General features: G+C 41.7%; 31 protein-coding genes and 4 pseudogenes (1 of these 35 running past the window's edge). 27 read left to right on the top strand and 8 right to left on the bottom strand.

What is annotated here, in order from left to right; translation table 11 throughout:
• Window positions 1–419 carry the 5' portion of a hypothetical protein gene (locus OO184_RS12680; RefSeq protein WP_265379496.1) on the bottom strand. Its footprint begins 1 nt before the window's first position, so 419 of the gene's 420 nt are visible here — the first part of the coding sequence; the start codon lies at window positions 417–419; its stop codon straddles the left edge of the window (only 2 of its three bases are visible, at window positions 1–2).
• Between the two features lie 524 nt (window positions 420–943).
• On the opposite strand from OO184_RS12680, the gene OO184_RS25220 reads away from it, so the two are divergent.
• The 22 genes from OO184_RS25220 to OO184_RS12575 all read left to right on the top strand — a co-directional run bounded on the left by OO184_RS25220 (window position 944) and on the right by OO184_RS12575 (window position 45,121).
• The gene (locus OO184_RS25220; protein WP_376712557.1) at window positions 944–1,045 is read left to right on the top strand and encodes a hypothetical protein; all 102 of its coding nucleotides are present in this window, start codon (window positions 944–946) and stop codon (window positions 1,043–1,045) included.
• Between the two features lie 185 nt (window positions 1,046–1,230).
• Entirely contained in the window at window positions 1,231–2,334 is a 1,104-nt protein-coding gene (locus OO184_RS12675) for a toxic anion resistance protein (protein WP_265379495.1), read from the top strand.
• Between the two features lie 60 nt (window positions 2,335–2,394).
• Complete coding sequence (locus OO184_RS12670) at window positions 2,395–3,435, top strand: 5-bromo-4-chloroindolyl phosphate hydrolysis family protein (protein WP_265379494.1); 1,041 nt, start codon at window positions 2,395–2,397, stop codon at window positions 3,433–3,435.
• A 129-nt stretch (window positions 3,436–3,564) separates the two neighbouring features.
• Window positions 3,565–3,825 (top strand): hypothetical protein, encoded by a 261-nt coding sequence (locus OO184_RS12665; protein ID WP_265379493.1) that lies wholly within the window; start codon window positions 3,565–3,567, stop codon window positions 3,823–3,825.
• Window positions 3,815–3,952 (top strand): hypothetical protein, encoded by a 138-nt coding sequence (locus OO184_RS12660; protein ID WP_265379492.1) that lies wholly within the window; start codon window positions 3,815–3,817, stop codon window positions 3,950–3,952. The genes OO184_RS12665 and OO184_RS12660 overlap by 11 nt, the downstream gene beginning before the upstream one ends.
• A gap of 470 nt (window positions 3,953–4,422) precedes the next feature.
• Window positions 4,423–4,785 carry a type VI secretion system contractile sheath small subunit gene (locus tag OO184_RS12655; RefSeq protein WP_265379491.1) on the top strand — a complete coding sequence of 121 codons (363 nt, stop codon included), beginning with the start codon at window positions 4,423–4,425 and terminating at the stop codon, window positions 4,783–4,785.
• Window positions 4,786–5,116: 331 nt separating this feature from the next.
• Window positions 5,117–5,962 carry a 3-hydroxyacyl-CoA dehydrogenase family protein gene (locus OO184_RS12650; protein ID WP_265379490.1) on the top strand — a complete coding sequence of 282 codons (846 nt, stop codon included), beginning with the start codon at window positions 5,117–5,119 and terminating at the stop codon, window positions 5,960–5,962.
• A complete protein-coding gene (locus OO184_RS12645) occupies window positions 5,910–7,034 on the top strand; it encodes an HAD-IIIC family phosphatase (RefSeq protein ID WP_265379489.1) in 1,125 nt (374 codons plus the stop codon). The genes OO184_RS12650 and OO184_RS12645 overlap by 53 nt, the downstream gene beginning before the upstream one ends.
• Before the next feature lie 11 nt (window positions 7,035–7,045).
• Window positions 7,046–7,303 (top strand): acyl carrier protein, encoded by a 258-nt coding sequence (locus OO184_RS12640; RefSeq protein ID WP_132343741.1) that lies wholly within the window; start codon window positions 7,046–7,048, stop codon window positions 7,301–7,303.
• A gap of 9 nt (window positions 7,304–7,312) precedes the next feature.
• Window positions 7,313–8,458, top strand: coding sequence for an acyl-CoA dehydrogenase family protein (locus OO184_RS12635; protein WP_265379488.1), 1,146 nt, complete (start codon window positions 7,313–7,315; stop codon window positions 8,456–8,458).
• A gap of 245 nt (window positions 8,459–8,703) precedes the next feature.
• The gene (locus OO184_RS12630; RefSeq protein WP_265379487.1) at window positions 8,704–18,936 is read left to right on the top strand and encodes a type I polyketide synthase; all 10,233 of its coding nucleotides are present in this window, start codon (window positions 8,704–8,706) and stop codon (window positions 18,934–18,936) included.
• A 251-nt stretch (window positions 18,937–19,187) separates the two neighbouring features.
• On the top strand, window positions 19,188–20,561 hold the full coding sequence (locus OO184_RS12625; RefSeq protein WP_265379486.1) for an MATE family efflux transporter: 1,374 nt from the start codon (window positions 19,188–19,190) through the stop codon (window positions 20,559–20,561).
• A 76-nt stretch (window positions 20,562–20,637) separates the two neighbouring features.
• Window positions 20,638–22,065, top strand: a complete 1,428-nt coding sequence (locus OO184_RS12620) for a serine hydrolase (protein ID WP_265379485.1) — start codon at window positions 20,638–20,640, stop codon at window positions 22,063–22,065.
• A 60-nt stretch (window positions 22,066–22,125) separates the two neighbouring features.
• Entirely contained in the window at window positions 22,126–26,598 is a 4,473-nt protein-coding gene (locus OO184_RS12615; RefSeq protein ID WP_265379484.1) for a non-ribosomal peptide synthetase, read from the top strand.
• Window positions 26,599–26,615: 17 nt separating this feature from the next.
• On the top strand, window positions 26,616–32,432 hold the full coding sequence (locus tag OO184_RS12610) for a type I polyketide synthase (RefSeq protein ID WP_265379483.1): 5,817 nt from the start codon (window positions 26,616–26,618) through the stop codon (window positions 32,430–32,432).
• A gap of 54 nt (window positions 32,433–32,486) precedes the next feature.
• Window positions 32,487–33,218 carry a thioesterase II family protein gene (locus OO184_RS12605; RefSeq protein WP_265379482.1) on the top strand — a complete coding sequence of 244 codons (732 nt, stop codon included), beginning with the start codon at window positions 32,487–32,489 and terminating at the stop codon, window positions 33,216–33,218.
• Between the two features lie 5 nt (window positions 33,219–33,223).
• Window positions 33,224–33,556, top strand: coding sequence for a darcynin family protein (locus tag OO184_RS12600; RefSeq protein WP_265379481.1), 333 nt, complete (start codon window positions 33,224–33,226; stop codon window positions 33,554–33,556).
• Between the two features lie 17 nt (window positions 33,557–33,573).
• Window positions 33,574–36,714, top strand: coding sequence for a non-ribosomal peptide synthetase (locus OO184_RS12595; RefSeq protein ID WP_265379480.1), 3,141 nt, complete (start codon window positions 33,574–33,576; stop codon window positions 36,712–36,714).
• 21 nt (window positions 36,715–36,735) lie between these two features.
• Window positions 36,736–37,194 carry a GNAT family N-acetyltransferase gene (locus OO184_RS12590; protein ID WP_265379479.1) on the top strand — a complete coding sequence of 153 codons (459 nt, stop codon included), beginning with the start codon at window positions 36,736–36,738 and terminating at the stop codon, window positions 37,192–37,194.
• 26 nt (window positions 37,195–37,220) lie between these two features.
• The gene (locus tag OO184_RS12585; RefSeq protein WP_265379478.1) at window positions 37,221–39,785 is read left to right on the top strand and encodes a non-ribosomal peptide synthetase; all 2,565 of its coding nucleotides are present in this window, start codon (window positions 37,221–37,223) and stop codon (window positions 39,783–39,785) included.
• Between the two features lie 136 nt (window positions 39,786–39,921).
• Window positions 39,922–44,364 (top strand): type I polyketide synthase, encoded by a 4,443-nt coding sequence (locus OO184_RS12580; RefSeq protein ID WP_265379477.1) that lies wholly within the window; start codon window positions 39,922–39,924, stop codon window positions 44,362–44,364.
• A 433-nt stretch (window positions 44,365–44,797) separates the two neighbouring features.
• Window positions 44,798–45,121: a group II intron maturase-specific domain-containing protein gene (locus tag OO184_RS12575; protein WP_265379509.1), complete on the top strand. Its 324-nt coding sequence runs from the start codon at window positions 44,798–44,800 to the stop codon at window positions 45,119–45,121.
• On the opposite strand, the gene OO184_RS12570 is transcribed toward OO184_RS12575, so the two are convergent.
• The 4 genes and pseudogenes from OO184_RS12570 to OO184_RS12555 form a co-directional block, all read right to left on the bottom strand.
• The gene (locus OO184_RS12570) at window positions 45,095–45,694 is read right to left on the bottom strand and encodes a PDDEXK nuclease domain-containing protein (protein WP_265379476.1); all 600 of its coding nucleotides are present in this window, start codon (window positions 45,692–45,694) and stop codon (window positions 45,095–45,097) included. The two genes, OO184_RS12575 and OO184_RS12570, sit on opposite strands and share 27 nt — an antisense overlap.
• A pseudogene (locus OO184_RS12565) lies at window positions 45,645–46,042 on the bottom strand (DUF1016 N-terminal domain-containing protein). Before OO184_RS12565 ends, OO184_RS12570 begins: the two are co-directional and overlap by 50 nt.
• A gap of 510 nt (window positions 46,043–46,552) precedes the next feature.
• Window positions 46,553–46,969: a group II intron maturase-specific domain-containing protein gene (locus OO184_RS12560; protein ID WP_265379475.1), complete on the bottom strand. Its 417-nt coding sequence runs from the start codon at window positions 46,967–46,969 to the stop codon at window positions 46,553–46,555.
• 546 nt (window positions 46,970–47,515) lie between these two features.
• The gene (locus OO184_RS12555; protein ID WP_265379474.1) at window positions 47,516–47,938 is read right to left on the bottom strand and encodes a GFA family protein; all 423 of its coding nucleotides are present in this window, start codon (window positions 47,936–47,938) and stop codon (window positions 47,516–47,518) included.
• 607 nt (window positions 47,939–48,545) lie between these two features.
• Between OO184_RS12555 and OO184_RS12550 the strand changes: the two genes are divergently transcribed.
• On the top strand, window positions 48,546–49,754 hold the full coding sequence (locus OO184_RS12550) for a multidrug effflux MFS transporter (RefSeq protein ID WP_265379473.1): 1,209 nt from the start codon (window positions 48,546–48,548) through the stop codon (window positions 49,752–49,754).
• 245 nt (window positions 49,755–49,999) lie between these two features.
• Here OO184_RS12550 and OO184_RS12545 read toward each other — a convergent pair whose 3' ends face one another.
• The 3 genes and pseudogenes from OO184_RS12545 to OO184_RS12535 form a co-directional block, all read right to left on the bottom strand.
• Window positions 50,000–50,413 carry a hypothetical protein gene (locus OO184_RS12545; protein ID WP_265379472.1) on the bottom strand — a complete coding sequence of 138 codons (414 nt, stop codon included), beginning with the start codon at window positions 50,411–50,413 and terminating at the stop codon, window positions 50,000–50,002.
• Entirely contained in the window at window positions 50,410–50,838 is a 429-nt protein-coding gene (locus OO184_RS12540) for a hypothetical protein (RefSeq protein WP_265379471.1), read from the bottom strand. Before OO184_RS12540 ends, OO184_RS12545 begins: the two co-directional genes overlap by 4 nt.
• 700 nt (window positions 50,839–51,538) lie before the next feature.
• A pseudogene (locus OO184_RS12535) lies at window positions 51,539–52,094 on the bottom strand (IS982 family transposase); the annotation flags it as partial.
• A 402-nt stretch (window positions 52,095–52,496) separates the two neighbouring features.
• On the opposite strand from OO184_RS12535, the pseudogene OO184_RS12530 reads away from it, so the two are divergent.
• From OO184_RS12530 to OO184_RS12515, 4 genes and pseudogenes are all read left to right on the top strand, one after another.
• Window positions 52,497–52,672: pseudogene (locus tag OO184_RS12530) on the top strand (ParA family protein); the annotation flags it as partial.
• Between the two features lie 11 nt (window positions 52,673–52,683).
• Window positions 52,684–53,116, top strand: a pseudogene (locus tag OO184_RS12525) (conjugal transfer protein TraG N-terminal domain-containing protein); the annotation flags it as partial.
• Between the two features lie 419 nt (window positions 53,117–53,535).
• Complete coding sequence (locus OO184_RS12520) at window positions 53,536–55,212, top strand: ShlB/FhaC/HecB family hemolysin secretion/activation protein (RefSeq protein WP_265379470.1); 1,677 nt, start codon at window positions 53,536–53,538, stop codon at window positions 55,210–55,212.
• A 60-nt stretch (window positions 55,213–55,272) separates the two neighbouring features.
• Window positions 55,273–57,671: two-partner secretion domain-containing protein (locus OO184_RS12515; RefSeq protein ID WP_265379469.1), on the top strand; the 2,399-nt coding region annotated here is incomplete at its 3' end.

Raw genomic sequence — 57,671 nt, 5'->3', positions numbered from 1 at the left:
TAATTTTCTAATGTGTTTATAATGCTCATGGCTTGTTCTTTATCTTTTACCCCCATTATAAATGAAGGATTTAAAGAAGTTTGGATAGTCGCCGTAACAAGATGAGTACCTTTAAATGATATTGTCATTTGGGTACCGATATTTTTATTGATTAAAGCATCAAAGTGAGCAAAGCATTGTTTATTGTTTTTTATCGCTATTTCTATCTGGTCATTCCCCCCTTCGTCTGGCCCTAAATAATCGATTTTGTCGGTACAGGCGTGAGTTAAGGTAAAATTACCGCCGGATGAAAATGCGAATTCCAATCCCTCTTCTGTTTGTGTTTGTCTGTTTGGGATATTTTGACCTGAACACCCGGTTATTACAGAGAGAAGTAACATAATAACAAACAAAATTTTCATGATTTCAACCTTTTTCATTTATTACTTTTCTGCCTATTTGTAAGCGAGTACTAAATTTCCGATTATCAAATTTGAATTTAATTGATGCTGGGATTTGGGTTATTTCACCGTTCATAAATTTGAGTGTTAAGTCATCAAAAGTAAAATCAATCTTTTTGAGTTTTAGCACCTCAGACACAATGGCATCCACACCGCCAGGTTTTGCTGGGATAGGCTTGCCTGATATCGTGCTCGGTCTGGCTTTTGTATAAATAACTTTCCAGAATGGTGCTACACCTTATCTACCAACAACCCTATGTATAACAATGAGTTGAAGAAAATCATGTGTAGCGGAATTATGAAACCTTATTTATATACCCGTTATTTTTCAAGTTGCCTCTTTGTTGGCTGCGCTCACTCACCCCGGTCAGATAGTTCGCTATGCTCCCGGGGATTCGCTCCCTTGCCGTCGCGATGCATCTTGAAATCCATTGGGTATAGTCCGTGGCCAATTTTAATGAGTAGCCCTTTCTTTGTTAGTTGTTTAATTTGGTAGATATGTCTTGAATAAAAATGAGCACGTTATTTTAGCGTACTGCTATGGTCGTAACGATGAAGCATTACGATTTTACAGAAATTTGCCGCCTGTTGTTAGTTACGGTTAGCCACCAGTTCCTCTTTTAACTGATGCACTGATAACGCTGGCTCATGCTGGCGTTTTTTGTTTTGTGTGCGAGGTAATCGCAGATTGTCAGAAAATAGAACTTATTTTAAACACGTTGTAGACATCCTATAATATTTCTTATTTTACATAAAATTATTTTATCTATTCAGCTAACAGGATTATTTTATGAGTACTAAAGTTATACCTATCCCATCATTTGGTCGTGATATGGCTATCAATGAGCCAACTGTTCTGGTTGATCAGGAGCACATCAACAGCCTAATAGAAAAGATCGATATTTCACAACCTGCGGCGGTGATCAGCTATGGCGCCAAGCCTATGGGGGGGATCGCTCGTTTTGCTGATACGTTATTGGAGAATGTACGAACCAAAGAGGCTGATGAGGTAGGCCAGAAACTCTCGGATTTGGTCATGTTTATTCGTGAACATGATGCGTTATCCGCAGAAGAGAAGAGTAGTCGCTTTCTGAGAAAATTACCGCTGATCGGCGGGATCTTTAAGAAAGTCGAGCGCACCATGATTGATCAGAAAACGCTAACACAGCAAGTCGATACCATTGCCACTCATCTGGATAGTGCAATGCTTAACTTGCTGCGTGATATCACGGTGTTAGATCAACTCTACGATCGCAATCTAAGTTTCTATAAAGAAATATCGCTCTATGTGGAAGCGGGCAAACAGAAGTTACAGCAGATTAAAACGGTGGAGTTGCCCTCATTACAGAGCAAGGCTGAAACGTCTCAAGACATGATGGATGCGCAGAGTGTTAAAGATCTACTGGAAAATATTAATCGTTTTGAACGCCGTCTTCATGATCTGGAACTGTCAAAAACCATTGCTATACAGACTGCGCCACAGATTCGGATTGTACAAAATAACAACCAGCAACTGGCGGAAAAGATCCAGAGTAGCATCCTTTCCACATTGCCAATCTGGAAAAGTCAGATGGTACTCAATCTGTCACTGAAAGCTCAGCATAGAGCGGCTAAATTGCAAAAAGAGGTGGCCGATACGACCAACGATTTACTGCGCAAAAATGCTGAAATCTTGCAACAGAGCAGCATTGCAACGGCTACTGAAGTGGAACGCTCTATCGTTGACATTGAAACCTTGCGTGATGTGCAGAGCCGTTTGGTCAATACGATTGAAGATACAATGCGTATTGCGTCAGAAGCGCGCGTTAAACGAACTGAAATTGAGAAAGAACTCTCCTCAATGGAAGATAATTTACGTCAGCGTTTAACTGCGGCGGCTAATGCACAATATTAGTCATCTCATCAGATGTTTTCTTGACAGGAATGGATAATAGTAAGAGGAATAAAATATCCTATGCCTACACCTCAATCATCGTCTGACCGTGATGCGGCACAACAGCAGAAGCCGGGAGTGATGTCCCTGCTCGGTAGCATCAGGCGGTCTTTATCACGGGTACTGTTTCATATCAAAGTCTTTGTCCTCGCTTTTATACTGGGTTGTGTTGTTCTGTATACTCCTTGGTCTTTTTTGGCCTTGCCAGTGGGTGATGGTCATATTTCTAGCATAGTGCTGTTATCAGTCTATATCGGATTGTTGGCTCTCTATCCGTCACGTCCACATAGACCGGCGACTTTGGCCGGTTGGTTGGTGGCGGTGTTGAGTGTACTGGCGGGGCTGTGGGCCGCCGCACTGTTGTTTGGCGGGCTGGCGGCTTTGTTCATCACGATTATCAGACAACGTAAACTAGAGGTAAGCAGGTTCCCGTTATTACTGATGACAGCGAGTATTATTGTCGCGTTGTTTAGAATTGATGCCCATGCGATTCCTGTTTGGTTTGGTGTTGTATTTTTTATCGTTGTGTTGACAACGGGGTTTGCTGAATTCTGGGAGCATCTCCGGCAGCAGAAAGCGCTGCAACGGCAGCAACAGATTGCTGCTCGTCAACAGGCAGAGGAACAGTGTCGGCAAGATGAAGCACAGGCAGAGTTTACTGAATATTATGAGCAACTGACTCAGATCAAACGTTATAAGTCTGGCATGACATATGAGATACAGGAATTGATTAGCCAGATTGAAGAGAAAACGCAGGCGATCATTGGCTGTATGCAGGCTGATGCCCGGGATGTCACTCCCGGTAAGTTATTTCTCAACCGTTATTTGCCAATGATTGTTAAGGCGTTGGAGCGTTGTGTTTCGTTAGAGGAGCAGAATGCGAATAGCGCGCAATTTGAAGAGGTGAGGTTACTGACTTATCAGGGGATGCAAGAAATGAGTGTCGCATTTGGTGAAATGCACCAGCGTCTGTTGGATAACGATATCGACGATCTATTGGTGGATCTAAAAGTAATGAATCAGTTGATCCGTTCCCAAGGGTTTGGTGTTAAGGATGATTAAAAAATTTATGGGAATTATGACATGAGTTTGTAAATAGATTTTGCCGTTGTCTGTTTTTGATATGTTCGCCAGCATGTCGATAGAAGCTGACCGGGCTATCAATGGTTCATTGCGGTTGTAATCGACGGCATGCAAAGCCCTCAGTATGAAAACGAGGTTTTGTATAATCAGCCTCGTATGGGGGAGACGTTCAAGGACTATGTATCCAGGACCACTGATGGGCGTAAGTTCGGCATTATTGTCAATGACGCTGAGCAGTGGTCCGATCGATTGGCTCGGATGGGGGCGCGTATTTTTGCACCCATCACGGATGCCCTGATATCTTTGGCATTGCAGACGGATCTGACACTGAATCAGCGTTTGGCTGAGGTTAATGAAGGTGATCATTGACGCCATTGCTTTTGTCATGAAAGGTGAACTTCCAGGCAGCTACCTTGGTACTCCGGGGATAAGTGCCGCTGTTTATGTTCATCTCTACACATTCACACAAATCCTTGCCCCGCTGAATTATAGGTGATTTTATCACCATCGCCCACCATTGATATGACGCCTTGGGCGTTATCTCATGTTTTTCCAAGGCCGATAGAGCCTGTGTGTACAACCTACAGTCAGTGTTCTAAACGTTCGTGTCACGATGTTCGTGTTGCCTGTTCATAGAAATTTACATTCTAATAATATTATTAGAACTATTAATTATTTGAACGAAAAATATTTATTATGTATGATTATTATCAGTTTTCCTAAAGTGTCTTATTAAATCTATAAGGATTAGCTCGTTTCAGATAAAAAAACTAAAAATAACGATATTGTGTTTATTATATGTAGAAAATTTACTTTGGTTAGATGGTTTGTTGTGTGGCATTGTTAATGTAAATTTATGCATAAGCATTGTTGCTCTGTCTTTCGGTTAAAGTAGAAGCAAAGTACGTCCTGTCAATGTTGCATGGCTGACTTCCTTCTCATGAGCTACTATTTAGGATAAATACTATGTTTGAAAGTTTTATGAACGAAGTGCCGAAAGTACACGTTAATATTAAACGGAGCTTCCGTACTGGTAGTGCACAGAAAAAAGTTAGTGTCAATAAAAATGACGGTAACAGTGTCCTCTCCGAATATTCCTCCGTTGTACACCCCAGTGTTGAAAATCCCTTGTCTGCTGATGGCAATAAAGAAAAAATCACTCTGACTTTCCGCGATTTGAAATCCAATCTGCTAGACAACGCTATGTTCTGTAAAGAACTAGAGACCATTCTGAAAGTGCCGACGCTGAGCGATCACCGGCATAAGGCGAAAATTAATCTGCTATATACAACATCAAAGGTCCCTCCAGAGATAAGCACCACCACCTGAAACAGGTTGAGTTGCACTACAAAAAAATCACCTAGATTGACTAAGGTCGGTAACCGCATTCGTTTCGATTTTTGAAGCGAGTGGCGTCATTGCACAATTTGTCAGTGGGAAGGATAACGGTCCTTTGTGTTTTGCCGAGCGTCTGCGGGGGCAGGTGCTCGGCAAAGCGCCCCATAAAGTAATACACCTTATGCGCATTGGTCATGGCGAGGGGCGGTAGCGTACTAAAACTGGCATCAGCTATGAGAGAAAAACGTATGGAACGCTCGCTGTTGGAGCGAGGGAAAACTTCAAGATATGTAGTTTTACAATTTTAAAAAGGAGATTGGCGTTGAAAATATCGATTGTTGGTGCGGGTGTTATGGGGTTAGACACCGCGATGGTGTGCGCCGCTTTTGGTCATGATGTTGTTATTCTAGACATTGATCCAACCGTACTTGAGAACATTCCTTCCCGGATAAAAAATGAGTTTAGGCTCTATCGCATGCTTGAGCCTAAACTCAAATCGGTAAATGTAAATGAGCTGCTTGAACGAGTAAAAGTGGTCAGTGACTATCAGGAAATTGAAGGGAGCGACTGGGTCATTGAAAATGTGAAAGAAGATCTGGCAGCTAAACAGAATGTGTATGAACGGTTGTCGCCTGTCATTAATGAGAAGACCTACGTCGCTGCAAATACTAGTTGTATTTCAATTACTAAGATTGGCTCATGCTTACCTTATCCAGAGCAAGTTATTGGCTTGCATTTCATGAATCCTGTCGCGCTTAAGAAATGTGTAGAAGTCATTAAAGGTTTCCATACCAGCGACAAAACGCTAGAAGCTTCCCAAGCCTTGCTGCAAAGCATTAATAAGAATGCGGTGGTGGTGGAAGACTACCCCGGGTTTGTTTCGAACCGATTATCTCACCTGTTTATGAATGAAGCGGCTTTTCTGGTGCAGGATGGCGTTGCAACGCCAAAGGATATAGACAAGATTTTTAAAGATGGATATGGCCATGCTATGGGGCCTCTGGAGACGGCCGATCTGATTGGGCTGGATACCGTGGTGAATTCACTACGTGTCCTTTATGACAGCTATCAGGACCCAAAATACCGATGCTGCCCACTGCTTAAAAAAATGGTTGATGCCGGGCATTTGGGCAAAAAAAGCGGTATGGGTTTCTTTAAATATAAATAATTGGGAAAGTGTGAAAATGAATATTGACACACAAGTTGAAGTCACAAATAAACCCGTTAAATGTGTGATTTGGGACTTGGATAATACTATTTGGGAAGGCGTTTTATCTGAGCAGGATGAGGTGAAACTCAAAGAAAATATTCCCCAGATTATCAAAAAATTGGATAACATGGGTATTTTGCAGTCTATCTCTAGTCGAAATGAGGCTAGTGATGCGATGGCTAAACTTCGCGAATTTGAACTGGATGAGTATTTTATTTATCCGCAAATTAATTGGGGGCCGAAGTCTTTATCGATAGAAAAAATTCAGAAGAGCCTGAATATTTCAGCCGATACTTTTATTTTTGTTGATGATCAAATAATGGAAAGGGATGAGGTTAATTCAAGGCATCCTGACGTTGTTTGTATTGACGCTTTAGAATATAACACACTGCTAGACTTACCGCGAATTGCAAGCATGGAAATATCCGATGATGCAAAGCTGAGAAGGCGTCGTTATCAAGATGATATCCTCAGGAAGAATGAGGAAGAGCAATTTATCGGCACTCCTGAAGACTTCCTCAGTCAATTAGATATGAAATTTTATATTGCCAAAGCCGAAGAGGAAGATTTGCTCCGAGCTGAGGAATTAACACAACGTACCAATCAGCTCAATTCTACCGGTATTACTTACAGTCGTGATGAACTATCAGCGCTTATGGCTGCTGATGATCATGACCTGTTTGTATTTGAATTAGTCGATAAATATGGCTCTTACGGAAAAATAGGTCTTGCTCTGGTTCAATATAAAGGTGATACGGATTATATAAAGCTTTTGCTTATGTCATGTAGAACCATGTCCAGAGGTGTCGGCAGTATCGCTCTGACTTATATTATGAAGCAAGCTAAAGAAAAGTCACATAATTTGCATGCTGAGTTTAAGCGGACACAGCGTAATAGGCAAATGTATGTAACCTATCAATTTGCTGGCTTTAAAAAATGTCAAGAGCTCTCAGATGATACAATAATTTTCTCCCATGATTTGAGTCAAGTTCCTGATTTTCCGCGTTATGTCAAAATTGAAATTAATTAAAGGATGAGTGTGTGAAAGATTCATATATTATATCAACGGAAATTCGTCATTTTATTGAAAATAACATTACCAATCTGGATGATGAAATAGAGTTAAAGGACGATACTAATATTTTTGAAAGCGGTCTGGTTAACTCTTTATTTTCTATGAGACTTCTATGCTTTATCGAAGATAAATTTTCGATCTCGATTCCAGATGAATATATTGAAAGAGAGAATTTTATTTCGATTGAAAAAATGCAACAACTTGTCCAAAAAATAAAAGGTTAGATTTTATTTATGAATAATAAAATGGACCGGCTAGTTAAATTAGCGAAAGAGTTTTCAAATGAAGTACTTCGGCCTAATGCTGGCGTGTTCGACCAACAAGGCGGCGTACCAAAAGATGTTATTACTCAAATGGCCGATTTAGGGTTTCTGGGGTCTATTCTACCGCGAGAATATGGCGGTAGCGGCATTGATCCATTGTCATACGGCTATTTAACGGAAGAAATCGGTAAAGGTTGCAATTCGGCCAGGGCATTGCTTACGGTTCACACCAGCTTGGTGGGTGAAACTTTAGTAAGGCTTGCCAACGCGGAACAGAAGGAAAAATATCTGCCGGCGATGTGTAAAGGCGAGAAAATTGCCTGTTTTGCACTGTCTGAGCCCAATGCCGGGACAGATGCTGGTTCAATTCAAACAACGTATGAAGAGACAGATTCAGGCTATCGCATCAACGGCAATAAAAAGTGGATCACCTACTCAGGAATTGCCGATTTGTTTCTGGTTTTCGCCAAGAATGGCGACAAAATCAGCGCCTTTATGGTGGAAAAAGAAGCGGCTGGATTGAGTCGCACGCTAATGACCGGGCTGTTGGCTAGTCGCGGTGCTTATCTATCCGAGTTGAGCTTTGATAACGTGGAGATCTCCAAGGATAATCTTATCGGGCGAGAAGGCGCAGGGTTAAGCTTTGTCGCAAATACTGCGCTCTTTTATGGCCGATATAGTATTGCTTGGGCAGGGGTTGCAATTGCTCATGCGGCCTTGGAGGAAATGGTGACTTATGCTCGTAAAAGAGAACAGTTCGGTAAAAAAATTGCCCAACACCAATTAATTCAAGGCTTAATTACAGATTCAACAACGGTCTTTTATGCGGCAAAAGCCCTATGCGAAAAGATCGGTGAATTAAGAAACCAAGGTAGCCATGATGCAATAATGGAAACAAATATTGCTAAATATCAGAGCTCTTTAGCGGCTATTCAGGTTGCAAATAATGCTGTACAGGTTTTAGGTGGTAATGGCTTGTGTAATCACTATCCTGTGGAGCGATTATATCGAGAAGCCAAAGTGCTGGAAATTATCGAAGGCACCAGCCAAATTCAGCAAGTTTTAATTGCACAACATGCATTAAGACAATTTTATCGTAAACAGTCCGTTCTTTAGATCTCGATATATCAATTGCAACAATAAACCATCATGCCAAATTTATTTGGCGATAATATTTTGAGTATCTTGGCGTCCTATTTGTTCGAAAAATAAATATTATTTCTGAGATACTCAAAATTATGACTATTAGGATCTGCTATTGGCTCTAGGTTTGGAGCAAACGTTAAAAATAACCAAGCTCTGTATGAGCATTGATCTCCTACTATTACTCGCCTGTGTAACAACGAAAACAAAGGTTAATTATGGAAAATAGTTTTACTGGACTTGAGGTTGCTGTAGTCGGCATGGCTGGGCAATTTCCTGGTGCTGACAACGTAAGTGAATTCTGGGAAATGTTGCGAGGCGGTATAGATGGTATCAGCTCATTTACTGAAGACGAACTTAAAGCCAATGGAGTTCCCAAAGAAGCGTATTCAAGAGAAAACTATATTTCGGCAAAGGGAATAATTAATCATCCATTCAAATTTGCCGCAGATTATTTTGGTATTAACCATTCTGATGCCGTAAGGATGGACCCACAGATCCGTTTAATGATAGAAAACTGCTGGCAAGCGTTAAATCATGCCGATATCGACTCTAAAACATACCAAGGAAAAATTGGTGTTTTTGCTGGAGCAAGTAGCCAATGGTCCTGGTTTAAAGCATTGGATGCACAATTTAGTTCAGCGGCTGAGCAGTTCCATGTTGCTACTTTGAATGATCCCTCATTTTGTACGCGAATCTCCTATTTACTGAACCTAAGAGGGCCATCTGTCACCATTCAAACTGCGTGTTCGACCTCCTTGGTCGCGATACATATGGCATGTCAGGCGTTACAAGCCGGCGAGTGTGATGTTGCGTTAGCTGGCGGGGTGAGTATCACCCATCCTCATAAAAGCGGCTATCTATATCAAGAAGGGATGATTAACAGCCCTGACGGTAAAACTCGCGTATTCGATGAGCATGCATGCGGCACCGTATTCAGTAATGGAGTTGGCGTTGTTGCTTTGAAGCGCCTTGATGATGCCATCCAGAGTGGCGATAGAATTTTTGCCATCGTTAAAGGTAGTGCAGTAAACAATGATGGCAGTGACAAAATCAGTTTTACCGCGCCTAGCGAGTTGGGACAAAAGAGTGTGATTCAGGACGCTCTTGAGTATGCGGAAGTAGACGCGGAACAAATTAGTTATATCGAAGCGCATGGAACTGGTACTTTGCTTGGCGATCCGATTGAATTATCCGCATTAAAAGGCGTTTTTCAGGGTGATGGCCCATGTGCGTTAGGCTCGGTAAAGTCTAATGTTGGTCACTGTGACGCGGCCGCTGGCGTCTTAGCTTTTATCAAGGTCGCGCTTTGCACCTATTTCAAGACATTAGTTCCTACGCTGCACTTTAAAAAAGCCAATCCGAAACTGGATTTGGACAACTCGCCTTTTTATATAAACACCGAAACCAAGCCGTGGGATATCGATAATGGTGGTGTGCGATTGGCAGGGGTGAGTGCATTTGGCGTAGGTGGAACCAATGCGCACGTAATTTTGCAAGAGTATGGGGACGAAGCACAGCCTTCGTTGGCGGAGTTGCAATATCAATCATTGCCGGATCGCCTTGAGTTTAGACCTGTTGCGAATGTCCAAAAAGAAAAGATTCAGCCTGCGCAGGTTGTAGAAGTACACCAAGCGCGAGCGTATTCACTTGATGAGGCCAGTTTACAAACAGCGCTACTTGAGATGCTGAAAACGCATTTTGCAAAAGATACGATTACGCTTAAAGACAATTTTTTTGATGCTGGCGCGAGTTCACTCGATATTGCGCATTTACATGACAAGGTCAACACTGAGTATGGATTGAACCTAAAAATCAGTGATTACTACCGTTATAGCAATTGTGAAAAATTAGCTCAGCATATTTGCTCATTAGGTAATAGCCAAACATTACAAACGAGCAAACGCACACCTCAGAGTACCTCGCCAATATCCGTTTCAAACGACGATACCCGACACAATTATCCACAGCACGCGGTTGCTGTTGTGGGAATGAGTGGGCGCTTTCCGGGCAGTGAGAACATTCAAGAATATTGGCAAAATCTGCTAGAAGGTCATGAAGGTATCAGCTTTTTCTCAGATGAGGAGTTACTCGAAGCAGGTGTTCCTGCGGCGGTTTTGCAGTTGGATAATTACATCAAAGCAAAGGGCGTGCTATCGAGCTCGTTTGATTTTGATCCAGAAGCGTTTGCGTATACGGCTCGTGAATCTCAGTATATGGACCCGCAATTCAGATTGTTACATGAAGCGACATGGCAGGTACTCGATGATGCCGGATATGGCAATCAAAAATACAGACCGATAACCGGGTTGTTTGCCTCTTGCGGCTCGAATCATGAGTGGTTGGAGCGATTAAAAAAAGAGGTGACGGATTCAACGGAGCAGTTTGGCGTCGCGCTTTTGAATGACCGAGAGTTTTTGACAACTCGCGTCGCTTACAAACTGAATTTAACCGGACCGGCGGTAACGGTTCAAAGCGCCTGCTCCAGTTCTGCGTTGGCTATCACCTTAGCTTGTCAGAGCTTATATACTCATCAATGTGATCTCGCATTGGCTGGTGGCGTATCGATTACCACGCCGGTTAAAAGCGGTTACATGTATGCGCGAGGTATGGTCAACAGTTCTGATGGTCATTGCCGTCCATTTACCCAAGAAGCGAGCGGCACGGTATTTAGTGATGGACTGGGGATGGTGGCTCTCAAAAGGCTAGAGGATGCACTGAGAGATAATGACAACATTTATGGGGTGATCGCTGGTTTTGGCGTCAACAATGATGGTCATGATAAAACGGGATACACCGCCCCGAATGCCAATGGACAAGCCAGTTGTATTCGCCAGTCTTTAGATATGGCCGGTGTTAAGCCCGACGATATTGAATTTTTGGAAGCGCATGGCACCGCAACTTTAGTTGGTGACGAAATCGAGATTGAGGGGATCAAAGAAGCGCTTGGCGCAAGTGACAAAAATTGTGTACTGGGGAGTGTTAAATCCAACATCGGTCATACCAATACAGCGGCAGGCGTAGCAAGCTTTATTAAAACGATATTAGCGCTTAAATACGAAACATTGCCGATGTCATGCCATGTTACAGAAACGATCCCTGATTCTTTATCGAACACTCGATTTACTTTGATCGATAAATCAAGGCATTGGAAGGGTGATAATGAGATTAGAACCGCAGGCGTCAGCTCCTTTGGTATTGGCGGAACCAATGTGCACTTGACTGTTAAATCGATAAAGCAGCCAGTGAAGAAGGATAATGAGCGTTCAGAACTTGTCGTTCTGTCAAGCAAGAGCCAGCAAGGTTTAGCGAAGATCGCGAGTAAACTGCACGACTATATCCAACATGCAGATCAAGCACCCAACCTGACAGATTTAGCTTACACATTGCAATTAGGGCGAGGCGAGTTTGATGTCCGTTCGTCAGCGGTTGTAGATAGCATTGAAGCACTGAGCATCACTTTGTCTCGTTTGGCAAGCGGCAAGCCGGAGGGGCGCGAGGTTTCAGGCAATGCACCCGGTCTTGTCTTTATGTTTCCGGGGCAGGGGGCACAATATGTAGAGATGGCGAAAGGTTTGTACCACGAGCTAGACAGCTTCAAAAATATAGTGGATACATGCCATCAACTGCTGCGTGAGCAATTTGATATCGATCTGTTGTCGCTCCTGTACAGCGATGGAGAGGATGCAGAAGAGCGTAGTATTGAACTACAAAATACCCGAATAACCCAACCGGTTATCTTTGTTGTCTCTTATGCACTGGCGAAGTGTCTGGAAAGTTTCGGTATCCGGGCCAATGCAATGATTGGTCACAGTGTGGGAGAGTATGTCGCCGCAACACTGGCAGAAGTGATGACCTTGGAAGAAGCCCTTAAATTAGTGGCTTCACGTGGTCTCATTATGCAGGAGTGTGAACCGGGAGCCATGCTCAGTGTCGCGTCGAGCAGAGAAAAAATTGAGCCATTTCTGACGGATTCAGTGACACTGGCGACGATTAACTCGCCTAATTCATGTGTTATCGCGGGTCCTTTTGCAGAGGTTAAAGCGGTACAAGAGCGATTGTCACAAGAGAACTTCCGTTCTCGATTATTGAAGACATCGCATGCATTTCATACCGCGATGATGTTGCCGGGCGTCGATAAGTTTCGAGCAGAACTGGATAAAGTGAATTTTAAAGCGCCAAAAGCGGCGTTCTTATCCAACGTCACAGGCCAGTGGATTCAGCCCGAAGAGGCATGTTCGGCCGACTATTGGATCAAGCATTTATGCCAGACCGTTGAATTTCAACAAGGTATTGAAACTTGCCTGCAAAAGCCGGAACTAAATGTATTTTTAGAAGTTGGACCGGGACGTACTCTTTCAACTTTTGTGAAGCAAATAGCGGATAGTAACGCGAATATTTCCGTGTTTAATCTGTTACGTCACCCACTTGAGGAAGAGAGTGACCAAGCTTGTTTGCTCAAAGTATTAGGGGAGCTTTGGTCTTTGGGATGTTCTATCGATTGGATGGTCTTATACCAACATGTATCTCCGGGGCGTATTAGCCTTCCTGGCTATCAATTCATAAAAGAGCCAAGTTTAAGTGAATATCATATTTCCTCTTCTACGGCTGGTCGGGTATCTGAAACTAAAGTCACTAAAAAAGAACTCACTCAGTGGTTGTATACCGAACAGTGGCAACCTGTTGAGTTACCGACCGAAAGTACCGAACAGGCAAATAATATCGTCTGTTTTGTGCCGAATTTAGCGTGGTGTAACGCATTTACTGAACGCTTTAATCAAGAGGGGCAAAAACTTAAATTCATTATTCCGTCGCCGGAGTATTATATCGACGGTCAGGTAATAGGCGTTACACCGGGAGATAAAAATAGTTTCGATAAATTAATGGCTGAGTTAGCACATTCTGGTTTCTTACCGGACTCAATTATTTTTGCCTGGCCGCTTTCCGGTACTAAAGACATAATGACATCTTGGTTTACTGTCATTTTATTACTGCAATCATGGGGGAAATCGGGGCACTTATCTGAGTTTCGTTTATTATTGGCGACTACCGCACTACCGGAACACAGTCTGCTTAATGGCTTAATTAAGGTTATTGCTCAAGAGGTCACTAAATGTCATCCTCGAATTATTGAATTAGATACGGCTGAATCTATTGAGGTGGCATGCGATATTCTTGCTCAAGAATTAACAGCAAGCGATATGCGTTTTATTGTCAAAAGATCTCAACAAGCGAGATTTGAAAAGCGTTACGAACAGTTTGAGAATGCCAACGTTATTTCCCAAAAACAGCTTTTCAAAAAACAGGGTGTTTATCTGATTACCGGTGGATTGGGTGATCTGGGGTTATTATTTGCAGAGCACTTAGTGACGCAGTATGGCGCTAAGGTAATTTTATCGGGGCGTAGAGATTTACCTCGAAAAGCGCAGAGGGGTGATGCTGAAATAAAAGTCCATCCGCAGTCGAAACTGATTGATCGAATACATCAATTATCTCTGATTAGTGACGGCGATATTGATTACTACGCGGCAGATGTTTGTGATCGTCAGGAGATGGAAGCGCTTATTGGGCACATTGAAGCACAATATGGTCAGTTAAATGGGGTGATCTGTGCGGCAGGTGTTACGCGGGGAGATTCTTTCCAAGGCATTAACCATATTACTATAGAGAATTGTCAGCCCCAGTTTGACACAAAAGTTTATTCTTACCAGTTGCTTGCAGAACTATTAGAACACAAGCAAATTGATTTCTGTCTTTTATGCTCTTCCATTGCGGCTATTTTGGGGGGCTTAAGCTTCTCGGCTTACAGTTCAGTGAGTTCTTTTGCTGATGCATTTGCGAAACAACAAAATCAGTTGGGCAAGCCTTGGATTAGTATCAACTGGGATGGTTGGGTATTTGAGCGTAAAGATGCTGATGACGTCATAGGTTCTTCACTAGAGCAGCTATTAATTGAGCCGGATGAAGGTCTTGCTATTTTAGAACGCGTTTTACAGTCACCTGTTGAGGGACAGTTAATTGTTTCTACCGGGGATCTGAACCAGCGATTTGAACAATGGGTTGGCACCCATATTCGGCCTTTTACGTATCAATCCCATTCAGCACATTCAAAACAGATATTCTCAAAACAACAGATCATCGACACTATTATGGATATTTGGAAAAACTTCTTAAAAATCCATTCGATTAATAGTGGTGATAACTTCTTTGAATTAGGGGCCAATTCATTGGATTTGGTTCAAGTCAATAAGCGCATTACCGCAGCGCTTTATATTGATTTGTCCGTGGTGGATATGTTCAGTTATCCGACATCAGAATTACTTGCTGATTTTATTATTGAGCAGAACGTCATGATGGTGGAGGAGCTATCAGCAGCTTCGGTTGAAAATAATAAAGCAGCAGAACTTGATACTCCGTTGGATAATCAACGAAGCCAAGATCACAATACTGATATCAGTAAAAAAATCGCCATTGTGGGTATTGCTGCTACATTCCCGGAAGCTGAAAATATTTACGACTTTTGGCAGAACCTGACTTACGGTAAAGAATCCATATCGATATTCAGCAAAGAAGAGCTTCTTGAAGAAGGGATCGATCAGGCTCTATTAGATAATCCCAACTACATCAGAGCGAAAGGGGTATTTCCTAATGCGGGTGAGTTTGATGCTACCTTTTTTGGCTATACACCTTACGAAGCAAGGCAAATGGACCCGCAAGTTCGTGCTTTTCATACCTGTTGCTGGCAGGCCCTGCAAGACGCTGGCGTTAAGCCAAAAGAAAGCAGATACAAAATTGGTCTTTATGCGGCAGCGTCAGGCAACTTGCAGTGGTTAGCTCAGGCGATGGCGACGGCTGAGGGAAGTGCGGGCCAATATAGTGCAATGACCGTGGCGGATAAGGATTATATGGCGACCATTGTCTCCTATAAATTGAATTTGACAGGCCCCAGTATGGTTTTGTCAACCGCCTGCTCGTCGTCTCTGGTTGCAGTCAATGAGGCAATCAAATCCCTGAGAGCGGGAGAATGTGATGTCGCGCTTGCTGGCGGCGTCTCCATTACTTTACCGACCAAAGCCGGTTATCTATCCGAAGAGGGAATGATCCATGCAAAAGATGGGAAGTGTCGCCCGTTTGATATCCAAGCCAGTGGTACAGTTTTTGGTGATGGCGTTGGCGTGGTGGTATTAAAACCACTCCAGCAAGCACTGAAAGACAACGACAATATCTATGCGACCATCGTAGGCGCCGCTATCAATAATGATGGCGGCAGAAAGGTCGGATACACTGCGCCAAGTTATCAGGGACAAGTTGACGTGATTCAAGCCGCGCTTAAAGATGCGAATGTTTCGGCAGACACGTTAAGCTTTGTTGAAGCGCATGGTACGGGTACCCATCTGGGAGATCCCATCGAATTTAAAGCGCTTAAACAAGCCTTTGCTACTGATAAGAAAAACTTCTGCAAATTAGGCAGTGTAAAATCCAATATCGGACATCTGAACTCAGCCGCAGGTATTGCCGGACTGATAAAAGCGGCAATGGCGCTTAAATATAAAGAGCTGCCGCCGACAATCAACTTTGCCAGAATCAATGCGGAAATCGATATTGCCAACAGCCCATTCATTATCAGCAATCAATACAGCCGACTTGATGATGCTCAGGGACCTCTGCGAGCAGGTGTCAGCTCGTTTGGTATCGGTGGTACGAACGCGCACGTTGTGCTTGAACAGGCGCCAGGTGTAAATCGACAAACACTGACCAAAGAGCAGTCAGGCATTCTACCAATCGTATTGTCGGCTCCTGATGAAAAGTCGTTAGACAGTTATAAGAAGCAGTTGAAGCGAGCAATACAAAGCAACGTCGTTGATGGGCACATTAATGAGCTGGCATTGAGTCTAATGCAAAGAGAGGTTATGCCTTATCTGTTTGTTGCTTATAGCCGGGATCGAGAAGGTTTATTGCAGCGACTGTCATCACCCTCCTCTGATTATCTCTACAACGGCATCACAGCGGATAGAAAAGTGGTTTATTTGTTCCCGGGACAAGGCATGCAATATGCGGCAATGGGACTTTCTCTCTATCACACAAATAATCTGTTCAAAACATGGTGTGATCGAGGATTTGAAATAGCCAGTGAGTACTGCACGATTGATTTAAAAAAGCTTTTCCTCGCGGGGGAAGATGATGAGAAATTGTATAATACCGAGTTTGCTCAGCCGTTAATGTTGATTATTGAGTATTCACTGGTGCAGGTTCTCGCCTCTTATGGCGTTAAACCGGCCGTGATGTTGGGCCATAGCTTAGGTGAATATGTCGCCGCAGCGGTTGCTGAAATCTTCTCGTTCGATGATGCTGTCAGGATGGTTTGTGCCAGAGGCCGCTTGATGCAGTCCACGGAAGCTGCCGCGATGTTATCGGTTATGTGTTCGGCAAAAGTAGCTCAAACTATGTTGTTTGGTCGCTTGGAAATCGCGCTTGATAATAGCAGTGAGCTATGTGTGCTCTCCGGTTCAGACGAAGAAATCACCGCATTTGAGCAACTCTGCGAATCCAGATCAATCAAGACCAAGCGTCTTAAAGTCAGCCGTGCTTTCCATTCCCGTTATATGGAGCCAATTTTGGCTGATTATGAGCGAGTTATCGATGAGGTGAAACTCTCAGAACCCAAACTTCCTATCATCTCTAATATGACCGGAGCATTGAGTACTAAAAATATGATGTCGGAACCGCACTATTGGGTTGGTCAAATTCGTGAACCGGTGCGTTTTACTCAGGGATTAGAAGAATTACTGGCAAGCGGTGATTGTATTTTCGTTGAGGTAGGGCCTGGCAATGGTTTATCGTCCTTGGTTAAACACCATCAGGATTTCAATGCAAAACATCTCTGTATTTCTCTTATGCGTCATGGCAAAGAAGAGGAGTCTTGTCTCATGGAAAGTTTGGGCATGTTGTCGCTGTTGAACGCCAATGTTCATTGGCAGCATGAATTAAACGGGATGGCTGTACCTCCAGTAAACCTTCCGCCTATGCCGATTCGAGGGAAAGAATATCCTAAAGATGTGAAAAGGCTACAGGCTATTTTCTCAGGTAAAGCTGGCTCTGACGTAACCCAAGTATCTACACAAAGTGTGGCGAGAAACCCAGTTTCTGGCGCTACGAAGATAAAGAGTGTGGAAGAAGAACTTAAGGTTATTTGGAAAAATGTACTGGGTGTCAGTGATGTGAAGGGGGAAGATGATTTCATCGCATTAGGCGGTACTTCACTATCCGCAGTACAAGTTATTGCGAAAGCGAAGTCTGCACAAATTCCCATTGATATGAATATGCTGCTATCACGCAACAGCCTGAATGAAATCACCCGTTTGATCGATCCGCCGAATTCATCTAATGCGATAGGTTGGCAGTACAATACACAGTTCAAGCCTGAGTTTTATGGTAGTGATGCGAGCTGTATGTATTCAGCGGTGAGAGAGAAACTGAAACATGATTATGGTTTGAATTGTCCAGATAGCTTAATGCGAGCATCGGATGGAAGTTTGCTGTTTGGTTTTGGCGTACAGTCCTCAGACTCACAAGGCAATATCCTGAGTGACTATCAGAATTATGGGGCGCTATTGGATTGGCCTCAGTTGCAAGAAAGTTTCTCGTTTTCCTATCACAAGCAGTTTTTTGACGATTTGGAATCTTACACCGCGTATTGCATAGAGGAGCTGGAGAAAGGAAAACTGGTTATTGTAACCGGATCAGATTACTACTTACCGTTTTCTCCTTCTTACGGGCTGAGCCATAGTGAATATTTACTTAGGCCGCTATTCGATAATATAGAAATCGATGAGGAAGAGGTTATTCCACATGCGTTTGTTTTGGTTGGGCGTACTCAAGGAGGCTATCAAATCTATGATGGGAGCTTTAATTACTTTGGTGAAATAAGTGATGATGAGTTTGCGCAAACTGTTATCGGGTTCAAAGGACTCGATTTTATGAAATCTCATGAGGTGTATCACAAATCTCGTTCTTATCTTGCGATATCGGTTGTTCAAACGGGGGTGTTTTTACCTACTGACCGTCTATTACGTAATACGCTAGATAAAACCCTATCGGGATTGCAGACTCACACTGCTATTACGCATGGAGACACGCCAATTCACCATTATGTTGGTATCGGCGCTGTCAATAAATTGATGGAAAGCCCTGAGCTGTTATTAGGGATGACATTTGGTGAATTGGAGCAGTTTGTAAAGCGGTGGTTGTCACAGTTGGAGCTTCTTCATCGTTTCCTTGCTATGGCAATACCTGAGCATACGCAATTGTGGGCGGACGGTGTGGCGGGCATGACCGAAGCGCTTCGGAAGCTTATTATCGTTGATAATCAAAATCTCAGTGCCAATGACGTCACCAGCACAATGACGTTATTTAAACAATCGCTTGAGAGCGTAATTGGCAAACTAATGTGATATTTGCTGGCAGAGTTCTTGTAGTGAGAGCTCTGCCGCTATTTTAATTTATGTTGGCAAATTTTACTCGCACTCTTATATACCCGTCATCTTTCAAGTTGCCTCTTTGTTGGCTGCACTCACTCACCCCGGTCACATAGTTATCTATGCTCCCGGGGATTCGCTCCCTTGCCGTCGCGATGCATCTTGAAATCCATTGGGTATATAGCAGTACTGAATTTAAAAATATTAATTTTGGATTGGAGATGTCATTGAAAAATACAGATTTCATGGCAAATGATTCTGTGCCCTTTGCATATTTGAAATTATCTATTCCAGTTTTTTTTGGAATGTCAATTCAGGGGCTTTATGGAATAATTGACGCTATCTTTATCACGAAATATATTGGCAAGGATGCTATGGCGGGCTTTTCAATATTTTTCCCTGTCCTTTTATTCGTAGGGGCTGTAGGGGTTATGTTGGGAGCCGGCGCTGCCGTATTAGTGGCGAGATTTCTGGGAGCAAATAAACCCGCCTTGGCGAATCGAGTGGCGATACAAGCTATATTCATGGGAGTAGTATGGGCTATCTGTTTTAGCGTATTATTTTTAACATCGGCACGAGAGATTTTATTATTTCTTGGCGCTACAGAAAATATCGTTAATTATGCTGTGGATTATGCAACACCATTGGTGTTATGTCTGCCTATTATCGTGATAGCGACTATTTTTGGCGATCTGTTGCGAGCAGAAGGTAAAACCAATGCCATGTTCGCAATAATGCTCTGTGCATCCATTCTTAATGTTGCGTTTGATTTTATTTTTATTGTCGTGTTCGACATGGGAATGTTTGGCGCTGCGATTGCGACGGTACTGGCTAATACTCTAGCGCTAATATGTGCCGTACTGCTCTTTTATAGTAATCATACTCGTCTGACTCTCTCACCGACTTACTTCGGTATAGACGTGAAAGAGTGCAAAGATATAGTGCTTATCGGATTGCCAACCCTGATTGGAAATTTGTCATATGGGATACTCATTTTCACTATCAATTATCTGATCAAGGCGAGTGAGGTTGAAAACGCGGGCGATATGATTAGTGCTTTCGGTTTAGTTTTCAGGGTGTTAAGCTTTATCGTCTTGCCGTTAATTGCAATGATGTCAGCGTTGCAAACTTTATCGAGTTATAACTTTGGCGCAGAAAAATATAATCGATGTATAAAGTCATTAAAGGTAGCATTGTTATATGCTTCATTTTATTCAATATCAATGACTTTACTGGTTATTACGTTGCCGGAACAGCTATATGGCTTATTTACTGATGATAAAAATCTGTTATTAGAGATTTTTAATATTTCCTTTTTAATTTTTTTAGGTTTGTTTTTCCTTGGTGGGTTACTGGTATTTATCGGTTTTCTGCAAAGTGTAAAAAAAGAGAAATATTCGATGTTATTGGTTTTTCTGAAGCTTTTTTTACAGGTTTCTTTAACTTTTTCATTATCTTTCTTGTTTGGTGTGGGATGTTTTCCTCTTATCCTATTTTCAGTGGATTTACTGGTATTTGTTTTAGCGGTTTTGCTTTCGCTAATCGCACTAGGCAATTTAGTTTCTAAACCAGCTAATGTTCAAGTTTGTCAGGTTATTTAATCTATTGTTATATTTAAAAATTTAATGAATTGTTAGATTGGAAATATCCGGTGCGAAGTGAAATGGAACCTTAAATATGAACGGGGCTGTTATGAAGTGTTTTATTATGGTTTTCCTTCTGCTATTTTCCTGCATTAGTTCGGCAGATGAGAATTTAAAAAGTCAAATTTTGCAATATATGGAATTTGGCAAGATACCAAGCTTAGTTATAGTGATGGTCGATAAGAATAAAAAATCAAACGTAATATTGTTAACAAATGAAAATAAAAATGGGACTCAAAATTTAGATGAAGAGACTATTTTCGAGCTGGCATCGGTAAGTAAATCTTTTACAGGTTTAATTGCGGCCAAAATGATAGAGGAAGGTAAAATTTTTCCTCAAACCAAAGTTTCATCAATATTGCCATCGATAAAAACCACTTATGATGGGAAAAGCGTTGAGGTGACATTTTTGCAGTTGCTCAACCATACATCGGGCGTACCTTTTAAAACCATTGATATGCTTTACTCCCAACCTCAAAAAGGGCTTGCGCAAGTTATCGATGATATTAAGTTGATTGACCTCCAGACAATGCCGGGGCAGCAACATGCATACGCTACACTCAATTACGATATTGCTGCCAGAATGATGGAGAAAGTTTCGGGGCAGTCTTATCAACAACTGCTGCGAACTTATATTTTGTTACCGCTACAGATGAATGCGACTTCTACTCTTCCAGAAGCAGCAAAAAAGGCAATGGGTCATCAAATCAGTTTCTTACAAGCCAGACCATACGATGCGCCATTTGTTTTGGCTAATGTACCGGCAGGATATATACAAACTAACGCTTCCGATATGCTTAATTGGTTAAAGTTCTTGGTAAGCAATACGGATTCAGTTCTCCTCGATGCTAAAAAATTGGTATTTTCAGGGAAGCTTGGTGTTGATACTAATGAAAGTGAAAAAACGATATATACCTTAGGATGGTATAAACAGGGGAATAGGGTATTTCATACAGGTATGAACCCAACTTTCTCTAGTTACGTTTCTGTTGATCTGGATTCTGGCGCTGCGGTTGCCGTGATGGCGAATGTTAACAGCAACATTACTTTTGAACTTGGTAAGCAAATCATGCAACAGCTTGCTCAAGGAGGGGACTTTACAGGGCTAAATACCGTTAAGGATCTGGAATTATTTGATACTTTTGATAGAACTTTTCTCATTGTCGGTATATTTATGATTTTGGCTTGCCTCTTGTTAATCTATTTGAACTTAAGAGGGAAGAATATAAGATGGCTTTCAAACTTGGGCGTTGTGAAAGCGGCAATTTTATCTGCTGTATTCAGCATTGCTCTGTTAATCGTGTTGACCTTCCCAAATTTTTTGCTTGGATTGTCTTGGGCGACATTTATGATCTGGATGCCTAATAGTTTTTGGGTTTTATATTTTCCTCTGGTGCTTCTTTTGCTCCTTTGTCTCTCTTTGTTCTCTCGCGCTTTATATCGTCGTTGCTCAGTGCATTGAGTTTGATTGGGATTTTATTTTTCAACATGTTCAGCATTTAAATTTCTTACGGATTTAATTATGTCTATTAGTAGAAAATCATATGAAATGACAGGGATTCAAAAAGGGGTGTGGGTAACAGAGTTGAAACATCAGGGGACCAGCATGTTTAATATTGGTGGTACCTGTAGTGTTGAAACGGAATTGGATTTTCCAAGGTTAGCTAATGCGATACAGAGCGTTATTAGAGAAACCCAAAATTTAAATTTCACTTTGAATGATGAGATTCCACCGAAACTTATTTTAGATCGCCGCGTGGAAGAAAATATCGATTTTATTGATTTTGGTCACAGAGAAAATCCACAAAGAGAGTTTGAACAGTGGCGCGAAGAGTGTATGTCTCAGAAAATGGATTTGACGACATGCTTATATTATTTTTGCTTGTATAAAGTGTCTGATTCAAAATGTGGTTTTTTAATCAAAATACATCACTTAGTTTGTGATGGCGTGACAATGCATAATATTATAGCCAGGATTTGTGAGTGTTATAATCGTCAATTAAATGATGTTGTGCATTGTGAGCTTAGCGATGATCAAAGCTATTTTTTGGCATTAGAAGAGAAATATTTATCTAGTCGCCAATATGATAAGGATAAATTATTTTGGCGTAATTTCCTTGCTGGTAAGGGAGAGAACAGCAACTTTATTTTAGGTAATAGAACACTTTCAACCCAAGCCACACGGAAGATTTATGATATTCCTAATCAAATATCAGAGAGAATAAAGCATGTTTGCGCAAAATTAGAGTGCACAGAAAACGTATTTTATTATGCGGCTATTGCTCTATTATTATCTCGGCTTTCGGGGAGTAAACAAGTCTCTTTTGGTATACCGCTTCATGGCAGGAAAAAGATAAATCTGGTACGGAATTCAATGACGGTATCTACCGTTCCAACACAAATAGCCGTGGATGAATACACCGATTTTTCAAGTTTAATTAAATCAGCTTTTGAGAATACCAATCGGATATACAGACACCAAAAATATGATTACACAGAGTTGGTTAAAGAAACGAGAGCCGGGGCATCGGTTAATGATTTGTTTGATGTTAGCTACAATTACGCCAACACTGGATATAACCTGGTTCTGGGTGAATGTCCACTGATTGTTGAAGATATATTCCCTAGCGAACAACAATATTCTATTCAATTTCTTTTTAAAGAGTTATTAAATGAGAAATCGACAAAAATATATTGTGACTACAAAGTAGAGGAATATACCCAGCAACAGATTGATTCAGTAATCAATTTATTAATTGATATTCTGGATGAAGTCAGTACCAATCCACACGGTCAGTTGTTGATGGTTGCGCCAGTAAGAAAGAATAATCTTCAACTGATTGAAACGGGGCCTAACAATGCGGTACCAACCGCCGCAACGATCATCTCGTTATTTGAACAGAGTGTTAGTAGCAATAAAGATCGGCTGGCAATTATTGAAGAAAATAGATCATTGACTTTCCAAGAGTTTCAAACCTTAGTGAGAACAATCAGTATCAATCTCTTAAATCACGGGGTTTCTGGAGGATCTCGAGTTGCTATTTTACTGCCTAAAAGTGCAGAGCAAATTGCAACTTTACTGGCGATTATGACCGTCGGGGCGACATATATTCCACTTGAAAGGGATTTGCCGAAGGAAAGAATAAAATACATTTTGGCCGATAGCGAATGTGCATTAGTTATCACAAACCATGATGGGGCATCGTTATTGCCAGCAGACGTTGCTTATTGCGATAGTGCAGCTTTGTCTGAAACTCTGCTACAAGATGATTTGGCCCGGTTACAAATAAGGTGTGAACCTACCAGTGAGGCGTATTTAATATATACTTCGGGTTCCACCGGTCTGCCGAAAGGGACAATTATTCGTCAACCAGAACTTGTGAATTATTGCCAGTGGGCCGCACAGGTTTATTATCCCGAAAAATCTGATGTGGCGGCATATTATACACCGCTGACTTTTGATTTAACGGTGACTTCATTGTTCCCGGCGCTGCTTTCCGGTTCGGCGATTAAGGTATACACCGAAACATCAAACTTTATCCTGAACGATATTATGCACGATGGTGTTGCGACAGTAGTGAAATGTACGCCATCGCATTTACGCGCTATCCAACATGAAATTATCGGCCCTCACTGCGCAATTAAGCGCTTTATCGTGGGTGGAGAAAATTTAAAAGTCAGCGTGGCAAATCACACCTACCTGCAATTTGCGGGTAAAGCTGACATTTTCAATGAATATGGACCAACAGAAACCGTGGTTGGCTGTATGATTCACAAGTTTGATCCTGCTAAAGATACCGACGTTTCAGTGCCGATTGGTGAACCGATCGACAATACCCAGATATATATTGTGGATGGTTATGGACGCCACTGTATTCCGTATATGAAAGGTGAAATGGTCATTGCTGGAAATGGCGTGTCTGCGGGCTATTGGAATCGCTCGGAATTGACTCAGAAGAGATTTATTACTGACAGATTTTATCCAAGACAACGAGCCTATTTATCAGGGGATCTCGCCTATCGCAACGAATCTGGGCAAATAACTTATTTGGGCCGTATTGATAAACAGGTCAAGATCAGGGGACACCGGATTGAGATCGAAGAGATCGAAACAAAGTTATTGGAATATAAGGATGTTCAGGACGTAACCATACTGGTTGACGAAACCAATCCTGACGCCTCAATATTAAAAGCTTTCGTTGTTTTGACGGAGGAATCATCTGTTGGTGGAGAGGAGTTAAAACAGTATTTATCGAGTCACTTACTCCACTATATGGTGCCACAATTTATTAAATGTATTGACGAAATTCCTTTAACTTTTAACGGTAAAGTTGATAGCGCCAGATTGCTGGAGCTTGAAGATGATAAAACCGGCGCCAATGACAATGAGAAAATGAGCACTTTAGAAATATCCGTGCTCGAAGAGTTTAAATTGGTACTGGGTTGCACAGAGTTATCTGTACACAGTGACTTTTATCAATCTGGCGGCGACTCGATAAAAGCGATTCAATTGGTCACATTGCTACAGAAAAAAGGTATTAGCGTAACAGCGAAAGACGTGCTCCAGTTACCGACGCCAAAATTGTTGTGTCGCCATATTGATAGTCGGGAGACGCTTATGGAGCAGGAAGAAGTCGTCGAGGTCTCTACTTTCTCACCGACGCCAATTATGAAATGGTTTAGCGGCCTGTTGTTAGGAAAGAAAGAGATATATCACCAGATGCTATCTTTATCTCTGCCATCACGTCTGGATCAAACGGGGCTAGATAGGATCTTGGATGCTCTTATATCATTCCATCCGATCCTGAATACCTATGTAAAAGATCAGCACTTCACTTTGCAGGTACGAAAAGGGATCAGGCAGGTTCAAACACCTAGAGTGAATGTAACGGGGTTTGAGCAACGGGAGTATGTTGCGAGAACGCTTCTGGAAGCGTCAAGTTGGCCTGAATCTGAGTTATTTCAGGCGATTATCCTTGATGATGGTAACGAGACCGAATTATTGCTGATGGCGCATCATTTGATCATTGATGGTGTGTCCTGGCGTATTTTGCTAACAGACTTAAATACATTTGTTGAGCAGCATTTAAATCGTCAACCGCTTAAATTACGCCAGCAAAATAACAACTACGCTAGATGGATTGAGTTTACTGAACACTATGCAAAAACAGTCAGTGAGGATGAGATCTGTTTTTGGCAAGAGCAAATAAGCGGCTCTCCTTTATTCACTTATCAAGACTTATATAGTCGTAAATTAACGATTGGTTTGTTAACCAGTGAAATAGCGGGTGTTAACTTTGAAAGTTTTACAAAACTATGTGGAATGTTGAAAATCAAACCTAATGAATTGTTTTTTTCATTATTTACTTACTCATTATTTAAAATTTTCAATAGAAATAATTTTACCGTTGAACTTGAAGGCATCGGCAGAAGTTCACAACAGAGCGAAGTGGATTTAAGCCATAATATAGGATGGTTCACATCGATTTATCCATTAATATGCCACTGTGACGATAATATATCTTCCCATATAAAAAAGACAAAAATAGCCATGCGTCGGGTTAATGATAATGGTATGGCCTATCAATCCATTCGCCACTGCTCGACAGAAAAACAGTTAAGCCCTATTCATAACGTGCCGAAGTTCAATTATTTAGGTGATTTTTCAGGATCGGCTCACCAAGGGGTTGTGAACATCAAGTCAATCTACCCTCATGCTATTTCCAGTGCGGATAATATCTATACCGATGCTTTTGATTTTAATGTTTATTGGCAGCAAGGGTGTAAAGTAAGTGTGAGCTATATTGAGCAGTTGATAGAGGCTGCTGAAATTGAAAATATCATTAATGTCATGGCGAGTAAATTCAAGGAACTTATTGATTCAACCAATTATGATGCCAAGGATTTTTATATACCAAGCGATTTCCCGACTATTTCATTATCAAGTACTGAACTTGAACAATTAATCTCTGAATTATCTGTGCTTTCAATTTAAATTTGGGTTATTAACTTATGACAGATTCATTTGATATTGCCATAATTGGTATGGCATGCCGATTTCCAGATGCTAAAAACCCAGAGGAGTTTTGGCAGAATTTAATCTCAGGGAAAGAAAGCATTAAAACATTCACGCAAGATGAACTACTGGCTAATGGTTATAAACAAGAGGATATCAATAATCCCAACTTTGTAGCGGCTAAAGCGACGCTTGAAGATTATAAATCCTTTGATAATCATCTTTTCGGATATTTAAAAGATGAAGTTGATAAAATGGACCCGCAGTGTCGATTGTTACACGAATGCTGTTGGCATGCATTGGAAGACGCTGCTTATATCGGCCAAAATAGTGATGAAAGAATCGGTCTATTTGCCGGGGCGGCTTCAAATATTCCCTGGATATCAGGCTTATTAAAGCGCAGGCTCACGCCTGCTGAAACATTCGATATCGTGAACTGGAATTTACCTGAGTCCATCATTACCAGAACGGGATATCGATTAGGGTTGAATGGACCCGTCATGGCTATTCACACCGCTTGTTCAACGTCGTTGGTTGCTATTCATACCGCGTGTCAGTCAATTTTAAGCGGGGATTGTGACTTAGCTTTGGCTGGCGGGGTTTCTTTAACTTTACCTCAAGAGTCTGGCTACCTTTACCAGCAAGGCATGGTGCGTTCGGCTGATGGTCACTGCCGACCTTTCGACATCAACTCCAATGGTACTGTTGGCGGCAGTGGGGCTGGCATTTTGTTGCTTAAGCCTTTGGATAGAGCCATTGAAGATAATGACTATGTTCATGCGGTGATTAAGGGTTCCGCGATAAACAATGATGGTCAGCGCAAGGTTGGATTTACCGCTCCGAGTGTTCAAGGACAGGCGGAAGTGATAGCCAGTGCTCAGATGTTGGCTGGCGTTGAACCAGAAGATATTAGCTATATAGAGTGTCATGGCACTGCTACTGAGATAGGTGACCCGATTGAGGTCTCGGCGCTGTCTAAAGTGTTCGGAAACTCGAATCAGGTATGCATGCTGGGTGCGGTGAAAAGTAATATCGGGCATCTGGATGAAGCGGCGGGTGTTGCGGGTGTCATAAAGACGGTGATGTCTTTAAAAAATAAGCAACTCGCGCCAACTCTCCACTATAACGAGCCTAACGACAAGCTACATATCGAAGAAACGCCGTTCAAAGTCGTGGATAGACCAATGGCGTGGGTAGTTGCAGGAAACCAGAAACGCATTGCTGGCGTCAGTTCATTTGGTATTGGCGGGACAAACGCCCACATCATTTTAGCGGAGGCGGATGAACCAATCATTCTCAAGAAAGAAACCGCGACATTACCGAATGTGTTTTTGCTCTCAGGTGAAACCCCTGAATCACTTACCAATAATCAACATAATTTGGCTGATTTTCTCCAGGCTAAGCAAGATGTCAGATTGTCTGATGTTGCATACGTATTACAACAGGGCCGAATACATCATAAATATAGAAAATCAATGGTTGCTTCCTCATGCGACGACTTAATTAAAGCCCTTCGAAAACCCAGTTCTCAGCATGCAAAAGTTTCTGGGACAGAGCATCAAATAATATTTCTGCTGCCCGGTCAGGGAGCGCAATATACCAATATGGCGCTTGCCTTGTATGACACTCATACGGAATTTCGGGATATTGTTGACCATTGCCTTGCAATAGCGTCTCACCATTTGGGTGAATCGCTGAAAGAAAAGTGGTTTACCGATGGTGTTTCAAATGAATTGCAGAAAACGAAATACGCTCAACCTGCCATTTTTATTGTTGAGTATGCGCTCTCTCGTTGCTTGATGGAACTTGGCGTTCAACCTTCAAGCTTGCTCGGCTACAGCTTTGGTGAATTAGTCGCTGCGACAATTGCAGAAGTGTTTTCCTTGGAAGATGCCATTAGCTTTGTGATTGCGCGTGGCAAACTGATGCAAGATTTGCCGGTGGGGGCTATGTTGAGTATCCCGCTGCCTGTTGCGGAAGTTAACGCTATATGCCCGGCAGGGGTAACTGTGGCGATTGATAATAAAGATTCGTGTGTTGTCTCGGGATCGGCAGCAAACGTCGAAGAATTCGCAGCGATACTCAAGAAAAAGCGCATTCTGACCACTCCAATCAAATCTAAGCATGCGGCACACTCGCCAGCGATGAAACAGATTAATGGCGCGCTCCAGGCCGTAATCGCTCAGTTTAATCTCAGCGCGCCGAAGATCCCGCTCATTTCTTCCGTGACGGGATTGCCGTTAACTACCGCGCAGGCGACTTCAACGGAATATTGGGCAGCACAGGCTGAGCATACAGTCTGCTTCGTCAAAGGATTTGAGTACCTGATTGAGAAACACAAAGCCTGTATTTTTATTGAAGTTGGCGCTGGCCGAGATCTGATCAATCTTGCTCGGAGATATCTCTTTCAAGAGGGTTCTAATACAGAAAGTTCTAATACAAATAGTTCTAATGTCCTTATCCAGTTACTGCCAGAAGAGATCAAAGCGCCAGATCTGCCTTATTCCTATTGGGGGGCGTTAGGTAAACTTTGGCAACAGGGCGTCCAGATTGACTGGCATAAGGTACGATTTACCGATGATTGCCGGCGTATCCCATTGCCGGGATATGCGTTCGATAGACGCGTTTTTTGGCCCAAGGAAACGAACTTCCTGAATATTTTCTCTAACGCGCCAGACGTAATGAAAGCAGAGAAAAACGTTGAAAGAAAAGGGCGGATGTCTGATTGGTTTTATCAACATGCTTGGAAACAGCAGCCGTTGAGCACGTCCAATGTGCAATCAAGCGATGAAACAACGCTCTTGCTACGGTTCAGTCATACACCGACACAAACATGCTGTATGGCGCGTAGCCTACAACATTATTACAAAAAATTAATAAAGATTCGTGTGAGCAACGAAAAGGTTTTTGATCTGGATGGGGAGAGCCAAATTAGATCAGATAATCAGGAAGACTTTACTCAATTCTTTAAGTTACTCGCAGAGAATAATACTTCGGTGGCAAACGTTATTGTTGATTGTCTTGACTCAGAGCTGGCGGTCGATGAATTGTTGTCACAAATTCTTAATCTCTTAAAATCATATCGTGCGCAAGTAGCCAACAGCACCATTAAAAATGTCACTTTTTTGGTGAAAGATGCCGTCGTGATATGCAATGAAAAGAGCATTGATCCATCATCAGCGGCAGTTATGGCAATAAGCACCGTGATTCGTCAAGAGTTCCCGGATTTATCTTGTCGTGCTATAGACGTTGGCGATATAGCGACAGATTGCGGGGCGACAAAACTACTTGCTGAAATTGCATCTGGTGGAAACGAAACTGTTGCGTATCGTAATAACAGGAGATGGAGTGAAGATTTCGTTCCCTATGTGCCTTTAGCCGCGCGAAATCACGCCTGCTTGAAAAAGGAAGGAACTTACTTACTAATTGGCGGCGCGGGCTTTATTGGTAAAACGTTTTCAAATTACCTCGCTAAAGAATATCAAGCTAATTTAATTATTACTTCGCGCTCTAGCTCTCATTTGGACAATTCCTGGCAACAAATAGATAAACAGGCTTCCTCGTTGCAGCTTATTCAGGCTGATGCGAAAGATCTGGATACAATGTCTGAACTTGTTCAAAACGTCATTAAAAATCATGGCAAGATAGACGGCGTATTCTATTTGGCGGGGATTACCGGAGAGGCTTCACTAAGATCTATCATTGAAACTGATAAGGCTTATATTAAGGCGCACCTTGAAGCTAAACAAAAAGGTATTACAGTATTAGAGAAAGTACTAGCAGAAGTTGACTATGATTTCTGTGTTGTCATTTCCTCACTTGCTCCAATTCTTGGCGGGCTTGGGTTTTATGCTTATGCTGCTGCTAGCGCTTATTTAGATGCGTTTGTCATTCAGCACAATCAATGTCACCAGAATAACTGGACATTAATTAATTGGGATGGATGGGAAGTCGCGGTAAAAAGTGACATTAATGAGAAAATTGGCACAAGTTTGTCGCATTTATTGGTAACGAAAGAAGAAGGTATCTTATTACTGGCAGATGTGCTCAATTATCAAGAAAAAGACGCTTTGATTATCTCGACTGCTGATATCAATGCCCGCATTGCGCAATGGTCTAAACCAAGTCAACTTGAAGAGCAAGAGAGTGATAGCAGGCATAAAGAGTATTCATGCCGGCCAGATCTTGAATGTGACTTTATTACTGCTCGTAATGAGATTGAAACTAAGCTGGTTGGAATATGGCAAGAGTTTTTACGTATTAAGCCGCTAGGCATAGAAGATGATTTCTTTGATTTAGGCGGGAACTCTCTCAAAGCGATCACTTTACTATCGCAGATACACAAGAGCTGTAGTATTGATGTGCCGCTGACATATTTCTTCAAACACCCAACGGTTAAAGAGATCGCCGAATTTTCTGGAGCTCAATCTGAAACATCAGGGTATCAGGCAATTCAGCCCGTTGCTGAACAGGATTCTTATCCATTGTCTCCCGGCCAGAGACGTATTTATTTACAACAAATGTTCGAAAAAGGATCTGTGGCTTATAATGAAACCGCAGTTTTTAATATTGTCGGCCATTTGGATATCCCAAAATTCAGTGAAACTCTACGGAAGTTAATACAACGGCATGAATCGCTGAGAACTTCGATAGTATTGGTTGATGGCGAACCGAGACAAAAATGTCACAAAGAGTCCATTGTTGAACTTAAACATATTAAATTCAATACAGAGGGATTAAGTCCGCTTCAAGTTAAAGAACAGATCAAGCGCTTAATAAAACCATTCAACCTGCATAAAGATGCGCTAATTAGGCCAATTCTTATTGAGTTAAAACAATATGAATATCTATTTTTCTTGGATATTCACCACATCATCTCTGATGGTCTCTCTCAGGATATTTTTGTCAGAGATTTTCTCGATATATATCAAGGTGTAAAATTAACGCCTCTCAATATACAGTATAAAGACTACACTATTTGGCAAAGTGAAATAGCAAATAGTTGCCGAGTATTAGCACAAAAAGACTTTTGGCTAGGAAAGCTAAAAAACATACCCGAACTTCAACTGCCGTATGATTTTGATCGGGAACAGATAACAGATGATTGTGGGGAAAGGCTTTACTTCTATTTAGCAAATGAAACTACCGAACGGCTGGTTAATGAATTCAGTAGAGATGGTGCAACTAACTTCATGATCTTCATCTCTACTTACTACTTGTTATTAGCTGATTTAACAAAGCAGATGGAATTTTGCATTGGAACGCCAATATTGGGTAGGCCACAAAGTGAGTTGCAAGATGTAATAGGTATGTTTGTCAACCTTCTTCCAATACCATTTGATTTTGATGAAACGATGACTTTTAGGGATTTAGTTAACTCGGTTTCTGATGTTGTTATCTCGTCATTTGATAATTCTCATATTCAATTTGAAGAAATAGTTAAAGCAATAAATATCAAGCCTAAGAAAAATAGAATGCCGATATTCGATACCGTATTCTCATATATGAATATTGGCATGTCTGATTTTGAGATGCCTAATTTGAAGTTAAGCCGATATGAAATAGAACAAGAGAGTTCCAGGTTTGACCTGGCATTCTTTGTGAAAGAAATCAATAATGGATACGAGTTTAGCTTTGAGTATAAGAGTGCATTATTTACAAGCGAAAAGATTAAATTTTTCATAGAGCGATATATTAATCTAGTCAATGATCTTTTAAGTCATCCGAATGTTGCTATTGCTGAATATTTTGAACATGAAAAAGTGAATTTGGACATTCCTAAAGATGAAAGTCTTTTAGAATTTAACTTTTAATGGTTTGATTAATGGAGTAAAACATACTCCACTCTATTGACATTATTTAAAAATATGAAAAATTTTATAGATATTAACGATAGCAAAAATGCAGATATTCGGCTCTATTCGATTCACCATGCCGGTGGTTCGCACATGCTTTATCGATCTTGGGCGCATTTACTGCCGGGCTGGATAAAATGTATCGCTCTTGAAGTACCGGGAAGAGGGATGAGTTTTGGTGAGCCGCTGCCGAAATCGATGGAGCAGGTTATCGAGTTATTTTTGCATCAAATTCAGACGGATAAGCCATTCGCCATTTTCGGCCATAGTATGGGGGGCTTTATAGCGTATGAATTGACGCTAAGGTTACAGAGTTTAGCTATTCCCCCGGTTTGGTTAGGTATTTCGGCTTGCAAACCTCCACACTTAAAAAATAAGGAAAATTTATCTCGCGCGTCATTCAATGATGATGAGTTAATCGAATATCTTGAGAAATTAGGAGGTTCGAAGGACTTTTGTGACGACCAAGTGGTGATGAAAATGATGTTAGATATTGTGAGGAGTGATTTTAGAATAATAGAATCCTGGCGTATGAGCGATTTGAAAGTTAGCGACAAAACGACAGTTCATGGTTTTTCTGGCCTATATGATGCGGTAGTAACGCCTCAAATGATCTCTTGTTGGAAAGATTACGTAAGTGGTGAATTCCTGCATAGTACTTTTGATGGGGATCATTTTTATCTTAATAATTTCTCAAGTAGATTGATCAATAAAATAGTAAATGATCTGAAGTTCAATCGGTGATTGATATGAAATATGTAATTATTTGGACATTAGTTTTTAGTGATAAATGGAATGCTTTAAATCGTTCTCAAAGAGAACAATTACAGAATGAATCGCTGCCTGAAATTCTAGTCAAGTACAATGATTTTATTAGTCTTAGAACAGTAGATTCGGAAGGATTTTCTGCTGATTTTCAAGATTTTGTTATTATTGAGACGGAAAGCTTAGAACATTACTACTGTATGCTCCAGGATATGCGCAATACAACAGTAATATCAGAAGGGTATTTGAAAATATCCAATATATTAATGGGCATAGAAAATGCCCATGAAATATATAAGTCGCATAAATTGCCATGAAATGGACGGATTAAGAAATGCCTGTGAATTATAACATTGTCGCTTTAAGTCCAATGCAAGAAGGAATGCTTTATCATTCCATTGAAGAGGGTGGCAAAGATGTTTACGTGACAAACTTTACCTTAACCATTGCTGGTCTGATTGATGAAAAGAAATTAGAAGTTGCATGGAACAGAGTGGTATCAGAACATCAAGCATTACGAACGGTTTATCGCTGGAAAGGGTTAAGCCATCCAGTTCAGATTATTTTTGAGGATAAACCGCTTCACATAGATTTCAGAACATTTGAAAATAATAGCTTTAGGGCAGCTCAAGAAAATATTAATGAGATAATTTCTCAAAAAACTGAAATTGATTTAGAACATTGTCCAGTCAAAATTAACTTATATAAAGTAAGCGAAGATAATTATATACTTCATGTTCAATATCATCACATTTGTATGGATGGTTGGAGTTTGGGGTTACTAATAACCCAACTTTGGGATTATTATGATCATCCTCAATTAAAATGTGTTGGAAAAATTTTTGATTATGAAGATTATATTATTCACTTAAATAAAGTTAAGCAATGTAATGAAGCAAAAGGATTTTGGACTGGCGCCATATCTCAAGACGCAGCAATTAGCTTACCAAGTAAACAAAACTTACTCTCAAAAGGAATAGGTAAAGTTGAATGTACATTAGATAAGAATATAATAAGCGAAGTTGAATTATATTGTAAAGGGAATGGATTTACGCTTGCTATTGCAATATACGCTGCCTGGTCAATTGTTTTATCAAAGTATAATGATTCAGAATCTATCTGCTTTGGCACCACAGTATCGGGTAGAGATAATTTAATCCCTGGGATTGAAAATAGTATTGGTTTATATATTCAAACTCCACCATTGTTAATCGATAATCTCTCCAGCCAAACGACGCTTTTAAGCATCATGAAGAGAGTGCAATCTAGTATATTGGATAGGGATGCTTATAAAGAGTATCCAATATCTGAAATACAAAGCGTTAATAAAATAAAGCATAATCTTTTTGATAGTATTGTGGTGATAGAAAATTATCCAATTTCGAGAAGATTACAAGAGTTGTCAACAAGTGTGGATATTCTTTCATACACAACATCTGAAACCACAAATTTCGATCTGAGCTTAGAAGTTAATTTGCTTGATTCCGCGATTTTAAAATTCAGTTATAATGCCGAAAAATACGAACAATATTTTATTAATGGCATCCTGAAACAGTTCACGAGAGTATTAAAAGCGATAGCTTATAATGCAGAAAAGACTTTATCTGAACTCTGTTTCTTGGATGAGAAAGAATATAATCAGTTAATTATTGATTTTAACAATAATGATGCTCCATTACCGGGGCCTGCTCATTTAACTTTAGCGTGGCAGGTTGCCGCAGAAAAATATCAAGGCGATATCGCCATTAGACAGCAAGGTACTCGCGTTACTTACGCGCAACTCGATGAGTTATCTAACCAAATTGCAAAAAATCTCTATTTAAAAGGCGTTAAGCATCAGGAGTTCGTTGCAGTTAAATGTCGTGCCAGCATTCATACCATAGCACTATTAATTGCGATAAATAAGTTAGGTGCTGCTTATGTTCCAATCGATATATCCACGCCTGAAGAACGAGTGAATAAGATCTTATCTAATGGCATTAAACATATTATTTACCATGACGATTTGCTCAGTTTGTCAGAGATAAAAGAGGGTGACAGTCAGCTACCAAGTTTGGCATACTCTGAAAACGACCTTGTATATACGATATTTACCTCAGGGTCTACCGGAGAACCAAAGGGGGTGATGTTGGAACACCACACGGTTATGAACTATATTTACTGGGCGATTAGTTCCTATCATGCAGAGGGTTATCGTTCGGTTTATCCTTTGTTTACCAGCCTGGCGTTTGACCTGACCGTGACTTCTATTTGGTGCCCGCTAATTTCTGGCGGAGAAATAGAAATTATCGCTAAAGAATCATTTGAAGCCTTACAAGATGTGGCTAAAAACCAAAGTCTAAGTCATGTCAAGATCACGCCTTCGCAATTAAATTTACTCAATCAAATCTGTGATAATAAAAGTTCACTACAGACGTTTATTCTGGGTGGTGAACAATTAGAAAGTCAGTTGTGTAAAGAAATTACAGATAAGTTAAAGCCTGGAGTCACTATTTATAACGAATATGGCCCAACGGAAGCAACGGTTGGTTGCATGATCTATCAATATCAAAAAGATCAAAAAGAAAACCCGATTGTTCCCATTGGTAGACCAATTAATAACGCTAAAATATATATTTTAGATAAGAATTTACACCCTCAACCAATAGGTGTTCCCGGTGAGATTTATATCGGTGGAAACGTTCTTGCCAGAGGATATTTGAATCGGCCAGATTTAACGGCTGAAAAATTTATTGATAGCCCCTTTGATCATAAATCAAAACTCTATAAAACAGGGGACTTGGCTTTCTTTAACGGTGAGGGGGATGTTGAATATATTGGTAGAATAGACAATCAAATAAAGTTGAGAGGCTATAGAATTGAGCTAGATGAAATAGCGACAAAAATAAAGTCATATGACGCATGCCATAATGCCGTTGTGGTTATTAAGAAGATTCATGGAGAAGATCAGCTAGTTGCCTATTACGTTTCTGATCAGGATATTCAACAGAATAATCTAAGGCATTATTTATCTGAATCTCTTCCTAGCTACATGGTGCCTGGCATATTTAAAGCTGTCGATGAAATTAAATTGACAACAAATGGGAAAGTCGATTTAGCAAGCCTGCCTGATCTTGATTTAACAAGTCCAAATATTTCTGACTTAGAGCGTTCAAGTTATAAAGATAAAGTGCTTGAAGTGTTCTGTTCAATTTTAGAGATAGATCAAATAGACCTTAAGACCAGTTTCTTTGATTTAGGGGCTAACTCGATAAAGCTTCTTCGAATCACAAATGTTTTGAATGAGTTCCTGCCTTTCCCGTTAAAAGTGGTTGATTTCTTCACATACACGAATATGGCTAGTCTTATTTCATATATTGAATCCGGTGAAAAACAGGAAATCAATTTGGTCAATAAACAAGAATCTATGTCGAGACGAGACCGGTTAGCGGAACGTCGTGGAAAAATGAAGAAAAGAGTCAGTTTTGTTAATTAATAAATATGGAGATAAATAATAATGACTGCAAACTATGTTAAAAACGTTATCTTAACAGAATTAAATGGTGATGTTGAAGAAATAAAAAAGGTTGTAGATATTTGGTATCTTGCTTCGATCAAATGCCATAACTTTGTTAGCGAGAGTTTTTGGAGTTCATGTAAGGAAGATATGATGAAAATCTATATTCCTAGCGCTGAAACTATGGTTGCAAAGTATAATGATGAAATTGTTGGGTTTGTCAGTTTGGTTGATAATATTCTCGCCTCAATATTTGTTCATCCTGATTTTCAAGGTAAAGGAATTGGCAAGAAATTACTATTAGATGCCTTCGGTAAAAGAAGTGATTTAGTGCTTAACGTTTATTCGAAAAATAAGCTGGCGAGAGATTTTTATAAAATGAATGGCTTTATAGAGGAAAAGGAAGGTGTAGATGAACATACTGGTGAATTAGAAATTACGATGAAGTGGAATGGCTAATTAATTTTTAAAGATGAGATATTAAAATGGCTGATAATGGTAATGTAATTAGTGAAGCTACGGTAAATTATTGGAAGGGATTCTTATCGGAATACCATAGTCCAGAGTGCGAGATTTCTTATTGCAAAGATATCTCATCTAAACCAACAAAGTTTAGCTTTTCTGAAGAAACTTCAAACACCTTACTCTCAATTGCAAATGGTTCAAATAAACGATTGAGTATATTGCTCACCTCTTTGGCCGCTTATGCGCAGGCAATGATGTTGAAAAGTTCTGAGGTGACTGTTCTTACTGGAAATTATCTCGAAGATTCAACTGAACCAAAGATATTATGCTTACCGTTTAACTTTGATAGTGAATGCACCTTAAAAGAGGTGATCGTAGCGGCTTCAACAAATATGCAACAAAAGCTTGCGTATTCCGTGGAGTCTTTTCAAAACATTTTTGATAGTACAGTCACCTTCCCTTTATCTGTTGTATTGAAAAATTGTCAAAAGGAGTCTGATGAATTTTCTGAGCGCTCCTTATCACAATTATTCTTTGAACATGATAATGCGCTAATATCATGCGAAGTGACTTCCATATACGATTCAGAATACGTCATCACTATGATGAATATGGTGGAATCTTGGGCGAGTAAAATACGCTCTGATGGTAAAGTTTCTGAGTTGCTAATACCTGATCCCTTTTTCTTAAATGTTGTTGAAGCAGAAAATGGTATTGATACCGAGCAATCGATACTGGCTTTATTTAAGCAACAGGTAGGTACTCATCCTTTAAAAACGGCTATTGCGGATGGCGTGGGGGAATTGAGTTACGCTGAATTGGACAAATTGAGCGACGCCTGCGCCATCGGGTTAATAGCGTTAGGTATCGAAAGAGGCGATACGATTGGTATACATATGCCGCGATCTTGCTCAGCAATAGTGGCAATGTTCGCGGTGCTTAAAGCAGGCGGAAAATACTGTCCTTTTGATATAAATTGGCCTGTTGGCAGAAAGAAATATGTATTAGATATTGCAGACATGCGATTAGTTATATCGTCAATTGATACCAGACTGGAATTGGAAGAATACAGCCAGATTACCTATGACAATCTGCAACAAGATGGATTTGATGCAACACAAGACGTTCAATTACCTGAAATTAATGGTCAAGATTCCGCTTACGTTATTTTTACCTCTGGCTCGACGGGTAATCCAAAAGGGGTTGAAATTCCTCACCGTGCCGTCGTCAATTTGGTCAAAGGACTAGAGCAAAAGGTTTATCGCAATTACCCGTGGGATTTGAACGTCTCAATGATATCAGCCCTAAGTTTTGATGCGTCGGTACAGCAGATGTATCCAGCGCTTTTACTGGGCCATACGCTTCATATCGTGCCTGATGAAGTCAGGAAAGATGGCAGGAGAATCAGTCAATTTTGGCGCGACAGGAAGATCCACATTGCCGATTGTACTCCAACTCATTTAAGGATGATTAGGTCACAAATGAATGGTCAACGCATTGATTGTCAGGTAAAGCATCTGATGATTGGCGGTGAAAAGCTAGAGCGGCAAAGCTGGTTGAATTTCGCTCAGTGTTGGGCGTCTGTTCCTAACGCCTCTAACGCATATGGGCCGACAGAATGTTGCGTACAATCGCTCTCTTTTGAATTTAACGCTTCAAGCCAGATAAAGACCAAGACTATTCCTATTGGCCTGCCAATGTCCGGTGAGGAAATTGTACTGCTTGATGAGTTTATGCGAATTCTTCCCAAAGGGGCGGTGGGGGAAATTGCTATATCTGGGAAAGGGTTGGCAAAAGGGTATGTCAATAATGTTCAATTATCTCAAGAATCTTTTATCTTCATAAATGGTAAGCGTTACTATCGAACAGGTGACCTGGCAAGATATATTGGTGAGGAAGGTATGATTTATTTAGGACGAATAGATAGTCAAGTAAAAATAAACGGATATCGAATAGAAATTGGCGAAATAGAAAAAGTTATTCAACAAGAGATATTAAAACGGTATTCCGCGGATGATATTAAGCCAATCGTTGATATCCATGTGATAGTCAATAACAAAGATCCTGATAATCAATTATTAATCGCTTACATTTGTACTACTGAGGAAATTGATTTCGATGCACTTCGTAAGGAAATTGCATCTCATCTTCCTGATTATATGGTTCCAGCATATTTCATTGCAGTTGATTCATTCCCACAAAATAGCAGTGGTAAAATTGATAACGCTAAATTACCCGATCCTCGTTTCGACGTAGTGCAAAAGAGAGTTGTGGCATGTAATAGCGAGACGGAACAGCAAGTACTCGATATCTGGGCGGATTTACTGAGTACTCGAAAGGAGAATATCAGCTTAACCGATAACTTCTTTGATTTAGGTGGTTCATCATTTAAGTTAGCACAGCTTAGTTTCAAGTTGAGTGAAGTATTTGCTCGAGAAATAGAAGTTGTTGATTTGTTTCAATACACGACGATTCAGTCACAAGCACAATATATAGATGAAAATGAACAGCCGATAGATAATTCGGATAACGGAGCTAATTCAACAGAGCAGTTCGATGAAGCATTGAAAATATTTGGTCTTTAAATTTAGATTTCATCAATATCATCCATTCGAAAAATATCAATTGCAATATATTGATATTTTAATTAAACGTCTCTCAATAATTCAATAGCTAATTTAGCATTTGCTAATATTAAAAATCATGAAAAAAGATAATCATATGCACGAAGCTACCAGGAAAAAATTAACAGGATTAGAAATAGCTATTGTCGGTATTTCTTGTCGCTTCCCTAATAGTGAAACAGTAGAGAGTTTCTGGAAAAATTGTCTAGAGGGTAAAGATTGTATCTCTCGTTTTTCTGATGAAACATTGGCGAAAAATGGCGTGCCTGAACAGCATTATTCGAGTGAAAATTATGTCAATGCCAAGGGGGTTATTGATAATCCCCTAACATTTGATGCTGATTTTTTTAATTATAACAAGCGTGAAGCTGAGTTTTTAGAGCCGCAAATTCGTAAATTACATGAGTGTGGTTTTGAAGCGTTAGGTTCTGCCGGCATTGTACCGTCTGAATATAAGGGGGCGGTTGGTTGTTATTTAGCGTCAAGCGCTCAACTCGGTTGGCAAATGGCCGCTTATGATGAGTGTGAACAAGATGGCGCCAGCCTTTTTTCTGCGTTTAACTTAGTAGAGAAAGACTTTGCGGCAACTCGACTGGCGTACAAATTAGGTTTAACAGGGCCTGCCATTGCCGTCCAGACAGCGTGCTCTTCATCTCTCACCGCAATACACCTGGCATCAAGAGCCTTGTTATTAGGCGAGTGCCAGACGGCGCTCGTTGCCGCTGCGACCTTAGTGACACCTCATCAACAGGGCTACCTACATCAAGATGGCATGATCACTTCTCCAGATGGAACTTGCCGACCATTTGATGAAATGGCGAACGGTACGGTCGGTGGCGAAGGTGTTGGCGCGATCGTGTTGCAACCGCTCAAGATTGCATTGGAGCAGGGACGGCCTATTTTAGCTTTGATTAAGGGATCAGCGCTTAACAACGACGGTGCAAGGAAGGTCGGTTACACCGCACCGAGTATTGACGGACAATTCGAAGCGATTAGAGGTGCTTTGGCTATGTCTAAGGTTGAAGCTGAGTCCATTTCTTATATTGAAACCCACGGGACGGCGACAAAGCTTGGCGATCCAATAGAAATAACCGCTCTGAATAAAGTTTTCTCCACAGTCCCACAGCAGAGTATTGCTATTGGGTCGGTAAAGTCGATTATTGGCCACCTTGATAGTGCGGCTGGCATGGCCGGAGTAATAAAAACAGCTCTGATGTTAAAACACAAAAAGCTGTGCGCTAATCGGTACTTTACGAATCCTAATCCCAAAACAAAACTCTCTTCTTCACCTTTTTATGTTAATACGGACAGTAAAGATTGGGATAGTGCAACCGTGAGGCGAGCAGGGGTGAGCTCATTTGGTATTGGGGGAACAAATGCTCATGTGATACTGGAAGAATATGTTTGTGAACCTCACGATGATCAAGCTTCCGATGCAGTAAAACTACTCCCGCTGTCTGCTAAATCTGAGTGGAGTTTGGCTGAAATGGAGAGCAGGTTAATCGAGTGGTTAGCCTCTAATCCTAATAAATTAGCCGACGTTGCTCATACTTTACAAAATGGTCGTGAACATTTTAGTCATCGATCTGTATTGGTTTGTTCAGACGACAGGGCGACATATTCTACAGCAGACTTCGTTCGCGGTAGATGTGAACGTTCAAACAGACGTATTGTTTTTCTCTATCCAGGCCAAGGCTCGCAATATCAGGCTATGGGGCTAGGTTTATATTTCCGTGAGTCAGTTTTTAAAGAACATGTAGAGCACTGTCTGTCGCTTTTGGACGATGAAAAAGGAGAACAGATAAGAAGCTACTTAATGGAGCCGGAAAGTTCTCATGTATTTCCTGCCGAAATCATACAGCTTGCTATATTCATCATTGAGTACGCGACAACGCGATTAATGGAATCGAAGGGCATTCAGCCCGATATGTTACTCGGCCACAGCTTGGGCGAGTATGTTGCGGCGACTATTTCAGGAGTTTTTACGCTAAAAGATGCTCTATTTTTGGTTGGTCGGCGAGCACAATTGATGGAGAAAATGTCTCCGGGAGCCATGTTAAGTGTGCCGCTATCAAAACAGCAAGCTGTAGAACTATTGGAAGGAAGTTTAGAAATTGCGGCGGTTAATGGTAAAGAATCGACGGTATTGTCTGGCTCTATCGAAGATATCGAGAACCTAAAATCTTACTTGCAACTACAGGGTATTCATTCGCGTAAGCTGAAAACGACCCACGCGTTCCACTCTAAAACAATCGATGAAATACAGAATGAATATGCGCTGGCGTTGCAAACCGTTGCGTTTAATGCTGTCGGCATCCCAATTTTGTCGAACTTATCTGGTGATTGGCATGACAATAATGAAATTAGAAAACCGGTATATTGGTTGTTTCATCAAAGAGATAAAGTCGACTTTTTAGGATGTTTAGAGACGCTTTCTTCACAGCAGGATCTGGTTTTCATCGAAGTGGGGCCAGGCAATACTCTCGCCAGTTGTGTACAGAAGTTCTTCAAAGAAAAACCGGATCAGCAAATACATATTGCCAATATGCTAAGACATCCGAATTTGCCAGAGGGTGATGTCGCCTATTTTTACAGTCAAATTGCTAAGTTGTGGTGTACTGTCGGATTAGGGAATTGGCAAGAGTCGAGCAATCAATCTGGTCGTCTCATTCATTTACCTGTGTACGCATTTGCCGAACAAGAGTTCACAAAGCTCAGAGATAGACTTGTAAGAGGTCGAACACCACAGATTAAATTACCGGATATCAAACAAAATATTTTATATCAACCAGTATGGTATAGAAATTCGTGTGATGATATTGAGAAAATAACACATGAAGGTCAGGTATATGTTCTAACCACGCGTCGTGGAGCTGATAGCAATAGAGCGCTAGTCGATAATGTTTTACCAATGCGCAATGTTATCTTTGTCGATGAAGTTAACAAGCTACCTTCGTTAAATCTAACGGGCTGTTGTTCGTTTGTATTAATCCCGAATGCAGAAGACTTTGTTTGTGATCCAATAGCACATTATCTTGAATGGCTCGCATGTATTAAAGAAATATTGTCCGTTAAGGCACTCGCGGCCTCTCGGTTTATTCTGTTAACGCCTCAAATTGAGAATGTACTCGGGTATGAAGCCACCGATGCGGCTATCTCATTATTGAAAGGCTTAATACAGTCAATTAACTACGAGCATCAAGAGCATTATGGCTATCAAATTGACATCTCCTTCGATGAATTAGCAAAGGATAATTCAACCCAGTCTTTATTTCGTCACTTAGTTAGCTCTGATATTAATCATCGATTGGCAATAAGACATAATCAAATTTGGTTGCCAGAGTTCAAAGCATTGCCGAATAAAAGAATTGAAACTCATCAACAATGTAATGGGTTGCGTGAGAGATGCTTAGTCTTAATCAGTGGTGGACTCGGTGGAATTGCTTTGCAGTTATCACAAAGCCTGGCACAACATTATAAGGCCCGTATTGTGCTGGCATCTCGAACAGCTATTCCTGAACGTTCACAGTGGGCAAATATCAAGGGAAACAAGAAGCAATCGGCGTTAATTAAACAAATTGAGTGTCTGGAGAAGATCGAACAACTCGGTGGGGAAGTGATACCGCGACAATTGGATGTGACAGATAAAACCCAACTTTTTGACACGTTACAATGTCTGGAAAATGATTATGGGGCCATCAATATGGTGATCCATAGCGCTGGCTCGGATGCTGGCGCGTTGATTATGCAACCTGATATATCATCACATCGTAAAATCATGACTGCTAAAGTAGAAGGAACGATGAACCTGCTATCGTACTTTGAAGAGAAACCGCTAAGTTCGATGGTGTTATGTTCTTCATTACTCTCTTACTCTGGCGCTCCTGGGCAATCGGCTTATGTTGCTGCTAATGCATTTCTCGACGCTATTGCTGATAGGCGAGATCTAAAATTCAAGGTCTATTCTCTCGCTTGGGATCGTTGGCTGGAAGTTGGCATGGCGTTGAGAAATATGAAAATTGACGCATCCACAGAAGGGTTAACGAATCAGCAAGGTGAAGCTGTATTTCTACAAGCACTTTCACAGGCGACTCAACAACGACTATTAGTTTCTGTCATACCCATTGAGGAAAGACTAAATACTCTGGAAAAAGAGAAAACCAGTACTTTGGCAGAGACTAAAAGTGGGATCATAGATAAAAGTATTTCGATTAAACAGGTAATTTCAGAAGAAGTACAACACCAGCTCGGGCTTTCTGAAATTGATGAGCATTGCAGCTTTTTTGCACTCGGTGCTACATCATTGGATATCGTTCAAATCAATGAAAGGCTTAAGCAACGTATCTGTCACGATATTCCTATATCAATGATGTTTACTTACAGCACCGTGTCGAAACTAGAAAATGCGGTAGCATCTAAGTTGAATAACACTCAAGAAAGTGAAGTGGCATCATTACAACCTCGCACTTCAGCGAGCCAACTTGCAAAGCAAAGAATGAAGAATAAGAGGGTAAAGAAATCAGTTAATTACGCAGCATAAAATGTCAGATCTCAGACCTTCCTTCGCAGAGCATTTGTAAACTCTCATTTTTTCAACAAAAGTCTCATAAGGCGTTTTACCTTTCTAGCTCCCATGTCGTCTGTGGTACATGTGGTCTATGATGGTTGTAAAACGCCTTCTTTTTCTACTTTGTAAGAGCTCGCGTTTGAAATCTTGTGGGCTCGCATTTATCCATTTTTTTAGTCAAAGTACCAAAGAAGCACTTAACAACCTTTACCATAAAAATATGTTGTCCTTCTGACCCTAATCCCGGATTGCTTACTGTAAGGATGTAGAACGAAAAGGAAAATATGAACATACCTGTTTTGATTTTCTTGGATATACGTTCAGGCCAAGGTGGGTCAGGAACCGTAAAAGAAACAGTTTGTTTGTGAGTTTTACATCGGCAGTCAGCAAAGCCGCCCAAAAAGCCATGAGATCCAAAATCCGTAAGTTGAAGATCCGAATGCGGATAGAACTGAACCTGATACAACTGGCAAACTGGCTAAACCCCATAATCAATGGCTGGTTGAATTATTATGGGCAATTTTGCCGATCGGAACTGTATAAGGTCTTCAGGCAACTCAACAAAGCGCTGGTGCGCTGGGCCAAGAGAAAGTTCAAGGCACTGAGCAGACACAAAACCCAAGCCTCAAAATTGCTTCAAAGGAGTTGGCGTAGATTCAAGAGGAGAAATTTTCTCCCCTTTACGCATCAAAGTAAAAAAATTCTACTGCGGTTTTTCTTGTTGATCTAACAAATGCTGACGCTCTTTTTCGAGCTGTAAACGAAGCTCTTCTTCACTTGGCAGTTCCAACATGTATTTTGAGGCAAACAATTGCTTGCTGTCGTTGAGTACTGAATATTTGGCAACGGTATGATTGTTTTCGGTACATAAAATTAAGCCGATGGTTGGGTTATCATCACTGCGGCGTTTTTTCTCTTCGTACATGCGCACATACATGTCCATTTGCCCCACATCTTGATGGGTGAGCTTATGCATTTTCAGGTCAATCAACAAAAAGCATTTGAGATGAAAGTTGTAGAACACCAAATCAATGTAATAATCACCATCATCGGTACTGATACGTTGCTGACGTTCGACAAATGCAAAGCCTTTACCGAGTTCCAGCAGGAACTTTTGCAGATTGTCAATTAGCGCTTGTTCAAGTTCACTTTCTTGTAGTGCAGCACTCGGTAAACCTAAAAAGTCGAAAATATATGGGTCACGCAAGTAATCTTTTGCCGATAAAGTCAGTGCCGTGGTTTTTTGCTGCGCTTCATCCAGTACAGACTGGATATTTTGTTGCTTTGCTTGAGTAGAAAGCAAGCGCTCGTAATAGATAGAAGGTACCGATTTGGCGTTCTAACGCGCGAGCAGCCCAAGCCTGCTCAATTGCTTCTTTCATATACCATTGTCTGGTTTGCTCGTTTTCAATGCGGGTTAAGGTGCGGTAGTGTGTCCAGCTCAATTCGTGACGCAGTGCGTCACGAATTGGAAAAGTAATATAAAACAATCTCATATAACGAAGATTGGAGTTATCAAAGCCTTTGCCAAACTCTTTGGTTAAAGAAGTGGAAGGTTTTTGAGTACTTTCTTACCATATTCAGCGCGCGTCTGTCCTTGTTGTTCATCTTCGACAATCAGGCGGCCAATTTCCCAATAAGTTTGCACCATAACAGTATTGACTGCTTGTGCGGCTTGTTTGCGACCTTGGGTTAATAGCGCCCTAATATTGTCTAGCAATAGGTTTGATTCCGGTAATGCGGGTTGATTCATTATGCAGCCTCCATGTCTTCTATTTTTTCTCTGTGTACATCGAATATGTATTTTTAAAAAACAGAGTGAGGAAGAAATCGTTGCAAATGGGTAGGATGCCTATATCACGAAAAATATCATATGCATTCCAGACCGCTTGTTTGATTGAGTTAGCACTCATCATTCATTATTCTCATCAAGTAACTTTTGAAACATGCCCTGAAGTATAGGGGAATCTTAAATCCGGAGACAATCCTCCCTGAATATTCGCAGAGTAGCCAGAGACAGTTACCTGTTTCCAGCCCTCTAAGAACCGTGCGTGCGCCTTTCAGCGCACACGGCTCAAGCCTTACTAAGGCCTGGTAATGACCCGGTAACCCAACGTGCTTTACTCCTGGATAAATCCCTTCCCTTATGCTCCGCTTCGGGCTACCTGATCTGTGCACGACGCTCAAAGTACTGTCGGTATGTCGGATCATAAGGGGTCGCATTAGCTCTGATCTTGATGTGGCGGACGATCGGGGTACTCGCCATTGAGAACAGGTCGAGACATCCCTGTTCTCCCTTCACATTCCTGAACATCGAGAAGAAAGTCCATTGACGTAAACCAAGGCGACGAAAATAACGCTTTTGCTTCCATCGGGCTGATTTGTTTGGATGTCGTCGATTTATCCAGATAAGCAGAGCCTGAAACACCTGATGGTCAACGTAAGCAAAGGTCTTTTTCGACACAACATGGCGGTAATAATTGGCCCAGCCTCTCAACTTTCTGTTGAGTTGCCGGATCAGGTTTTCCGTTTTGGCGGTTGCATTGGTTTTGATAAGCTCTCGTATATTCCTCAGCATGTGTTTGACTGCGACTTTTGCTGGTTTTATCAGCAACTTGCCACGGTATTCATGAAAATACGCAAATGGTAAGACCGGATATTATTGATCTGTGAGTGGCAAGGCATGGTCCGCGAATTCATCAACAACAGTGAATATTAGTGGGATTGACTATAAAGTGATTCTAAGTGACAGTAAAAGTATACCTAGTGTATCAACTTCAGCAGCACAAACTAATTAACCTGAGATTTGCTTAAGAAGGGAACTAAGCGCCTGAGGCACGAGCAAAGTTTTTGTCAAAGAAAACAAAATAGTGGAGATCTTCAGGAAGGTATAATTTAGAAGAACTTTACTTGTGAGATCTCTTATCTCCCCTGACAGAGCATTTGTAACCTCTCATTTTTTCAACAAAAGTTTCATAAGGCGTTTTACCTTTCTAGCTCCCATTGTTGTCTGTGGTACATGTGGTCTATGATGGTTGTAAAACGCCTTCCTCTCTTATTCAGCCAATTTGGCTTCTAAATCTACGTCGCCTTTAGTTTTTTCTCTGATATAGCCTATATATATTCAACATATATATTCAACATTAGCGATCCAGTTTTGTTGACGACGAGTCAATCGAGCTTGCTCGCTTTCATCAGTGAACTTAGCAGAAACATATTTAAACAATGTAGGATCAACGTTTTCAAAGGTATTGACGTTAACGACGGCATAATCGTGACCATTAATCTGGCTGATGACAACAGGTACTACTCCGCACTGGCTACAAATATGAAACTGCGCTGTACCTGTTTCAAAAGAGTACCTATATAGAAACTTTTGTTCTCGGATATTCAGCCGAAGTCGCCCTGCTGGGTATGATGTCCAGACGGCGCTGTGCTTGATACAAAAAGAGCAACTACATGCTCGTGCCGGAATTTCCAGAGGTTCAGGCTCCCAGTTAAATGTAAATTCAATATTCTTACAGTGACAACTACCGGAAATTAGCATGTATACCTCCTCAGTTTTCGGGTCTTAACAATGGTAGGGAAATGTGATCTGGTATTATTAGCCTGTAAATTTTTAAAAAATATACCCGTTATCTTCCAAGTTGCCTCTTTGTTGGCTGCTCTCACTCACCCCGGTCACATAGTTCGCTATGTTCCCGGGGATTCGCTCTCTTGCCGTCGCCATGCATATTGAAATCCATAGGGTATATATCACTGCTCATATAATAACATCGGTTATTATATTTATAATAATAATGACTTTATTTTCAGTATTATATGCTATGTTTTGTGTTTTTTTTATTTGTTTTTGAATTTAAATTTTATGTTTTTTTGTTTACTAAAAAATGTTATTAGTGTTACTATATTTTCAGTTGATATTTACATAAGTTTATTTTTATAAATGTTAATTATTAAAGAGATTGTGTAAATTAATAGCTATGCCAATGTGTAATTTGCCAATGTGAAATTAAAATTATTTTGATTTTATTAATTTATTCATTAAGTAAGTGATTGTGTGCATTTGGTGTAAATTTAACTGGTGCATGTTTTTTATTTTATGCGGAATTTATTCTGGGGTAATGTTTATTATATTGATTGGTTAATAGTCCATGAGCAATAAATCTTCGTCTTTATTATTTATCGTTTTAATGGCTTTTCTTTCTATGGGAGGGTTGGTTTCATCGGATATATTCCTACCCGCCTTGAGTAAAATGGGAAACTATTATCACGTTAGCGAATCTAGTATACAAAGTGCAATAGCTATATTTCTATTTGGTATAGCCTTTTCTCAACTTATTTATGGGCCATTGAGTGATTGTTTAGGAAGAAAAAAGGTTCTTATTTCTGGAATGATTATATGGCTAATTTCAACAATCGGTATTTTTTACAGTACGCATATTAGTGAATTGCTATTATTGCGTTTATTCCAGGGAATGGGTGCTTGTGCTGGTATTACATTAAGCCGTGCCATTATTAATGATTTGATGGGGAAAGAAGAGGCAGCCAATTTGTATCTGATTATTTTCCCTTTTGTGGGAATGTCGCCCGCTATCGCACCAATGATCGGAGGTGTATTAAGTGAACATTATGGTTGGAAAGCCTGTTTTTTATTTCTTACTTTATTTATAACAGTCACGTTTATATTATGCTTGCTAGTTCTGAAAGAATCACTACCAATAAAGAAACGCCAAAAATTGAGTATTAAAAATATATTGGTCAGTACTTACCAAGTGCTAATAAATAAAGAGTTCCTTTACTATGCAGCAATACCTTGCTTCGCTTATACGGCATATTTTTCTTATTTGATTGAATCTCCATTTATTCTTACAGCTATGGGATTACCAGAAAAATATGTTGGTTACACCTATATAATGCTCTCTTTGAGTTACGTGTTGGGTAATCTTACTGCTAAGAAATTAAGTCGCCAGCAGGGCATGAGAAAGACGATTTCTCATGGCTATCTCATCTTTGCTGTTGGAGGTATCGCTTTCACGATACAAATGTTTTTTAGTTCCTACCCATTGATAACTTCTGTGCTAACAATATCAGTATTGACTTTCGGTAATGGTTTTTTGCTGCCGCTTGGTACTGCATCGGCAATTGCCACTCATTCTCAAGCGGCCGGGACAGCTTCCGGCGTAATGGGAACATTGCAATTAGGTAGTGCAGGACTGGCATCATTGCTTATTGGTTATATATCTCACCATGAGCCGATTAAAGTGGCATCTATTATCACCGTTGTTTCCTTGGTCGGTAGCATTATTTATATAACTGGTAATAGAGGTAATAAAGAAATAAGTAAGAAACAAACAATATAAACTAAAATAGGAATGAAAAATGGTTAATAATATAGATGTCACATTAGACAGGCAATAAAAAAACGTAAGATGTTCCCCGACGGACGACGCGATGCGTAAAGTGATTACAGGAAGCCTTGAAAAAATGGTGCATGCCAATCCATCACTGGCGGTTGGTTATGAGCCGTTTGATGATTGAATTCGGTGATCGTCTGGACGATCACTTATAATCAGGCGGCAATTACACAGAATAATGTACAGACTCCTTACAGCGGTACCCCATACCATAACGCTCCGAATTCTTCTTTCGTATAATTTATCCAGTCTTTATCTTCAGTATCTGTGGACTTCTCCCTAATAGCTAATCCACCAGTAGCATCACTGTAAAAAATAAATAATGGGTACATTTCGGGGGTTATACACCATCCAGCAGCCGGTAATGGGTTTTCAAAAATTGCTTTTTTATTCTGGCAATACTTTTCCAAATATTGAAAAACATCCCCTTCCGTATGAAGTGTTGCATAAGGCCATGAGCTTACCATTGAGCTTGGTTTTTCTGGGTATGTATTTTCAACTGCACTTATGATTCCATTCACAGGAGGTGTTCCTATTCTCAGTCTTCCATTAGCACAACCGACTAGTAAGACAGAAACAAAAAAAGTGGTTAATAATGGTTTCATCTTTCTCTCTTATTATATTCAGACCATAAATAGGGATAAAATTCTTTTGAGTATATTATCCAGTCCTTCTCAGAAATATAATTTTGTTTTTCAGCTATTGTGAACGTTCCCAAATCTGGGTCGGCATATGATTTATACATCATAAATAAAGGGATTTTATCTTTTGAAATACACCAGCCGATGTTCATCGTGTATTGCTCAAAGATTGCATTTTTATTTTTACAAAACTCTTTTATTTTATTAAATAATATGGGTTTAACATGAAGTTCCACGACTTTATTTAATTTAAATCGGTGTGATGAATACTGTGGATACTCTGATTCTAAGAAGCTTACTACTCCATTTTTTAAAGGTTCGCCTTGTTTGAAAGTTACGCACCCAGATAACAAAAATATTACAAAAATAGAGGCTATTATTGGGCGCATTGCATATTTTCCTTAAAATAATAAATTTAGCTTAAATTTCATAACCCAATTTTATCTTATCTCTAATTATTTTCAAGTTATAGAGGCTGGTAATAGATGAGCTCTTTGGCGCATAGAATCTTCCCAAAAGTGGTATCAAGTACCCAGAGGAAAATATTCACTATCTGTGGTAACGCAGTGTCTGAACCAATAACAAGATTATTAGAGGTAGAGTAAGCGATACCATATGCATACATTTTAGAGAAAAATGATGTTCAAGTATGGTTACCGAGGGACTTTGTCGTTTCAGTATACTTGCTCCCGGCTTAATTTCTCAACTGAAGATCATCATAATGCAGCTGCAAGCGATGCTCTTGCTTTCTCAACACGCAGAGCACTTGTATTCATTTTTTCCCGTAGCTAAATATTTCTTATACCGTTTGGACTCAGCACTATCTGATAATTAGCCCTCAGCTGAGCTGCCTCAGCGACATTATCCAGTTTGTCCTCTAATTCTAAATAAACTATATGGACACCGACTTAATTCAAGTAGGTGAGTAAATTTTTTTTGACAATGTAGTCGCAAACATATATTTGGCTTCAATGAGCCCTGATGAAAATCCGCACTCTCTGCCCTCATTATTTCAACAGTCTCGATAGACTGACTTATTTACCAGGTTTACAGAGAGTCGGTACTACCTGTCAATACATCTACTTAACCTCAGCTTCGTTTAAGAATAGCGATATCACAATCCCGTAAATTCAAGCTCGGTTTTTTAGGTTGGAATGTATAAGAAATTAAGCCTGCGACGATTTCCAATAAAAAACCGAGCTGACTGCGGTGTCTTGAATGCTCTATTTGAGAAATATTTTTGAGCTGCTCCACGACCGTTTCTATCAGAAATCGCCTTCTTAACATCAGCTTATCCCAGAGAGATAACGCTTTTGCCTTCATGTTACTACGGACATGAGTGATTAATGTTATTCCTTCTGCTTCCAGTTCATCGCACAGGGCCTGTGATAAATACCCTTTATCGCCACAAACACCCTGTTAACCCTTGTACCCGCGCTTTGACGGGATGACGATCATCTTTATTTCTTGAGGTCAATTTAACCGCTAAAAGTTCACCACAATCATTGATAACCCGATGAAGTTTAAAACCATAAAACCAGCTTGTACTTGTTTTCCCTCGCGGTGCAACGCCCTCAAATATGCGATGTCGGAGAATGCGGAGGTGGTGACAAACGGCAATTTTGGTTGAATCAATAATTGAAACACTCGCTTTGCCAGATCAATTCCGATAATTTGTTCCATTGGACACCTCTTCATATGTTTGCTGATGTATTCAGCATGGCTCGAGGTGTCCATTTCATAATTTCGCTACACGTGATTTTCTTCAACCCATTGTTATAAACAGGGTTATTAGTAGATAAGGTGTAGCGCCATTTTGGAAAGTTATTTAGTTTAACTACAGTTATATACGAGGTTTTGTTTTGGTCGCCCGTCGAGATTTTATCTCTTAACCAACGCACTTTGATATGGTGTCAGAAGCGGAATTGAGTCACTGACACAAGAATTTTCAATCTCCTCGTAAGTTAATTCAATGTAAAATGCCCTAATTTGACAGTTTGTATGCTTAACCAATTGAATAAGCATACAAAATGAAAATACTTCCTAGCTACATGCCTCTGATGGCTGTTTGCGCCTGGGAAATATCTGGCAGTATCCTCTCTTCAGTCAGTACGACATCATTATCATTTACTCCAAAGGTGCGACGGCGTGATGACCGAGCTGGTGGTACTGACCGCAAGAGTCAGTGTTCTGGGGATAATTAAACCAATTTTTCCCGATGTGTGAGAGTTCCTGTGGGGCACGTTGTGTTAGGGGGATTGAGCAGTACCCCGATGTTTAATGCGGTACGTCAGGATTTGCCCATGATTCAGGCGTTGATCCTAGTGGCGTTGTATATCCTGATACCGTTGATCCTGCTGTTTGTTGCCTAAGAATTTAAAACCGTATTGACGTTGACTTTTGTCGTGTTTGCGTTGAATTTTCTGACATTATGGTGAGAAACCAGTCCGCTGGCTGGACAGCTATTTATTGGAGGCCTTGTACGGTTCAGAAACTCATAGCCTGTCTAATCTGGTGGGTTTTCAGAATACCTCCGACGATTTAATTATGAGTCTAGTGATGAACGCATTGTTTGTTGCCCTGCCGATGGTTTGGCTGGGGGACTTGGCATGGGCGGGTGTTCGGATAGGTGATATTGCGGGCATGATGAATCAGGGGGTGGCGTAGGCAAGGTAATCTACGAGGGATGTTTGGGCAGGTGTTGATGCGAAAGATGTTATCGAAAGAAAAATATTGGGATGCGTTTTTCGTCATAAACGGATGGGATCTCTTCCCGTCAGAATACGCTGAAAAATACTTTGAAAATCACTTAATTTATTACTTTTGCTAATTATATTTGTCGTGCTTTTGTTTTTTTGACATGTAAAATGCAGATGAATATGCTTAATACTACACAAAATACGTTTCATTAATGTTAATTTATTACCATGTTGTTGCATTTTTACAGTCTGTTAGTCTGAATTGTCGCCTTTTTGGTTGATTATTAGTCTCATGGCTTGAAAATAAAACACCTTCAACCATAATACTCTCCCTAATATTTCCCTCAAAATTATTAAATAATAATTAAGTATTTTACTGGTTCAACTATGGAAACGGTAGCTCGCGGCAAAATATTCGTAGGGTTGGCCGGATGGGCTGTATTTGCTATTCAGCCTGTGCAGGCAGATGACCAACTCTTTATTCATCAAAAACAGCAGCAACAAGCGTTAGAACAACGCCTGGAGGCAAAGGCGCCGACTGTGCGGCTCAAGAGACCCGACGCGCTCCTGCCTGATTATCCTGATAATGAACATCCCTGCTTTACCATCAACGCCCTGCGTTTGGAGGGAGACACTGCCGGCCGTTTTCAATGGGCGCTAGAGTTAGCAGAGGGCGCCAAAGGGCGCTGTCTGGGCAGGCAGGGAATTTTGCTGGCTATCAACAAGGTACAGAATGCCATTCTGGCGAAAGGTTACGTCACCACTCGCGTGATGGCGCAGGAGCAGGATCTGACGCAGGGAGTGCTGACGCTGACGCTCCATCCTGGCCGCATTGCTAACATCTACTTTGATGAACCAGCCTCCTGGCGTGGGCGGTTATGGAATGCCATGCCTGCCGCATCCGGGGATATTCTCAACCTGCGCGATATTGAGCAGGCACTGGAAAACTTCAAACGAGTGCCCAGTGCTGAGGCTGATATTAAAATCGTGCCCAGTCAACAGGAAGCCACCAGTGATCTGTTGGTCAGTTGGAAAGAAAGTCGCCTCCCAGTTCGCCTCAGTCTGAGCCTTGATGACAGTGGCGCCAAAAGCACCGGCCGTTATCTGGGATCAGCGACCTTGGCGATTGACGCGCCTTTTGCCCAGAACGACCTGTTCTATGCCAATATCGGCAAGGATTTTTTTGAACGCGGCCCCTTTGGTAACCGCTCCCGTACTATTAACTACTTCTTCCCGCTCGGCTACTGGGCTTTTTCCGCTAACTACAACGACTACACCTATCACCAGAATATCGCTGAGGTCAGTCAAGTGCTGACTTACCGCGGCAAGAGCGAGAATACGCAATTTACCGTGTCTCGGCTGTTGTTTCGCAATCAGTCGCATAAAACCACTCTCAATATGCGAGTCTTTCGCCGCCATTCCACCAATGCTGTAAATGGAATCGAGATGACACAACAGCGCCGCCGTACTGCTGGCTGGGAACTCGGACTCAGCCAGCGCAGCTATCTTGGTAATGTCACGTTGGACGCTAACACCAACTGGCGGCGGGGCACTGGAGCGTTTGGGGCCTTGCGGGCGCCTGAAGAAGCCTATCACGAGGGTAGCGCCCGTACTGGTATTGCCTTGGGTGATGTCAGTTTGAATATCCCTTTCGCCTGGGGTAAGCAGCCTTGGCGTTATTACACCAGCGTACGCTGGCAGTGGAGCCCACATCCTCTGACACCGCAGGACCGGATGTCTATTGCCGGGCGTTACACCGTGCGCGGGTTTGACGGCGAGCAGATGCTGTCCGGCGAAAAAGGGCTGCTCTGGCGTAATGAGCTGGCCTGGAATGTGTTGTCGCGAGGTCATGAACTTTACTGGGCAACAGACTACGGTCGTGTGGATGGGCAGGGCACCCGTCATCTTGCTGGGCATCAGCTGGCAGGCAGCGCCTTGGGTATACGTGGCATGCTGTGGGGGCGGTTCCATTACGACCTGTTTGCTGGGGTGCCGCTCTACAAACCAAAAGGTTTTCACACCCCGGGAGTGAGTAGCGGTTTCAGTGTTAACCTAGAAATCTGATGGCACTGGTCAACCTTGTTACAAGCACACGTTGCCTTTTATTTAACTCGGACATGATTTATGAACAAACAGTGTTATTGCCTTATCTACAGCCGTACGCACGGTGAACTGCGGGTGGTATCGGAACTGGCTCGCGGCTGTAGTACCACGACTGGGCGACGCCGCGGCGTATCGCGCCTATGGGTGACGGTGCGCCGTGCACTGTGGTTGCTGGGGATGGCGCTGTTTGCCGGACAAGCGTCGGCTGGTGGCATTGTGGCTGACGGACAGGCGGCGCCTGCCATGCGGCCGGGAGTCATAGTAACCCAAAACGGCTTGCCGCAGGTCAATATCAATGCACCTAACCAGGCAGGGGTATCGCATAATTCCTATAAACAATTTGATGTTGACCAGAGAGGAGCCATTCTCAACAACTCAGCGGTAATGACCTCCACCCAACTGGCCGGGATGATACAGGGCAACCCCCGGCTTGACCCGAACGCTGCGTCGGCCCAGATCATTATTAATGAGGTAAACAGCAACAATCCCAGCCAGCTGCGGGGTTTTCTGGAGGTAGCCGGCGGTAGGGCGCAGGTGATTGTGGCCAACCCGTCGGGAATTGTGTGTAACGGTTGTGGCACCATCAATGCCGGACGCATGACGCTGACTACAGGTAAGCCGCAATTGAACGCTGACGGCAGTCTAGCGGGGTATCAGGTAGAGCGTGGTTTGGTGCATATTGGGAGTGGTGGACTTAACGGTGACCCTCGCCATGACACCAAGTATGTCGATATTCTGGCGCAGGCGGTGGCAGTGAATGCTGGCGTTTGGGCCAAAGAGGAACTCTCAGTGGTAGCGGGCCGTAACCGCATCAGTGCGGACGGTAAGACGGTTATGTCGCTGGGCGCGGATGATAAGGCCCCCGAGTTGGCTATAGACATGGGACAGATGGGCGGCATGTACAGCGGCCATATCCGCATGATAGGCACTGATGCGGGCGTAGGTGTGCGTAATCAGGGGGGACACTTGCAGGCAGGCAAAACGCTGTTCGTAAGCAGCGAAGGCCGACTCAGCTGGCAGTCGGAGGCTATGGAAGCCGTCACTCAAGCCAGTGGCGACGTCACCCTGACCGCTAGAGACGGTATTGAACATCACGGCAAACTGCACAGTGGCGGGAAGCTTGTTGTACAAAGCCGCGAAGGTGGCATTCGTCAGTCAGGTACCCTGGCGGCAGTTGGTGACATCCAGTTGGTGTCTGACCGGGGCATTCAGAGCAGTGGGCACTTGCTGGCAGGCAGTGATGTAAACAGTACGCTGATGCGCGAGGCGGATTTGGTACTGAGCAGTCGGAGCGATATCCAAGCTAGCGGCAGTCTGCTGAGTAAAAGAGATGTCAACGTGACTGGTTATAGGGTTGATGTCAGTCAAAGCAGTCTGGCGGCCAACCGTGTCGTGATTACGGCACAAGTCGGCGGTGTTGCCTTGCAACAGGCAAAGGTCGACAGTCGGCAACTCACGGTGAACACCACGGGTAATATTGAGGCGCAGCAGGCGCAGGTACGTGCTGGCCGTTGGGCGGTTGATGCTGATAGCCTGTTCACTCAAGGTGCTGTCTGGTCCCAAGTTGACGCCGGGGAAAGTCGTTTTGCGCTGACCGGTGCGTTGGATAACACCGAAGGCAGCATTGAAACCCGGCAACTCAGTCTGAATGCCGCCTCCATGAACAACCGGCAGGGACGTCTGGTGGCGCTCGACGGTATGGCGCAACACTGGCGGGTGAGCGGCTTGTTGGACAATAGCGACGGCGGTGTGGTGGGTAGCAACGGTAGTTTGCTTCTTGAGGCAGGGAGTCTGGATAACCAGTATGGTACGCTACAGAGCCAGTCAGCACTGAGTATCATGGCGGGAGTGGATATCAATAACGGCCAGGGCAAGCTGCTGGCCGGTCAACAGCTGACTTTGAACGCCGTCGGCAGCGTCGATAACCAGTTTGGGGACGTGAGCGGCGAACATCTGCATCTGACGGCCCAAAGCCTGAATAATACGCAGGGCAAGGTAGTTAGTCAGGGACGTTTACAACTTGACACCCGTCAGGCAATTGATAATCAGCGCGGTACGTTGCAGAGTCAGTCGGCACTAAGCATCACGTCGGGGGCGGATATCAATAACGGTCAGGGCAAACTGCTGGCTGGTCAACAGCTGACCTTGAACATCACTGGCAGTGTTGATAACCAGTCCGGAGGAATGAGCGGCGAAAACCTACAGCTGACGGCACAGAGTCTGAATAATACACAGGGTAAGGTGGTCAGTCAGGGGCGTTTGCAGCTTGACGCCTATCAATCGATTGACAATCAGTACGGGCTGGTCGAGGCCGGTGATGCGCTGGATATCCGCACCGACGGCAGCTGGAATAACCGCGGCGGTATCGCACAAGGAAGTAAGCAGGTTGTAGTCTCCGTGCATGGCATCGACAACACCGA

The sequence above is a fragment of the Photorhabdus aballayi genome, from assembly GCF_026153155.1.
Taxonomy (GTDB): Bacteria; Pseudomonadota; Gammaproteobacteria; order Enterobacterales; family Enterobacteriaceae; genus Photorhabdus; species Photorhabdus luminescens.
This window is presented reverse-complemented; position numbering and strand designations above follow the sequence as displayed.

Bases quoted from the DNA above. Each gene is read 5' to 3' on its own strand.
- OO184_RS12550 (WP_265379473.1), top strand. From the start codon at position 48,546: ATGAGCAATAAATCTTCGTCTTTATTATTTATCGTTTTAATGGCTTTT.
- OO184_RS12655 (WP_265379491.1), top strand. From the start codon at position 4,423: ATGTTTGAAAGTTTTATGAACGAAGTGCCGAAAGTACACGTTAATATT.
- OO184_RS12675 (WP_265379495.1), top strand. From the start codon at position 1,231: ATGAGTACTAAAGTTATACCTATCCCATCATTTGGTCGTGATATGGCT.
- OO184_RS12620 (WP_265379485.1), top strand. From the start codon at position 20,638: ATGAACGGGGCTGTTATGAAGTGTTTTATTATGGTTTTCCTTCTGCTA.
- OO184_RS12670 (WP_265379494.1), top strand. From the start codon at position 2,395: ATGCCTACACCTCAATCATCGTCTGACCGTGATGCGGCACAACAGCAG.
- OO184_RS12595 (WP_265379480.1), top strand. From the start codon at position 33,574: ATGCCTGTGAATTATAACATTGTCGCTTTAAGTCCAATGCAAGAAGGA.
- OO184_RS12615 (WP_265379484.1), top strand. From the start codon at position 22,126: ATGTCTATTAGTAGAAAATCATATGAAATGACAGGGATTCAAAAAGGG.
- OO184_RS12575 (WP_265379509.1), top strand. From the start codon at position 44,798: ATGAGATCCAAAATCCGTAAGTTGAAGATCCGAATGCGGATAGAACTG.
- OO184_RS12610 (WP_265379483.1), top strand. From the start codon at position 26,616: ATGACAGATTCATTTGATATTGCCATAATTGGTATGGCATGCCGATTT.
- OO184_RS12665 (WP_265379493.1), top strand. From the start codon at position 3,565: ATGCAAAGCCCTCAGTATGAAAACGAGGTTTTGTATAATCAGCCTCGT.
- OO184_RS12580 (WP_265379477.1), top strand. From the start codon at position 39,922: ATGCACGAAGCTACCAGGAAAAAATTAACAGGATTAGAAATAGCTATT.
- OO184_RS12545 (WP_265379472.1), bottom strand. From the start codon at position 50,413: ATGAAACCATTATTAACCACTTTTTTTGTTTCTGTCTTACTAGTCGGT.
- OO184_RS12555 (WP_265379474.1), bottom strand. From the start codon at position 47,938: ATGCTAATTTCCGGTAGTTGTCACTGTAAGAATATTGAATTTACATTT.
- OO184_RS12630 (WP_265379487.1), top strand. From the start codon at position 8,704: ATGGAAAATAGTTTTACTGGACTTGAGGTTGCTGTAGTCGGCATGGCT.
- OO184_RS12585 (WP_265379478.1), top strand. From the start codon at position 37,221: ATGGCTGATAATGGTAATGTAATTAGTGAAGCTACGGTAAATTATTGG.
- OO184_RS12560 (WP_265379475.1), bottom strand. From the start codon at position 46,969: ATGCTGAGGAATATACGAGAGCTTATCAAAACCAATGCAACCGCCAAA.
- OO184_RS12605 (WP_265379482.1), top strand. From the start codon at position 32,487: ATGAAAAATTTTATAGATATTAACGATAGCAAAAATGCAGATATTCGG.
- OO184_RS12645 (WP_265379489.1), top strand. From the start codon at position 5,910: ATGCCGGGCATTTGGGCAAAAAAAGCGGTATGGGTTTCTTTAAATATA.
- OO184_RS12590 (WP_265379479.1), top strand. From the start codon at position 36,736: ATGACTGCAAACTATGTTAAAAACGTTATCTTAACAGAATTAAATGGT.
- OO184_RS12635 (WP_265379488.1), top strand. From the start codon at position 7,313: ATGAATAATAAAATGGACCGGCTAGTTAAATTAGCGAAAGAGTTTTCA.
- OO184_RS12540 (WP_265379471.1), bottom strand. From the start codon at position 50,838: ATGCGCCCAATAATAGCCTCTATTTTTGTAATATTTTTGTTATCTGGG.
- OO184_RS12600 (WP_265379481.1), top strand. From the start codon at position 33,224: ATGAAATATGTAATTATTTGGACATTAGTTTTTAGTGATAAATGGAAT.
- OO184_RS12520 (WP_265379470.1), top strand. From the start codon at position 53,536: ATGGAAACGGTAGCTCGCGGCAAAATATTCGTAGGGTTGGCCGGATGG.